At 65.4% G+C, this 57,241-nt stretch carries 57 protein-coding genes and 1 riboswitch (1 of these 58 cut by a window edge); of the genes, 37 read left to right on the top strand and 20 right to left on the bottom strand.

Annotation, left to right across the window (positions count from 1 at the left end; all coding sequences use genetic code 11):
* The 3 genes from RhoFasB10_RS02755 to RhoFasB10_RS02745 form a co-directional block, all read right to left on the bottom strand.
* Positions 1-925 carry the 5' portion of an ArsA-related P-loop ATPase gene (locus RhoFasB10_RS02755; RefSeq protein ID WP_084423515.1) on the bottom strand. 290 nt of this gene lie to the left of the window's left edge, so 925 of the gene's 1,215 nt are visible here — the first part of the coding sequence; it begins with the start codon at positions 923-925; its stop codon lies off the left edge, out of view.
* 11 nt (positions 926-936) lie between these two features.
* On the bottom strand, positions 937-1,374 hold the full coding sequence (locus tag RhoFasB10_RS02750) for an SRPBCC family protein (protein WP_068420639.1): 438 nt from the start codon (positions 1,372-1,374) through the stop codon (positions 937-939).
* A gap of 144 nt (positions 1,375-1,518) precedes the next feature.
* Positions 1,519-1,911 (bottom strand): polyketide cyclase / dehydrase and lipid transport, encoded by a 393-nt coding sequence (locus RhoFasB10_RS02745; RefSeq protein ID WP_174551332.1) that lies wholly within the window; start codon positions 1,909-1,911, stop codon positions 1,519-1,521.
* 131 nt (positions 1,912-2,042) lie between these two features.
* On the opposite strand from RhoFasB10_RS02745, the gene RhoFasB10_RS02740 reads away from it, so the two are divergent.
* The gene (locus RhoFasB10_RS02740; RefSeq protein ID WP_068420637.1) at positions 2,043-3,848 is read left to right on the top strand and encodes a long-chain fatty acid--CoA ligase; all 1,806 of its coding nucleotides are present in this window, start codon (positions 2,043-2,045) and stop codon (positions 3,846-3,848) included.
* Positions 3,849-3,911: 63 nt separating this feature from the next.
* On the opposite strand, the gene RhoFasB10_RS02735 is transcribed toward RhoFasB10_RS02740, so the two are convergent.
* From RhoFasB10_RS02735 to RhoFasB10_RS02715, 5 genes are all read right to left on the bottom strand, one after another.
* A complete protein-coding gene (locus RhoFasB10_RS02735; protein ID WP_068420939.1) occupies positions 3,912-5,039 on the bottom strand; it encodes a glycosyltransferase family 4 protein in 1,128 nt (375 codons plus the stop codon).
* A 14-nt stretch (positions 5,040-5,053) separates the two neighbouring features.
* Positions 5,054-6,355: a hypothetical protein gene (locus RhoFasB10_RS02730; protein WP_308115158.1), complete on the bottom strand. Its 1,302-nt coding sequence runs from the start codon at positions 6,353-6,355 to the stop codon at positions 5,054-5,056.
* 19 nt (positions 6,356-6,374) lie between these two features.
* Complete coding sequence (locus tag RhoFasB10_RS02725; protein WP_068420938.1) at positions 6,375-7,433, bottom strand: C40 family peptidase; 1,059 nt, start codon at positions 7,431-7,433, stop codon at positions 6,375-6,377.
* A 377-nt stretch (positions 7,434-7,810) separates the two neighbouring features.
* Entirely contained in the window at positions 7,811-8,386 is a 576-nt protein-coding gene (locus RhoFasB10_RS02720) for a C40 family peptidase (RefSeq protein ID WP_068420937.1), read from the bottom strand.
* Positions 8,387-8,405: 19 nt separating this feature from the next.
* A riboswitch (cyclic di-AMP (ydaO/yuaA leader) is annotated at positions 8,406-8,565 on the bottom strand.
* Positions 8,566-8,680: 115 nt separating this feature from the next.
* Positions 8,681-8,962, bottom strand: coding sequence for a hypothetical protein (locus tag RhoFasB10_RS02715; protein ID WP_068420635.1), 282 nt, complete (start codon positions 8,960-8,962; stop codon positions 8,681-8,683).
* A 149-nt stretch (positions 8,963-9,111) separates the two neighbouring features.
* Here RhoFasB10_RS02715 and RhoFasB10_RS02710 point away from each other — a divergent pair, with 149 nt between their 5' ends.
* Positions 9,112-10,836: a DEDD exonuclease domain-containing protein gene (locus tag RhoFasB10_RS02710; protein ID WP_068420633.1), complete on the top strand. Its 1,725-nt coding sequence runs from the start codon at positions 9,112-9,114 to the stop codon at positions 10,834-10,836.
* A gap of 70 nt (positions 10,837-10,906) precedes the next feature.
* Complete coding sequence (locus tag RhoFasB10_RS02705) at positions 10,907-11,182, top strand: Lrp/AsnC ligand binding domain-containing protein (RefSeq protein ID WP_068420632.1); 276 nt, start codon at positions 10,907-10,909, stop codon at positions 11,180-11,182.
* A gap of 12 nt (positions 11,183-11,194) precedes the next feature.
* Here the strand turns inward: RhoFasB10_RS02705 and trpD are convergent, their stop codons facing one another.
* Positions 11,195-12,268 (bottom strand): anthranilate phosphoribosyltransferase, encoded by a 1,074-nt coding sequence (gene trpD, locus RhoFasB10_RS02700; RefSeq protein ID WP_068420630.1) that lies wholly within the window; start codon positions 12,266-12,268, stop codon positions 11,195-11,197.
* A 77-nt stretch (positions 12,269-12,345) separates the two neighbouring features.
* The gene (locus tag RhoFasB10_RS02695; RefSeq protein WP_174551330.1) at positions 12,346-12,825 is read right to left on the bottom strand and encodes a hypothetical protein; all 480 of its coding nucleotides are present in this window, start codon (positions 12,823-12,825) and stop codon (positions 12,346-12,348) included.
* 151 nt (positions 12,826-12,976) lie between these two features.
* Here RhoFasB10_RS02695 and RhoFasB10_RS02690 point away from each other — a divergent pair, with 151 nt between their 5' ends.
* The 5 genes from RhoFasB10_RS02690 (at position 12,977) to RhoFasB10_RS02670 (ending at position 19,314) form a co-directional block, all read left to right on the top strand.
* The gene (locus RhoFasB10_RS02690) at positions 12,977-13,588 is read left to right on the top strand and encodes a heme-copper oxidase subunit III (protein ID WP_068420627.1); all 612 of its coding nucleotides are present in this window, start codon (positions 12,977-12,979) and stop codon (positions 13,586-13,588) included.
* Positions 13,589-13,683: 95 nt separating this feature from the next.
* The gene (locus tag RhoFasB10_RS02685; RefSeq protein ID WP_084423497.1) at positions 13,684-14,562 is read left to right on the top strand and encodes a cytochrome c; all 879 of its coding nucleotides are present in this window, start codon (positions 13,684-13,686) and stop codon (positions 14,560-14,562) included.
* Entirely contained in the window at positions 14,559-15,761 is a 1,203-nt protein-coding gene (locus RhoFasB10_RS02680; protein ID WP_277345830.1) for a ubiquinol-cytochrome c reductase iron-sulfur subunit, read from the top strand. The genes RhoFasB10_RS02685 and RhoFasB10_RS02680 overlap by 4 nt, the downstream gene beginning before the upstream one ends.
* Positions 15,758-17,518, top strand: a complete 1,761-nt coding sequence (locus RhoFasB10_RS02675; protein ID WP_068420621.1) for a cytochrome bc complex cytochrome b subunit — start codon at positions 15,758-15,760, stop codon at positions 17,516-17,518. Before RhoFasB10_RS02680 ends, RhoFasB10_RS02675 begins: the two co-directional genes overlap by 4 nt.
* 119 nt (positions 17,519-17,637) lie before the next feature.
* The gene (locus tag RhoFasB10_RS02670; RefSeq protein WP_254303362.1) at positions 17,638-19,314 is read left to right on the top strand and encodes a RecQ family ATP-dependent DNA helicase; all 1,677 of its coding nucleotides are present in this window, start codon (positions 17,638-17,640) and stop codon (positions 19,312-19,314) included.
* 66 nt (positions 19,315-19,380) lie between these two features.
* Here the strand turns inward: RhoFasB10_RS02670 and RhoFasB10_RS02665 are convergent, their stop codons facing one another.
* Positions 19,381-19,797, bottom strand: coding sequence for a cytochrome c oxidase subunit 4 (locus tag RhoFasB10_RS02665; protein ID WP_068420619.1), 417 nt, complete (start codon positions 19,795-19,797; stop codon positions 19,381-19,383).
* A gap of 18 nt (positions 19,798-19,815) precedes the next feature.
* Positions 19,816-20,892 (bottom strand): cytochrome c oxidase subunit II, encoded by a 1,077-nt coding sequence (locus RhoFasB10_RS02660; protein ID WP_068420617.1) that lies wholly within the window; start codon positions 20,890-20,892, stop codon positions 19,816-19,818.
* A 220-nt stretch (positions 20,893-21,112) separates the two neighbouring features.
* On the opposite strand from RhoFasB10_RS02660, the gene asnB reads away from it, so the two are divergent.
* The gene (gene asnB / locus RhoFasB10_RS02655; RefSeq protein WP_167675003.1) at positions 21,113-23,038 is read left to right on the top strand and encodes an asparagine synthase (glutamine-hydrolyzing); all 1,926 of its coding nucleotides are present in this window, start codon (positions 21,113-21,115) and stop codon (positions 23,036-23,038) included.
* An 89-nt stretch (positions 23,039-23,127) separates the two neighbouring features.
* On the opposite strand, the gene RhoFasB10_RS02650 is transcribed toward asnB, so the two are convergent.
* Positions 23,128-24,102 (bottom strand): carbohydrate kinase family protein, encoded by a 975-nt coding sequence (locus RhoFasB10_RS02650; protein WP_068420613.1) that lies wholly within the window; start codon positions 24,100-24,102, stop codon positions 23,128-23,130.
* Positions 24,103-24,249: 147 nt separating this feature from the next.
* A complete protein-coding gene (locus RhoFasB10_RS02645; protein WP_068420611.1) occupies positions 24,250-24,600 on the bottom strand; it encodes an iron-sulfur cluster assembly accessory protein in 351 nt (116 codons plus the stop codon).
* 159 nt (positions 24,601-24,759) lie between these two features.
* Between RhoFasB10_RS02645 and RhoFasB10_RS02640 the strand changes: the two genes are divergently transcribed.
* The 4 genes from RhoFasB10_RS02640 to RhoFasB10_RS02625 are packed head-to-tail and all read left to right on the top strand — an operon-like array spanning position 24,760 to position 27,834.
* Positions 24,760-25,419: a DUF3043 domain-containing protein gene (locus tag RhoFasB10_RS02640; RefSeq protein ID WP_068420607.1), complete on the top strand. Its 660-nt coding sequence runs from the start codon at positions 24,760-24,762 to the stop codon at positions 25,417-25,419.
* A 3-nt stretch (positions 25,420-25,422) separates the two neighbouring features.
* Positions 25,423-25,977: a bifunctional adenosylcobinamide kinase/adenosylcobinamide-phosphate guanylyltransferase gene (gene cobU, locus RhoFasB10_RS02635; protein ID WP_068420604.1), complete on the top strand. Its 555-nt coding sequence runs from the start codon at positions 25,423-25,425 to the stop codon at positions 25,975-25,977.
* A 58-nt stretch (positions 25,978-26,035) separates the two neighbouring features.
* Positions 26,036-27,070 carry a nicotinate-nucleotide--dimethylbenzimidazole phosphoribosyltransferase gene (gene cobT, locus RhoFasB10_RS02630; protein WP_254303372.1) on the top strand — a complete coding sequence of 345 codons (1,035 nt, stop codon included), beginning with the start codon at positions 26,036-26,038 and terminating at the stop codon, positions 27,068-27,070.
* Between the two features lie 2 nt (positions 27,071-27,072).
* A complete protein-coding gene (locus RhoFasB10_RS02625) occupies positions 27,073-27,834 on the top strand; it encodes an adenosylcobinamide-GDP ribazoletransferase (protein ID WP_068420600.1) in 762 nt (253 codons plus the stop codon).
* 1 nt (position 27,835) lies between these two features.
* On the opposite strand, the gene RhoFasB10_RS02620 is transcribed toward RhoFasB10_RS02625, so the two are convergent.
* Entirely contained in the window at positions 27,836-28,939 is a 1,104-nt protein-coding gene (locus RhoFasB10_RS02620) for a branched-chain amino acid aminotransferase (protein ID WP_068420598.1), read from the bottom strand.
* A gap of 34 nt (positions 28,940-28,973) precedes the next feature.
* Complete coding sequence (gene gcvT / locus RhoFasB10_RS02615) at positions 28,974-30,074, bottom strand: glycine cleavage system aminomethyltransferase GcvT (protein ID WP_167675001.1); 1,101 nt, start codon at positions 30,072-30,074, stop codon at positions 28,974-28,976.
* A gap of 83 nt (positions 30,075-30,157) precedes the next feature.
* Between gcvT and RhoFasB10_RS02610 the strand changes: the two genes are divergently transcribed.
* Entirely contained in the window at positions 30,158-31,675 is a 1,518-nt protein-coding gene (locus tag RhoFasB10_RS02610) for a leucyl aminopeptidase (protein ID WP_167674999.1), read from the top strand.
* Positions 31,676-31,718: 43 nt separating this feature from the next.
* On the opposite strand, the gene RhoFasB10_RS02605 is transcribed toward RhoFasB10_RS02610, so the two are convergent.
* Positions 31,719-32,051 (bottom strand): oxidoreductase, encoded by a 333-nt coding sequence (locus RhoFasB10_RS02605; protein WP_167674997.1) that lies wholly within the window; start codon positions 32,049-32,051, stop codon positions 31,719-31,721.
* 247 nt (positions 32,052-32,298) lie between these two features.
* Here RhoFasB10_RS02605 and sucB point away from each other — a divergent pair, with 247 nt between their 5' ends.
* From sucB to RhoFasB10_RS02580, 5 genes are all read left to right on the top strand, one after another.
* Positions 32,299-34,074, top strand: coding sequence for a 2-oxoglutarate dehydrogenase, E2 component, dihydrolipoamide succinyltransferase (gene sucB, locus RhoFasB10_RS02600; RefSeq protein ID WP_167674995.1), 1,776 nt, complete (start codon positions 32,299-32,301; stop codon positions 34,072-34,074).
* Positions 34,075-34,217: 143 nt separating this feature from the next.
* A complete protein-coding gene (locus RhoFasB10_RS02595; RefSeq protein ID WP_167674994.1) occupies positions 34,218-35,108 on the top strand; it encodes a TIGR01777 family oxidoreductase in 891 nt (296 codons plus the stop codon).
* A 21-nt stretch (positions 35,109-35,129) separates the two neighbouring features.
* A complete protein-coding gene (gene lipB / locus RhoFasB10_RS02590) occupies positions 35,130-35,888 on the top strand; it encodes a lipoyl(octanoyl) transferase LipB (protein ID WP_167674992.1) in 759 nt (252 codons plus the stop codon).
* A 10-nt stretch (positions 35,889-35,898) separates the two neighbouring features.
* Complete coding sequence (gene lipA / locus RhoFasB10_RS02585) at positions 35,899-36,912, top strand: lipoyl synthase (RefSeq protein WP_346764341.1); 1,014 nt, start codon at positions 35,899-35,901, stop codon at positions 36,910-36,912.
* 55 nt (positions 36,913-36,967) lie between these two features.
* A complete protein-coding gene (locus RhoFasB10_RS02580) occupies positions 36,968-37,723 on the top strand; it encodes a DUF4191 domain-containing protein (protein ID WP_068420582.1) in 756 nt (251 codons plus the stop codon).
* A 27-nt stretch (positions 37,724-37,750) separates the two neighbouring features.
* Here the strand turns inward: RhoFasB10_RS02580 and RhoFasB10_RS02575 are convergent, their stop codons facing one another.
* Positions 37,751-38,221: an RDD family protein gene (locus tag RhoFasB10_RS02575; protein WP_068420580.1), complete on the bottom strand. Its 471-nt coding sequence runs from the start codon at positions 38,219-38,221 to the stop codon at positions 37,751-37,753.
* A gap of 222 nt (positions 38,222-38,443) precedes the next feature.
* On the opposite strand from RhoFasB10_RS02575, the gene glnA reads away from it, so the two are divergent.
* Positions 38,444-39,880: a type I glutamate--ammonia ligase gene (gene glnA / locus RhoFasB10_RS02570; RefSeq protein WP_068420578.1), complete on the top strand. Its 1,437-nt coding sequence runs from the start codon at positions 38,444-38,446 to the stop codon at positions 39,878-39,880.
* A 67-nt stretch (positions 39,881-39,947) separates the two neighbouring features.
* Here the strand turns inward: glnA and RhoFasB10_RS02565 are convergent, their stop codons facing one another.
* Both RhoFasB10_RS02565 and RhoFasB10_RS02560 read right to left on the bottom strand, forming a co-directional pair.
* A complete protein-coding gene (locus RhoFasB10_RS02565) occupies positions 39,948-41,084 on the bottom strand; it encodes a site-specific integrase (protein WP_167674990.1) in 1,137 nt (378 codons plus the stop codon).
* Positions 41,065-41,643: a helix-turn-helix transcriptional regulator gene (locus RhoFasB10_RS02560; protein ID WP_167674989.1), complete on the bottom strand. Its 579-nt coding sequence runs from the start codon at positions 41,641-41,643 to the stop codon at positions 41,065-41,067. The genes RhoFasB10_RS02565 and RhoFasB10_RS02560 overlap by 20 nt, the downstream gene beginning before the upstream one ends.
* A gap of 49 nt (positions 41,644-41,692) precedes the next feature.
* Between RhoFasB10_RS02560 and RhoFasB10_RS02555 the strand changes: the two genes are divergently transcribed.
* From RhoFasB10_RS02555 to RhoFasB10_RS02470, 17 genes are all read left to right on the top strand, one after another.
* Positions 41,693-41,917, top strand: coding sequence for a helix-turn-helix domain-containing protein (locus RhoFasB10_RS02555; RefSeq protein ID WP_346764340.1), 225 nt, complete (start codon positions 41,693-41,695; stop codon positions 41,915-41,917).
* A gap of 131 nt (positions 41,918-42,048) precedes the next feature.
* Positions 42,049-42,618: a hypothetical protein gene (locus RhoFasB10_RS02550; protein ID WP_167674987.1), complete on the top strand. Its 570-nt coding sequence runs from the start codon at positions 42,049-42,051 to the stop codon at positions 42,616-42,618.
* Positions 42,615-42,830 (top strand): hypothetical protein, encoded by a 216-nt coding sequence (locus RhoFasB10_RS02545; protein ID WP_167674985.1) that lies wholly within the window; start codon positions 42,615-42,617, stop codon positions 42,828-42,830. Before RhoFasB10_RS02550 ends, RhoFasB10_RS02545 begins: the two co-directional genes overlap by 4 nt.
* Positions 42,830-43,078, top strand: a complete 249-nt coding sequence (locus RhoFasB10_RS02540; protein WP_167674983.1) for a hypothetical protein — start codon at positions 42,830-42,832, stop codon at positions 43,076-43,078. Before RhoFasB10_RS02545 ends, RhoFasB10_RS02540 begins: the two co-directional genes overlap by 1 nt.
* Positions 43,079-44,350: 1,272 nt before the next feature.
* The gene (locus RhoFasB10_RS02530; RefSeq protein WP_167674979.1) at positions 44,351-44,794 is read left to right on the top strand and encodes a hypothetical protein; all 444 of its coding nucleotides are present in this window, start codon (positions 44,351-44,353) and stop codon (positions 44,792-44,794) included.
* Complete coding sequence (locus RhoFasB10_RS02525) at positions 44,791-45,087, top strand: transcriptional regulator (protein ID WP_346764339.1); 297 nt, start codon at positions 44,791-44,793, stop codon at positions 45,085-45,087. The genes RhoFasB10_RS02530 and RhoFasB10_RS02525 overlap by 4 nt, the downstream gene beginning before the upstream one ends.
* Before the next feature lie 27 nt (positions 45,088-45,114).
* Positions 45,115-45,480, top strand: coding sequence for a hypothetical protein (locus tag RhoFasB10_RS02520; RefSeq protein WP_167674977.1), 366 nt, complete (start codon positions 45,115-45,117; stop codon positions 45,478-45,480).
* A complete protein-coding gene (locus tag RhoFasB10_RS02515) occupies positions 45,477-45,860 on the top strand; it encodes a hypothetical protein (RefSeq protein ID WP_167674975.1) in 384 nt (127 codons plus the stop codon). Before RhoFasB10_RS02520 ends, RhoFasB10_RS02515 begins: the two co-directional genes overlap by 4 nt.
* Positions 45,857-46,048, top strand: a complete 192-nt coding sequence (locus tag RhoFasB10_RS02510; protein ID WP_167674973.1) for a hypothetical protein — start codon at positions 45,857-45,859, stop codon at positions 46,046-46,048. The genes RhoFasB10_RS02515 and RhoFasB10_RS02510 overlap by 4 nt, the downstream gene beginning before the upstream one ends.
* Before the next feature lie 169 nt (positions 46,049-46,217).
* Positions 46,218-46,655, top strand: a complete 438-nt coding sequence (locus RhoFasB10_RS02505; protein WP_167674971.1) for a helix-turn-helix domain-containing protein — start codon at positions 46,218-46,220, stop codon at positions 46,653-46,655.
* Between the two features lie 45 nt (positions 46,656-46,700).
* Positions 46,701-47,609 (top strand): hypothetical protein, encoded by a 909-nt coding sequence (locus RhoFasB10_RS02500; RefSeq protein ID WP_167674969.1) that lies wholly within the window; start codon positions 46,701-46,703, stop codon positions 47,607-47,609.
* A gap of 83 nt (positions 47,610-47,692) precedes the next feature.
* On the top strand, positions 47,693-52,885 hold the full coding sequence (locus RhoFasB10_RS26210; RefSeq protein ID WP_346764338.1) for a phage tail tape measure protein: 5,193 nt from the start codon (positions 47,693-47,695) through the stop codon (positions 52,883-52,885).
* 88 nt (positions 52,886-52,973) lie between these two features.
* Positions 52,974-53,327, top strand: coding sequence for a hypothetical protein (locus RhoFasB10_RS02490; protein ID WP_167674967.1), 354 nt, complete (start codon positions 52,974-52,976; stop codon positions 53,325-53,327).
* A 419-nt stretch (positions 53,328-53,746) separates the two neighbouring features.
* Positions 53,747-54,112, top strand: a complete 366-nt coding sequence (locus tag RhoFasB10_RS02485; protein ID WP_167674959.1) for a hypothetical protein — start codon at positions 53,747-53,749, stop codon at positions 54,110-54,112.
* A gap of 146 nt (positions 54,113-54,258) precedes the next feature.
* Complete coding sequence (locus RhoFasB10_RS02480; protein ID WP_167674965.1) at positions 54,259-54,951, top strand: hypothetical protein; 693 nt, start codon at positions 54,259-54,261, stop codon at positions 54,949-54,951.
* Between the two features lie 47 nt (positions 54,952-54,998).
* Positions 54,999-56,690: a hypothetical protein gene (locus RhoFasB10_RS02475; protein WP_167674963.1), complete on the top strand. Its 1,692-nt coding sequence runs from the start codon at positions 54,999-55,001 to the stop codon at positions 56,688-56,690.
* Complete coding sequence (locus RhoFasB10_RS02470) at positions 56,687-57,091, top strand: hypothetical protein (protein WP_167674961.1); 405 nt, start codon at positions 56,687-56,689, stop codon at positions 57,089-57,091. Before RhoFasB10_RS02475 ends, RhoFasB10_RS02470 begins: the two co-directional genes overlap by 4 nt.
* Positions 57,092-57,241: the final 150 nt, after the last annotated feature.

The raw sequence follows: 57,241 nt of genomic DNA, 5'->3' as shown, positions 1-57,241 counted from the left end.
TGTGCTCGGCCGTGAGCGCATCGAGAGAGGCCAACCCTACCGGTTCCTGCACGGACCGTTCCACGACCACCAGTGTCGCTCCGGCCGCCAGGTGCGCGAAGTCGTGCAGCACCGCCTGCTGAGCGGATCGCCATCCCTCGAACCAGAACACGGCCGGGTGCGCGCCCACCAACCCGACGGACGGCGAATTCAATTGTGGCAGCACCTTGTTGACGACGACGGTATCGACGTTCAGACCCATCAGGACCGCCGCCGACATGGTTCGTCGCGCCTCGGCTATGCCCACGCGTTCCGGAGTGGCGACGACGGTCGCCGACGTCCGTTCGCGGTCGAACAGCAGCTCATGGACGGCGTCGGCATTCGCGACGACGCGCTCGAGAAACGCGACGACGATGGTCAGCCGGGGGTCCGCCCCCGTCCCCGCGACGATGCGATCGTGCTGCGGCCACAGCCGTTCGACGTATCCCGTCACGAGCGACGGCAGCTGCAGGGTGCGTAGGGCGTCCGCCGTCGACGGGAGGTCGACGAACACTGTGTCCCATGCGTTTTCGTCGACCAGCTCGACGATTCTGTGCAGTCCGAGCATCTCCTGAACGCCCGGCGCACCGACGACCTCCTCAGGGTCGATCGCGCCGAACCGGACCCCGTGTTCGTGGCCGGTTCGCGCGACCGACAGCAGTGCGGCGAGCGAGCGGTAACTCGATTCGACGAGCGCCAGGGTGTCGAGTTCGAGCACGTCGAGCCGGTCGGCAACCGAGACGATTCGCCCCCGTGCACCACCGCTCGACGGCAGATCCACGACGTCCGATGTGGAGTGCGCCTGGTCGAACGAGACGACCAGCGAACGACTGCCTGCACGTGCCGCGTCGAGCGCTGCCTTCGCAGCGATCGTCGTCTTGCCCGCCCCGCCCTTGCCGACGAACAGCCGAACGGTCGTCAGCCTTCGACCCGCTTCTTGAGCTCTTTCAGCGCGGTGTCCGTGATGACCTTCTCGGCCTTGCGCTTGAACAACCCGATCATCGGGATGTTCAGATCGACCGTCAGCTCGTAGGTCACGTCGGTACCGCCGGCGCCGTTGTCCTTCAACGTGTAGGAACCGGACTGCGACTTCTGCATCTCTCCCTGCACGAGCTCCCAGGAGACGGCCATACCGTCGGCCGACCACACGTACTGCAACTCGTACGTGTCCTTGACCATGCCCGCGTCGAGAACGAATCGCACTCGATCGGCACGGCCCGACGCGCCCACCTCGAGGACCTCGACGGACTTCGCCGCCGACACCCACGACGGATACGCGTCGAAGTCTGCGATCACGTCCATGACCTGCGCGGACGGAGCGTCGACCGTGATCGACCTCTGAGTTTTCTCGGCCATGCTGTTGGTCCGCTTCCTCTCTGCTCTTCGATACTTCCGTCGCGAGCCGACCCCTACGGGTCATTCCTGCAGGCTCCATCACACACGATCCCTCGTCGAACACACAACGCGGTCCGGACGCCGACATACCCCGCGGAGGCGAAACTAGTCGCGCGCGTGCTCCGGTCGTTCGCCTGCAGGCCTACCTGCCTCTAGCTCGCGCTTGAGCTCGAACGTCACGGCCTTCCCGGCAACCCTGCGGCGACGGTTCTCGGCCGCGAGATCGAGCCCTGCACCGGTGACGCTCGGCTCGGCGTGCAGAAAGTAATGGACGATCACACCGTCGACGACCGGCACGGGCTCCAGCCAGATCTCCATCGTTCCCGTCAAAGCGCCCTCGACGGCCCACCGGATGCCCTGCTCCCCACGATCCTGCGTGACCGTGAGCCGAAGGTCCGGCCACCATCTTCTCCACCGCTCGCGCGGGGACACCGCGTCGTGGATGCGATCGCCCGGCACCGCGAGAAAAGTCTGGTCGGCCACTTGGATACTGCTCATCGGAAGAGCTTCACACATCGCGGTACCGCGTCGCACGTGAGGCGGACGTATGCGCTCGAACTTCCGGTCTACAGTGAGACCGATCAAGCTACTCGTTAGTACAGCTACCGATGCGCCCATGGAGGTTTCCCGTGCGTGAGTTCACTGTGCCCGCCCACTTCGACGTGGAAGACGGGGCGTCGACGGTCGCCACCGTCTACGAGCGCCGGGCGAGTGCGCCCTCCTCGGTGGCGTTCCGACGCCTCGTCGACGGCACGTGGACCGACGTCACGGCACGGGTCTTCGCGGACGAAGTCGTCGCCGTCGCCAAAGGCCTGATCGCCGCCGGTGTCGGCCAGGGAGATCGCGTCGCACTCATGTCGTCGACGCGCTACGAGTGGTCGGTCGTCGACTACGCCATCTGGTCCGCGGGCGGGGTCACCGTGCCGATCTACGAGACGTCGTCCGCCGGGCAGGTCGAGTGGATTCTGTCCGACGCCGAGCCGGTTCTGGTGATCTTGGAGACCGAGGAGCACGCCACCGAGACGGCCGACGTCGTCGCAGCCGCCGCATCCGTGACACGAACGTTCCGCATCGACGGCGACTCCCCGGACTCGGGTGCGATCGCCGAACTCACTCGGCTCGGCACCCAGATCAACGACGCTGTCGTCGAGCAGCGCGTCGGAGCGCTGAAGGCGTCCGATCCCGCCACTCTGATCTACACCTCGGGAACGACGGGCCGCCCCAAGGGCGTTCAACTCACCCACGCCAATCTCGTCGCGGAGTCTCGCGGAATCCGCGAGACCAGCCTGAAGTCGTTGCTGAACGAGCACAGCCGCACGTTGATGTTCCTGCCGATGGCGCACGTTCTCGCCCGCGCGGTCACGATCGCCGCCTTCGACGCGGGCACGACGATCGGGCACACGAACGACATCCCGAACCTCGTGAGCACGTTCGGCTCGTTCCAGCCCGATTTCATCCTGTCGGTGCCCCGCGTCTTCGAGAAGGTCTTCAACACGGCGAAGCAGAAGGCACACGCCGACGGCAAGGGCCGAATCTTCGACGCCGCAGCGGAGACGGCCGTCGCATGGAGCGAAGCGCAGGATTCCGGTGCGGGACTGGTACTTCGGCTCAAGCACGCCGTCTTCGACAAACTCGTCTACTCGAAACTTCGTGCGGCACTGGGAGGTCGGTGCAGGCTCGCGATCTCCGGCGGCGCACCGCTCGGCGCGAGGCTCGGACACTTCTACCGCGGCGTGGGCGTACCGATCTACGAAGGTTACGGACTGACCGAGACCAGCGCTGCGTTCGCAGTCAACACCATCGGCCACCAGCATGTCGGATCGGTGGGACAACCGTTGCCCGGCAATGCAGTTCGTATCGCCGACGACGGTGAGATCCAATTGCACGGCCCCGTCGTGTTCTCCGGCTACTGGCGCAACGACGACGCGTCCGCGGACGCGTTCGACGACGGCTGGTTCCGCACAGGCGATCTCGGTTCGCTCGACGACGACGGCTACATCACCATCACGGGCCGCAAGAAGGAACTGATCGTCACCGCGGGCGGCAAGAACGTCTCCCCCGCGGGCCTCGAGGACCGGTTGCGTGCGCACCCGTTGATCAGTCAGGCCATCGTCGTCGGCGACCAGAAGCCGTTCATCGGCGCCTTGGTGACCCTCGACGACGACGCGCTCAGCGGCTGGAAGTCCGCGCACGGCAAGCCGTCCGGTGCGGGAGCGGCCGACCTGGCCGACGACGCGGATCTGCGTTCCGAGATCGATGCCGCGATCGCCGATGCCAACACATCGGTGTCTCACGCCGAGGCCATCAAGAAGTACCGCATCCTGCCCGCGGACTTCACCGAGGAGGCAGGCGAGATGACGCCGACCATGAAGCTGAAGCGGAACGTGATCACCAAGTCCTACGCGGACGAGATCGAGGCGCTCTACGTCAAGTAGTGCGGCTACGCCGCCCGTGCGCGGATAGTCGGACCATGGTCCAACTATCCGCGCACGGGCGCATCAGCGCATGAACGAACGGAGACGCTGGGCCAGAGTGTCCCAGCGCCACTCTTTCTCGACCCAGGCCCGGCCCGCGTTGCCCATCGATGCAGCGAGGGTCGGGTCGGCGAGCAGACGCACCAGCGCATCGACGATCTCCTGCGTCGATCGACCGTCGACGACGTATCCGGTCTTGTTCTGCTGCACCGTTTCCGGTGCGCCGCCGGACATTCCGGCCACGACGGGTACACCCGTCGCGGACGCTTCGAGGTAGACGATGCCGAGACCCTCGACGTCGAGTCCGGCACCACGAGTCCGGCTCGGCATCGCGAAGACGTCGGCGATGGTGTGGTGTGCGGCGAGTTCCGCGGACGGCACCGTGCCCGTGAAGATCACGTGCTTCTCGACGCCCGCCGTGCGCGCGAGTTCGCGGAGCGCGCCCTCGTACGGGCCGCCGCCGACGATCACCAGGACGGCACCGTCGACGCGCTCACGCACCGCGGCGATCGACCGAATCAACATGTCCTGCCCCTTGCGCGGAACGAGGCGTGACAGGCAGAGAACGGTGGGCCGATCCCCCAATCCGTAACGCGCACGGAGCTCTTCACGCGCACCGGGGTCCGGTGCGAAGCGTGTGGTGTCGACGCCGGGCGGGAGGTGTTCGAGAGCGGCCTGCGCGCCGAACGCCGACACGAATCGCTTGCGCGTGTACTTGCTGACGTACGTGACCGTGTCGACGGAGTTCCCGATCAGTCGAAGCGTGCCTCGCCCGCCGGGCACCATCGACCAGCCCACCTCGTGGCCGTGGGTGCTCGCGAGAATCGTCTCGGCACCCGCACGTCGCAGCACGGGCGCCATGACGGCGAGCGGCGCTGCAGCACCGAACCAGACGCTGTCGCATTCGTGGGACTGGACCAACGACGCGGCACGACGGGCGACGAGCGGCGTCGGCAGCATCAACGTCGTGGGGTGCCGGACCACCTCGAAGGGCTGGCGTGCATCGAACTTCACGTGACTGTCGCCGCGCCACCGCGGGGCGTAGACCACCAGTTCCTCGGCAGGTAGCTGACTGGCGAACGTGTGCAGGTAGGACTGGATCCCACCGGGCCTGGGCGGAAAGTCGTTCGTCACCAACAAGGTCCGACGCATCGCTCGAGCGTAGGTCAACGTGACTGCGTCGCCACCCACGACCCCCACTGATCAACGACATCGTCGGTCCCGGTACCGAGCACCTCGGAGAACACTCGGTCGACGTCGGCCGCCGACTTCGGCCCGTCGGCCATTCGCTCGTACAGCGACCGGAGTGCGTCCTCGCCGAACCGCTCGGCGACGAACGCCGCCACCGACCACGCCGATTCGTACGCCAATGTCGACCGCGTGCCGCCCGCGGTGAAATCACCGTCCTCCGGGAGAACCGTCGGCGGTCCCCCGACCGCGACCAGCCTGCTCAGTGTCGGCGCGAGTTGCCCGAACGACGCGCCCGTGTCGCGGTAACCCGAGTAGTCGGCGAATCCCTCGAGCATCCACATCGGCGATCCGTCGACCGTGGTGGACCTGGCGGCGACATGGGTGAGTTCGTGACGCAACACCGATCGTGTCGTGAACTCGGTGAGCCGGTCGGATGCTGCGGGCCCGAACACCACGCGTTGCCCCGCGACGGGTCGGCCCGGGTCGACCGTGTCCGACATCGAGACCGCGGCGACGTTCGCACCTGCGGCATTCTCCCCCACCACCGCGGCGAATTCCTCCGGCGAGCCGGTGACGAACACGACCGCGGCGCGACGCCACTCGTCACCCCAGAAACCGGAGACGGCGTCGACCGCGCCGGGAAGCTCGCGCGCGAGTGCGCCTGCGAGCGCCGTCTGCTCCGGATGAGCGACGACGACGGACGTGCCGCCTGCCGTCGAAACCTGCGTCGTGGACACCGGTCCGAAATCCCACGGCCCACGCCACGTGTGTCGGTCGATCCCGGCAACGTCCGCATCGGAGACGATCCGCCATCGGTCGCCGCGCTCGGCGACCAGCAGTGACACCGGCCTGCGCGTCGGGACGTCGTCGGTGCCGTCGATCGAGTAGCGGAGAACGACGGACGGCGCCCAGACATCGGCGGCGTTCAACGGCGACGCCACCTCGGACGGGACCGGTGTTTCCGGTTCGTCGACGAGTTCGTATCCCCAGTCCGACAGCGGAACGCCCGAGAGGTTGTCGGCGCGGGAGATCTGAGCCTGCAGGAACTCCGGCGCCGCCGCGGGGTCTACGAGATCGGCCAGCGCGGTGGCGTCGTTCGTGCGCACGGCGTCGGCCCATCGATCGAGCAGCTGTTCGACGCCTTCTCGTCGCTGATCCTCGTACGGATTGGCAGGCGGCTCCCCGGCAGGCGACGCGGGGGCGTCGACCACCGGTGCACTGCACGCTGTCAGCAAGGCCATCGCGACGACGACGGCCGCGACCCAGGAGCGGGTCACGGCCGATCGGAGTCGTCGATCAGTAGCGACGGGCACCGTAGAACGGGAACGAGGCCATCGACTGCACCTTGACGGGCACGCCGAACGTCGACGCGTGCAGCACGTTGCCGTTGCCCGCGTAGAGCCCCACATGCGAGGCATCGGGATAGAACAGCACGACGTCGCCGGGCTGAAGATCCTTCTGGTCCACCGGCGTTCCGCCTTGGGCCTGAGCCTGGCTGGACCGTGGAAGCGTTTTGCCGACCTGCTTGTAGGCCCACACGACCAGGCCCGAGCAGTCGAACCCGTCGGGACCCGTCGCGCCCCAGACGTACGGCTTTCCGATCTGCGTCATGCCTGCCTGCAACGCCGCGATTCCCGATCCAGGGACGAGGTTCTGCAGGATCTTGTTCAGATCGAATCCGGGAGGCAGTGGGGTCCCAGCCAGCTCGGCCTGCTGGTCGCTCGACAGCGCACCGTACGCGGCCATGACGTCGGCCATCTGGCTCTGCAGTTCGCTCTGCTTCGCCTGGAGGTCGTCCGAGACCATCTTGGCCTGCTCTGCGGCCGTACGCGCGGCATCCGCGGCCTGCTCGGCCGCCTGCTCGGCGGTACGTGCGTCCGAGGTGGCTTGTTTGAACTGCTCGACCTGGCGGGCAGTCTCGGCAGAGATGACGTCGAGAGCCGACATCTGGTCGAGTAGCTGCTGCGGGGAGTCGCTCACCATGACCGCGAAGAGGCGGTTGGTTCTCCCACCCTGGTAGTTGACGTTCGCGACCTTGTCGATCGCCGGCTTCAACTGCGCGAGTGCGTCTTCCGCCGCCTGCAGCGCCACCCGATGGGTGTCCACGGAGGCCTCTGCGTCGCGCTGGGCCGCAGTCTTGGCGTCCAGGTCGATCTGAGCGTTGTGCAGGGCTTCGGTGGTCTGCTCCGATTCGCGAGACAGGTCGGCGAGGCGGGTCTGAGCATCGGTCGCGCTGCCGATCTGCGGCTGCGCGTGCGCGATCGCCGTCGGGCTCGCGAGGAGGCACGCTGCCAGGGCAGCGGTCAGCACAGCGCGTTTGGAACGAGTGACGCGTTTGACGGTCGGTGTCGCCACGAGGAGGTGACTCTCCGTTCTTGCCGAGACCACCGGATCGAACCGCGCAAACGGTCCCTCGGCGGGGATAACAATTCGAAAACGAACCATACCCACGGACTAGGTCTTGTGGACAGGTTTGACGTCGGCAATTCGTAGGAATCAGCGTACGAAAAGTACGTGAATTCCTGACGAACAGCTTTGCCAGGCTACGAAAAGACGGGATTGCTGTCCATTCGATGCCGAATCGTTGTGACAACCCACAACTTTCCGGCAGGCCGTGACACTGTCGTGTCACGAGGCCTCACACGACGAGAGCAGCACCGGACATCACGAGCCGGTGGGCTCGGTTCCGATGCTGCTCGTCGGTAGATCATGCTGGCGTCCGGTAACAGACGTCAGTAGCGGCGCGCTCCGTCGTACGGCATCGACGCGACCGGTGCGACCTTGACCGGAACACCGGACGTGGACGCGTGAACGACGTTGCCGTTGCCGACGTAGATTCCCGAGTGCGATCCGCCGTAGAAGGAGATCACGTCACCGGGTTGCAAGTCGGACTGTGAAACAGGAGTTCCTGCTGCTGCCTGGTCGTAGCTGGTGCGCGGCAGGCTGATACCGGCCTGCTTGTATGCCCACTGCACGAGACCCGAGCAATCGAAGGAGTCGGGGCCCGACGCACCGTAGACGTACGGGGCGCCGATCTTGGACTCTGCGGCCTGAACGGCCTTGGCTGCGGGCGTGACCTGCGGAGCAATACCTGCGGGAGCACCCGGCAACGCGGGCGCCCCGGGCAGGCCCGGGAGCTCGGTCGGAAGCTGAATGCCCGGGATCTCCGGAACTTCGAAGGTTCCGACGCCGGGGATGGTGATGGGGGCCGCCATTGCGGGAGCAGCAGGAAGGACCACTGCGCCGGCTGTGATCGCGCCGGCTACGAGGACTCGACGCAATGAACGGGTTGAAGTGTGTGACGCCACGAGAAGGGGTTGCTCCGTTTCTTCCACTCATCCGCCGACCGAGTTAGCTGACGGGTTCGGGCTGGGAAGATCAGCCCTACCCACCGGCACGCGGTAGCGATTCGGCGGGATTCACCCCAGTGGAAATCGGGTTCCCGGTTCGGGGCTCTCACGAGGTCCCGATTAGGCGGTGACTTGCGACGCCACTCCGGTGTGGATTGGCGAGACTCCGCAAGGTCTCAGGAAGGTTACGAAACGGCATACGTCCGTGTCGACCCCGACGCGCCGGGCAAGCCCTATTAGTTCCGTTTTCGACTACATCGCTTGCTGGTCGGCCTCTTGGTCACGGGGCGGTAACGGCGAGCTGTCCATCGGCTGATCGTCGTCCGTCACCAGACGCAGACGGGGTACGAGACCGACGTCCGCGAGGACACCCATCGCACCGAGTTCTTCCTGGTCGATGTCGATTTTGGAGGTACGCGAGCGCACGTCCACACGCTCCCCGGAAGGCCACCCCGGCGCCCCGAGAAGGACCGTGACAACGCAGTCCGCGCACGCGATGTCGCGGACCTTGCAATCACTGCAGTCGACAATCATGTGATCCTCGTCTCTTTCGTCGTTCGAGCGTCGTTCACAGGCCCGATTCGGCCGTCGAGAGGGAACCTAGCGACGCCCTCCGACACCTTCGGCGACGACGGATCTCGAGCCCGCATGTTGTCGGTGCTTCCGTCTAGCGTCCAGATCTTGTGAGCCTTCCGATCCAGCTGACGTTCGACGAACTGGACACCCCTCTGCACGACACGACGTTCGTCGTCGTGGACCTCGAGACGACGGGCGCCAGCGCGGACACCGAAGCGATCACCGAGATCGGCGCCGTGAAGATTCGGGGCGGCGAGGTCGTCGGCGAGTTCGCGACGCTCGTCGATCCCGGCCGATCGATCCCGCCGTACATCGTCGAACTCACCGGCATCACGACCGCGATGCTGATCGGCGCACCACGCATCGAACGCGTGCTGCCCGCGTTCCTCGAATTCGCCCAGGGCGCAGTGCTGGTGGCACACAACGCGAGATTCGACATGGGCTTCCTGCGGGCTGCCGCCAGCCGTCTCGACGTCGCCTGGCCCAAGTTCTCGGTCCTGTGCACGGTCAAGCTGGCGCGACGCGTCCTCACCCGCGACGAGGCACCGTCGGTCAAGCTTTCGGCGTTGGCCTCCCTGTTCCAGGTCAGCACTCGGCCCACCCACCGCGCGCTCGACGACGCACGCGCGACCGTCGACGTCCTGCACGCGTTGATCGAACGCGTCGGAAACCAGGGCGTGCACAGTTACGCCGAACTGGTCGACTACCTGCCGAACGTGTCGTCGGGCCAACGGGCGAAGCGGCACCTCGCCGCCGGCCTGCCGCGGACGCCCGGCGTGTATCTGTTCAAGGGCCCGGGAAACGAGGTGCTGTACGTCGGCACGTCGACCGATCTGCAGCGCCGTGTCCGCAACTACTTCACGGGCTCCGAGACTCGTGGACGCATGAAGGAGATGGTCGACCTCGCCGTCGGCGTCGATCACGTCGAGTGCGCCCACGGGCTCGAAGCCGGAGTGCGCGAACTCCGGCTTCTGAGTGCCCACATTCCTCCGTACAACCGGCGTTCGAAGTTTCCGAAGAAGGGGTGGTGGATCACGACCACCTCGGAGGCTTTTCCTCGTCTGTCGGTCGTCCGTGTACCCACGCCCGGCAGTCTCGGTCCGTTCACGGCGCGAGCCGACGCGGCCGATGCTGCGGCCCTCGTGGCGGAGTACGCGGGAATTCGCACGTGCACCCGCAGGCTCCCCGCGACGAAGCTGCACGGGGGTGACTGCCCGCCGACGGCGGTCGGTGGATGCGCAGCCGCGTCCTCGGGGCTGCTGTCGGCCGAGGAGTACGCGTCGTATCCCAAGAAGTTCCTGGCTCTCGCAGCAGGTCTCGACGACTCCGTCTTGCTCGCCGCTCGAGCGAAGGTCACCCGGCTGGCGGACTCCGAGCTCTTCGAGTCCGCGGCGCGCCTGCGCGACCGTCTCGCAATCCTCGCCGACATGCTCGCGCGGATGCATCGGCTCGCGGCCGTGGCGGCGATCGCGGAACTCGTGGCGGCCCGACGAACACCCGAGGGTGGGTGGGAGCTCGCGGTCGTCCGCTACGGCCGCCTTACCGGCGCAGCCGTGGCGCCGCGGCGTGTACACCCGATGCCCGTCGTCGAGGCCATCACGGCCTCCGCCGAAACGGTGGTCCCGGACGACACACCGCTGCGCGGCGCGTCACCGGAAGAAGTAGGCCTCATCGCGCGCTGGCTCGACTCCGACGGCGTCCGCATAGTCCGGACCACCGACGGCTGGATGTCGCCCGTCCACGGGGCAGGCAGCTGGCGAGAGTGGTGCCGCACCGCCAGAGAGGTCTCACGACGCGAACACCGGGCCTACGACGACGTCCGACATCGGTGACGGGCCCGCCCTCTAAGCTCGTCCACGTCACGTGCGACCGACGTGTCGCCATCGTTCGTGGAGGAGCCTAATGATCAACGCCATCGTCATGATCGACGCCGAGGCGAACGCCATCCCCGAGACCGCTCAGGCGGTGGCCGACGTCGCAGGCGTCACCGAGGTGTATTCGTGCGCAGGCGACGTCGACCTGATCGCGATCGTGAAGGTGCGCGATCACCAGCAGATCGCCGAGGTCGTCACCGGAGGCATCAACAAGGTGCCAGGCGTACTGAACACCGCGACGCACATCGCGTTCCAGTCGTATTCGAGTGCCGACGTCGAGGCAGGCTTCTCCATCGGCGAGTGAGCCGGGTAGTAGTCAGTCCAACTCGTTGGACCGCGTCACCCACCGGGCCAACAGATCCGTGGCTGCACCCGAGTCGATCGCCGTCGCCGCGCGAGTGAGTCCCGACGCCACCGCGGGCACCAGCCCGTCGGCGTTCAGCCCGTCGGTGATTCCGCCGTGAGCCGCCAGCGCGGCAGCAGCGTTCAGCAGAACCGCGTCGCGCACCGGCCCGGTCTCCCCCGCGAACACCGCCCGCGCGACGCCTGCGTTGTACATCGCGTCTCCGCCGCGCAGCGCGTCGATGGGAACGAGGTCGAGTCCGAAGTCCCGTGGGTCCAAGGTCGTGGCCGTGACCGACCCGCCGGACACCACGTGCACGGTCGACGTCGTCGACAGCGTGATCTCGTCCAGGCCGTCGTCGCCGCGCACCACCAGTGCGCTGGTGCCCCGTTCGGCGAACACTCCGGCCACCACCGACGCGAGGGACTCGAACGCGCAGCCGATCAGTCCGGCCCGAGGACGGCCCGGATTCGTCAGCGGTCCGAGCACGTTGAACGCCGTCGGGATCCCGATCTCCTTGCGCGCCGGGCCCGCGAAGCGCAGTGCCGGGTGGTAGACGGGTGCGAAGCAGAAGCCGATCCCGACGTCGCGAACAGTCTGCGCGACACCGTCCGGCCCCAGCCCGAACTTCACGCCGAGCGCTTCGAGCACGTCCGTCGTACCGCTCTTCGACGACGCGGCCCTGTTTCCGTGCTTGACGACGGGCGCGCCTGCCGCTGCGACGACGACGGCGGCCATCGTCGAGATGTTGACCGTGTCGGCGCCGTCGCCGCCCGTGCCGACGACGTCGACCGAATTCGGCTCGCTCGCAACGAGATTCGCATGCGCAAGCATCGAGTCCGCGAGGCCGCGAACCTCGGCCGACGTCGGGCCCTTCATCTTGAGGGCGACACCGAAGGCCGCGATCTGCGCCGCAGTCGCGTTGTCGGACATGATCTCGTCCATCGCCCAACCGGTATCGGCGGCCGACAGATCGGTCGACGACGTCAACGCGCCCAGAATCGACTTCCACGTCCGCTGCGATTCGCCGGCCTTCGGATCGGTCATGTTCTCCCCGTGTCTTCCTGCGCTGACGGCTGTTCGGGCCGACGCACTCGACCCTCTGTCGTGCGCACGAAGCTTAGCTAGGCGCGCTCGGTCGCATCGGCACCAGGTTGCAGCGCATCCCACCCGAGAACGATCCCGCCCCGCCGCTGAGCCAGACCCGCCATTCGCGACCGTTCCTGCGAGCAGTGCAGCGCATCGACGATCTGCACTCGCTGCAATGTCACCGACACTCCGTCCTCGACCGGTAGGCGTCGATCTGCATCGTCGATCGTGATCGTGGCCGCCGGTTCCACGAGCGCGTAGCCGTCCTGCGCCGCGATCGCCGCCGCGTCGGACACCGTGTCCGACGGCAGCACCAGATGGTGACGAAGCACCGCCTCCTTCGTCGCGACGAAACCGCCGTCGTCGGTTCCTCGGTCGAGTGCGGCCGAACAGGATTCGGCGTCGTCGAACGAGGACGCCACTACCACCAGATCGTCGCGAGTGGGGTCCAGAGGCACCGTCTTCGAGCGCGAGAACAACCGCCGGAACCAACCACCACCATCGTTCGTTGACATGAGGCAAGCCTTGCACGACACCGGCCCACCGAGTCGTCCACAGGGCCTGAACTGCGCCTTTCGCGAGAGTGTCGACGGCGCCTGTCGATCCGACGCGCCAAGACCGGACCCGGGTATGCGTTCGGTACTACGGGCAGTCATACTTCTTTCTGTGACGAGCGCTGTAGGGACTCAAGGATCGGCAATCACCCAACGCGTGCACTCGCTGAACCGTCCCAATATGGTCAGCGTCGGCACCATCGTGTGGCTGTCGAGCGAACTCATGTTCTTCGCTGGACTTTTTGCGATGTACTTCGTCGCGAGAGCACAGGCGAATGGAAACTGGCCACCGGAGCCGACCGAACTCAACCTCGCGCTGGCCGTACCGGTCACCGCGGTGCTGATCGCGTCGTCGTTCACCTGCCAGCTCGGCGTCTTCGCCGCCGAGCGCGGTGACGTCTTCGGGTTGCGCCGCTGGTACATCATCACCCTGGCCATGGGCGCGTTCTTCGTGCTCGGCCAGGGCTATGAGTACTACCACCTGGTGCACGAGGGCACGACGCTGTCGTCGAGCGTGTACGGATCGGTCTTCTACATCACGACCGGTTTCCACGGACTCCACGTCATCGGCGGTTTGATCGCCTTCGTCTTCCTGATCACGCGAACGCTGGTCAGCAAGTTCACGCCCGCGCAGGCTACGGCGGCGATCGTGGTGTCGTACTACTGGCACTTCGTCGACATCGTGTGGATCGCACTGTTCGCGACCATCTACTTCATTCGCTAACGCGCATGAGCTGTAATTCAGTTTTCACTTCGCCAGCGGACGTTCGGTACCAGCCCCCGACGTTCAGTCCGTCCCGACACGACAAGGGATAGAAGATGAGTTCATCTCCCCCAGCAGCACCCGGTGACAGCACCAGCGGATCCGCATCTGCCGGATCTCCGTCGGCCGTGAAGAGCCGGCGTCAGCGCAAGGTACGCCGCCGCGTCACCGGCGCCCTAGTCCTCATGATGGGACTCATCAGCGCGGGGTTCCTCGCTTCTGCCCTGACTCCCACCCCGCAGGTCGCGACGGCCGACGAGGACTCGGCCGCGCTGATCCGCGAAGGCAAGCAGTTGTACGACACGTCGTGTGTCACGTGCCACGGCGTCAACCTGCAGGGTGTGCAGGACCGCGGACCCAGCCTCATCGGTGTCGGTGAAGCAGCCGTCTACTTCCAGGTCTCGTCGGGTCGTATGCCTGCGGTGCGCAACGAAGCCCAGATCATGCGCAAGCCACCGAAGTTCGACGACAAGCAGGTCGACGCACTCGGCGCCTACATCCAGGCCAACGGCGGCGGCCCGACCGTCGTCCGTGACAGCAACGGCGAGATCGCACAGTCCTCGCTCGCCGACGGCGACATCGCCCGCGGTAGCGAGCTGTTCCGTCTCAACTGCGCGTCGTGCCACAACTTCACCGGTGAGGGCGGCGCACTGTCCTCCGGCAAGTTCGCTCCGGCCCTCGGGCCCGCGAGCGAGCAGCAGATCTACACCGCGATGCTCACCGGACCTCAGAACATGCCGAAGTTCTCCGATCGTCAGCTGACGCAGGAGGAGAAGGTCGACATCATCTCGTACGTCAAGTCCGCCCAGGAGACCAACCCTCAGGGTGGTTGGGGCCTCGGTGGATTCGGCCCCGGCACCGAAATGATCGCCATCTGGGCCATCGGAATCGCTGCCGTCGTCGGCGCAACATTGTGGATCGGAGCAAGGTCATGAGCGACGGCGAGTCCCGGCGCACCGACAGCGGACACGGCGACGCCACCAAGGGCGGACCGGTGGACGTGAACAAGAAGTACACCGACGAGGAACTCGCCGGTATGACCCGCGACCAGCTCGTCGAACTCGGCACCAACCTCGACCACGTCGACGTTGCGTACCGCCGTGACCGCTGGGCCGTCAAGGGCACCCGCGCCGAGAAGCGTGCCGAGCGAGGCGTGGCCGCGTGGTTCGCACTCGCGGGCATCTCGGCCGTCGCGTTCATCGCGATCTACCTCTTCTGGCCGTGGCAGTACGCAGGCCGTGGCGAGGAGAACTACGGCTTGTACACGCTGTACACCCCCCTCATCGGTCTGACGATGGGTCTGGCGATTCTGGGTGTCGGCGTCGGTGCCGTCCAGTTCACGAAGAAGTTCATCCCCGAAGAGGTCTCCATCCAGGATCGTCACGACGGCGGTTCTCCCGAGGTCGACCGCAAGACGGTCGTCGCGGAGCTGGGCGACTCGTTCGAGACGTCGACGCTGGGTCGCCGCAAGGTCATCAAGCGCTCGCTCGTCTTCGGCGGCGGCGCACTCGGAGTCATGGCTCTTCTGCCGCTGGGTGGACTCGTGAAGAACCCGTGGGCGGAAGGTGACAAATCTCCGCTCTGGGTTTCCGGATGGACCCCGCGCTACCCTGGTGAGACGATCTACCTTCGGCGCGACACCGGTCGTCCCCACGACGTCGTTCTGGTGCGTCCCGAGGATATGGATGCCGGAGCCATGGAAACCGTGTTCCCCTTCCGCGAAGCCGATCGCGGTGACGATCACGCACTGCTCGCAGGACTGCGTGGAATTCGCAACTCCGTCATGCTCATCCGTCTCCGCACGGAGGACGCCGACAAGGCCATCAAGCGCAAGGGCCAGGAGAGCTTCAACTACGGCGATTACTTCGCCTACTCGAAGATCTGCACCCACCTCGGTTGCCCGACGTCGCTGTTCGAACAGCAGACGAACCGAATCCTGTGCCCGTGCCACCAGTCGCAGTTCAACGCCCTCGAATACGGCAAGCCGCTCTTCGGCCCCGCCGCTCGCGCGCTGCCGCAGCTGCCCATCACGGTCAACGAGGAAGGCTTCCTCGTTGCCAACGGTGACTTCATCGAAGCCCTCGGACCCGCCTTCTGGGAGCGTCCGAACCGCGAAGCGGAGAGTGAATCATGAGTCCTTCACTGCAAACCCTCGCAGCCAAGCAGGCAGACGACGTCGACAGTCGCTACCACTTGGCGCCGGGCCTGCGTCGGCAGATCAACAAGGTCTTCCCGACGCACTGGTCGTTCCTGCTCGGTGAGATCGCCCTGTACAGCTTCGTCATCCTGCTGATCTCGGGTGTGTTCCTGACGCTGTTCTTCGACCCGTCGCTCAGCGAAGTCGAATACAACGGCATCTACGAGCCGCTCCGCGGTGTGACCATGTCCCGGGCGTACGAGACGGCATTGAACATCTCGTTCGAGGTCCGCGGCGGTCTGTTCATGCGACAGATTCACCACTGGGCCGCCCTGATGTTCGCCTGCTCGATCATCGTGCACATGCTGCGCATCTTCTTCACCGGTGCGTTCCGTCGCCCGCGTGAAGCGAACTGGGTCATCGGCTGCCTGCTGCTGATCCTGGCGATGTTCGAAGGCTTCTTCGGATACTCGCTTCCCGACGACCTGCTGTCCGGCACGGGCCTGCGCGCCGCGTTCTCGGGCATCACGATGAGCGTCCCGGTCATCGGTACCTGGCTGCACTGGCTGATCTTCGACGGCGACTTCCCCGGCACGATCATCATCCCGCGCCTGTACGTCGCGCACGTTCTGTTGCTTCCCGCGATCATTCTCGCGCTGATCGCCGCTCACCTCGCGTTGGTCTGGTACCAGAAGCACACGCAGTTCCCCGGACCCGGCCGTACCGAGAAGAACGTCGTCGGCGTGCGCATTCTCCCGGTCTTCGCCGTCAAGTCCGGTGCGTTCTTCGCCGTGACGTTCGGTGTGCTCGCTCTCATGGGTGGTCTGCTGCAGATCAACCCGGTCTGGAACCTCGGCCCGTACAACCCGGCCCAGGTCTCGGCTGGTTCGCAGCCCGACTTCTACATGATGTGGACCGACGGTCTGGCACGTCTGTGGCCCGCGTGGGACATCTACATCGCGAACCGCTACACGATCCCCGCGGTGTTCGCCGTCGCGGTCATCATGGGCTTGGTGTTCACGGTCATGATCGCCTACCCGTGGATCGAGAAGCGTCTCACCGGAGACAACGCTCACCACAACCTGCTGCAGCGTCCGCGCGACGTTCCGGTCCGCACCGCCATCGGCGCAATGGTTCTGGCGTTCTACATCGTTGCGACGCTGTCCTGCATCAACGACATCATCGCGTACAAGCTCGACATCTCCCTGAACGCGATGACGTGGATCGGCCGTATCGGAATCCTGATTCTGCCTCCGATCGCGTACTACGTGGCGTACCGCTTCTGCATCGGTCTTCAGCGGAGCGACCGCCAGGTGCTCGATCACGGAATCGAGACGGGCATCATCAAGCGTCTGCCTCACGGCCAGTACGTCGAGGTGCACCAGCCGCTCGGCCCGGTCGACGATCACGGACACCCGATCCCGCTCGAGTACCAGGGCGCTGCAATTCCGAAGAAGATGAACAAGCTCGGTTCTGCCGGCAAGCCCGGCTCGGGTTCGATGTTCCGTCCGGATCCGGTTGCCGAGAGCAAGGCACTCGAAGAGGCCATCCACCATGGCGAGCTCGAGCAGCTCGCGATGCTCCGCGAATACCAGGCAGGTATTCACGGAAACGGCTCGAACGGCCACGGTTCCAACGGCAACGGCCACGCCACCAATGGCAACGGCCACGGTTCGAACGGCCACGCCGCGCAAGACGGCGGCACGGCAGGCGAGCAGTCGACGGCTCGTCGCGAAAGCGACATCGAGCGCTAGAGCGTTTGCACGACGAAGGGCGGCACCGTTTTCGGTGCCGCCCTTCGTCGTTCCGCTACCCCTCCCCTCCCCCGGCCCCACGAGGCCGAGAGTTCGTCCACGGCCGTACATTTCAAGCGGTGCCCGCGACGGACCAGGTTTCCGACGGCCGAAGCGCGGGGCATACGGCGAACGTGACCAACGAACGACAACGCATCCTGTCGGTGGCGCGACGCACCCTGGGCCTCGACGAGCTGCGTCCCCTCCAGATCGACGCCGTGTCCGCGCTTCTCGACGGACGCGACGTTCTCGCCGTGATGGCAACCGGATACGGAAAGTCGGCCATCTTTCAAACTGCGGCGGCAATGCTCGACGGGTTGACCGTCGTCGTATCGCCGTTGATTGCACTTCAGCAGGATCAAGTGCAGTCACTCGAAGAACTGGACTCGCCGTCGGCTCCTGTTGCCGTTGCGCTGAACTCGCAGCACTCCGACGCCGAACGCGAGGATGTGCGCGACCGTCTCGTCGCCGGCGACATCGATCTCCTCTATCTCTCTCCCGAACAGCTGGTGCGCGACGACGTCCTGGCCGCCCTAGCCGATGTCGGTATCGCACTCGTGGCAGTCGACGAGGCGCACTGTGTGTCGTCGTGGGGCCACGAGTTCCGCCCCGACTATCTTCGTGTCGGCGAAGCAGTGACCGCACTCGGCCGCCCGACCGTGATCGCGCTGACGGCAACCGCTTCTCCCCCGGTGCGTGACGACATCGTCGAGAAGCTGTCGCTCCGCGATCCGGTCCGCCTGTCGGGTGGGTTCGACCGGCCCGAGATTCGGTTCGAAGTGCGCACGCACGCCGACGAACAGGCAACCGTAGACGCAGCCGTGGAGGACGCGTCGACGCTCGACGGCCAGGGCCTCGTGTACATCGACACGCGCGCCGCGTCGGAAAGCGTGGCAGAGACGCTGACGGCTGCCGGTAGGCCCGCCGCGGCATATCACGGAGGCCTGAAGCAGAACGACCGTGACCGTGTCGCGAAGGACTTCGCAACCGGGGACATCGACATCGTGGTCGCCACGTCCGCGTTCGGAATGGGAATCGACAAGCCGGACATACGATTCGTCGTCCACGCGGCGGCACCGGGGTCCGTCGACGCGTACTACCAGGAAGCCGGACGGTGCGGACGCGACGGCCGTGCCGCGCTCGCGCGACTCCACTACTACCCGGGCGGTCTGTCGATGCACCGATTCTTCGCGACGCGCACCGTCGACGAATCGCTGATCCGACGCGTCGTGAAGACTCTCGGCTCGGCGGGGCGCGCCCTTCCGCTGTCCGGGATCAAGGACCGACTGAAGAACAGGTCCCGCAAGCTGACCATGGTGATCAACCTGTTGGTCGAGTCAGGCGCGCTCGAACGCACCGAGGCCGGGTTGGTGCCGGTCGGTGACGTGAGCGCGAAAGAGGCCATCGCCGAAGCGACGTCGTTGACCGAGGCCGAACAGAAGTACGCACGTTCCCGCGTCGACATGATGCGTGGCTACGCCGAATCCACTCGGTGTCGTCGACGGCACATCCTGGAGTACTTCCGCGAGGAGCTCGGCTCCCCGTGCGGCAACTGCGACATGTGTTCCACCGGGGCCGAATCGGAGGACATTCCTGACGGAAGGTTCACGTTGGGCGACGTCGTCGAGCATCCCGACTGGGGCAGGGGAACGGTCAGCGCCGTCGAATCCGACCGCATCACTGTGCTGTTCGACGACGAAGGTTACAAGACGTTGGCGCTGAGCGTGATCGGAGACGACCTCGACAAAGCCGGATAGCCCCTCTACGCAGCGAGCGCCGACCCCAATCGGGATCGGCGCTCGTGGCGTGAATGCGGTTGTGTGTCAGTGCTTCTCGGGTCCGACGTGGTACTCGAACACCAAGCCTGCGGCAGCCGACAGAATCAGCACGACACCGAAGGCGATGAGCCACCAGAGGAAGAAGGCGAAACCGATCGCGGTGACCGATGCAGCACCGGCGAGCAGGATCGGCCAGAAGCTGCCCGGGCTGAAGAAGCCCAGATCGCCTGCGCCGTCGCTGATCTCGGCGTCGTCGAAGTCCTCGGGACGAGTGTCCAGACGACGAGCGACGAACCGGAAGTAGGTTCCGATGATCAGCGTCAGGCCGACCGACAGGGCGATGGCCGTGACACCGGCCCACTCGACGCCGGTCCGCGAGAAACCGGTGAAGAGGGCGTACACGATCCCGACCAGAAGAAAGAAGACAGTCAGGATCTCGAAGATCTTGGCTTCGATTTTCATATCAGCAGTCTCTCTTGGTCAGTTGCCGTCGGCGACGGATTCGGATCTGACGGTGCGGTCCGTGTAGAACGGCGTGGTGCTGGTTGCGATCGGATCCTGACCGATTGCTTCCAGAGCCTGTGCGTTGGTCAACGCCTGGCCACCTTCGGACAGCGGCTTTCGCAGTTCGATGTACTCCTGGAAGTCGTCCGGAGACACCGCGCGAACCTCGAAGTTCATCATCGCGTGGAAGGTGCCGCACATTTCGGTGCAACGGCCGACGAACGCACCCTCACGCTCGATCTCGGAGATCTGGAAGACGTTGTCCGAGTGGTTTTCCTTCGGGTTCGGGAGAACGTCGCGCTTGAAGAGGAACTCGGGAACCCAGAAGCCGTGGATGACGTCCGACGACGCGAGCACGAACTCGATGCGCTTACCCGTCGGGAGAACCAGAACCGGAATCTCGTCGCTGGTTCCGACCGTCTCGATCTTGTTGTAGCGCAGGTAAGACAGGTCCTGCGGGCTCGCGCCGTGGATCGCGCCGGGAACGAACTCGCCGTCTTCGCTGCCCTCGGCACCCTCACCTGGCGTGGCGCCGGCCTCGGCTGCGGCCTGCTCTTCGAGGTCGGTGCCGTCGTACTTGGCTTCGCCGTCCTTGAGATCGACGGTCTGGTAGCCGAACTTCCAGTTCCACTGGTAGGCCGTGACGTCGACAGTCACGTCGGGGTCCGGGGTCTTCTCGTCGACGTAGTTCTGCACGACGACGGTGAAGTAGAACAGAACCGCGATGATCACGAACGGAACGGCCGTGTACGCAAGTTCGAGAGGCACGTTGTATGCCGTCTGACGCGGGAACTCGGGTGAATCCTTCTTCTTCCGGTGGAAGATGACCACCCAGAAGATCAGAGCCCACACGATGATGCCCATGATCAGGGCTGCCACCACGGACCACGTCCACAATTCGCGAATCGACTTACCCTGGGGCGTGACCCCCATGGGGAATCCGAAGCGCAGGACATCGTTGTCGATGGAACAGCCCGACAACAGCAACGCGGCAACGCCGAGAAATGCTGTCAGCCCAGCTCGCCGAAGGATCCGACTCTGCGCCACGTTCACGCCTTCCTGATCGTTCACCACTGAAGAATGAGGGCGTCCACATGCAGATGCCCATGTACTACGCAGCGTAGACCAAAGGACCCGTGAGGCCACTGTCGGGTCGTTACCTTGCGCGCGCCGTGTCTGCGGCATACTCGGTCATCGGCGCCGGCGGGCTCGTGAGAGCCAGGTCGGTGTAGGCAAAGAATCCATCGATCTACGAAACGAGGTAGTAGGCGCTGTGTGTGGACTACTCGGTGTACTCACGTCGGCCGGCACGGACGGTGCGGGAGTGGACCTTGTCTCCTCCGCTACGCACTGTATGCGTCACCGTGGACCGGACGAACCGGGGACGTGGCACGACGACGATGTCATCTACGGCTTCAACCGCCTGTCGATCATCGACATCGAGCACTCGCACCAGCCGTTGCGCTGGGGACCGGCCGACAATCCGACGCGCTACGCGCTGACGTTCAACGGTGAGATCTACAACTACCTCGAGCTCCGGGAGGAGCTGACGCGCGAGCACGGCGCCGAATTCTTCACCGAGGGTGACGGCGAGCCGATCGTCGCCGCGTTCCACTTCTGGGGCGCCGACGCCGTTCGCCGGCTTCGCGGCATGTTCGCGTTCGCGATCTGGGACACCGAGACCCGCGAGCTGTTCCTGGCACGCGATCCGTTCGGTATCAAGCCATTGTTCCTCGCGACGGGCCCCGGCGGCACCGCATTCGGCAGCGAGAAGAAAAGCCTGCTCGAACTGACCGCTCTCGTGGGTATCGGCACCGACCTCGATCCGCGCGCGACGGAGCACTACACCGTCCTGCAGTACGTCCCGGAGCCCGAGACGCTGCATCGCGAGATCCGCCGTCTCGAATCGGGCTGCTATGCGACCCTCTCCCCCGGTTCCGAACCGAAGGTCACGCGCTATTTCACGCCGAAGTTCCCGGTGAAGCCGTTCGCGGCAGGTTCCGACGCCGCACGCTACAAGGAGGTCGCGAGCGCGCTCGAGGACTCCGTCGCCAAGCACATGCGTGCCGACGTCACGGTCGGTTCGTTCCTCTCCGGCGGCATCGACTCGACGGCCATCGCCGCGCTCGCGATGCGTCACAACCCGAATCTGATCACGTTCACCACCGGGTTCGAGCGTGAAGGGTATTCGGAGGTCGACGTCGCCGCCGAGTCGGCCGCCGCGATCGGCGCGCGCCACGTCGTCAAGGTCGTCGGTCCGGAGGAATTCGCGGCGTCGATTCCCGAGATCGTCTGGTACCTCGACGATCCCGTCGCCGACCCGGCGTTGGTGCCGTTGTACTTCGTCGCGAAGGAAGCTCGGAAGCACGTCAAGGTCGTGCTGTCCGGCGAAGGTGCAGACGAGCTCTTCGGCGGCTACACCATCTACCGGGAACCGTTGTCGCTGAAGCCGTTCGACTACTTGCCGAAGGGGCTGCGTCGAGCAGCGGGCGCGTTGAGCGAGCGGATCCCCGACGGAACCCGCGGTAAGAGCCTGCTTCATCGCGGTTCGATGACGCTCGAGGAGCGCTACTACGGAAATGCCAGGAGCTTCGGCGACGCGCAGCTCCGGGCAGTGTTGCGGGACTTCCGCCCGGAATGGACGCACACCGACGTGACGGCACCGATCTACGCGCAGTCGCAAGGGTGGGATCCCGTCGCGCGCATGCAGCACTTGGACCTGTTCACGTGGCTGCGCGGCGACATCCTCGTCAAGGCCGACAAGATCACGATGGCCAATTCGCTCGAGCTCCGCGTGCCGTTCCTCGACAACGAGGTCTTCCGCGTCGCCGAGCAGCTGCCTCTCGATCAGAAGATCACCAAGGACACGACGAAGTACGCGCTCAGGCAAGCGCTCGAGGGCATCGTGCCGGGGCATGTGCTGCACCGCGCCAAGCTCGGCTTCCCGGTGCCACTGCGGCACTGGCTACGCGGCACCGAACTGTTCGATTGGGCCCACCAGCAGATCGCCGAGTCCCAGACCGATCACATCCTGAACAAGGCGGCCATCACGTCGATGCTGAACGAGCATCGCGAAGGCAGGTCCGATCACAGCCGTCGACTGTGGACGGTGTTGATCTTCATGGTGTGGCACGGAATCTTCGTCGAGAAGCGCATCGTGCCGCAGATCGCGGAGCCGACGTACCCCGTCAGTCTCTGACCCCGAGAACAGCCTCCGAACCCTCGGAACATCGATGGGCCGCGACACCTCCTGGGAGGATGCCGCGGCCCATCGATGTTGCGGAGTGATCAGGCGGGCAGCAGGGCGCCGACCTCGTCGGCGGCGACGGAGCCGTACGCCGCACCCAGACGCTTCAATGCATCGTCACGCGTGAACTTCCACTCCTGCGTTCCTGTGGTCTCGAGCACCAGGACGGCGACCAGCGAGCCCAGCTGAGCGGCCCGCTCGACGGACGCGCCCGCGCGGTGCGCAACGAGGAAGCCTGCGCGGAAACCGTCGCCGACGCCCGTCGGGTCGACCTTGCTGGTTTCGGGCACGACGTCGACGTGGGTACGGACGCCGTCGGCGGTGACGATCTCGACGCCCGACTTTCCGAGCGTGGTGACGCGAATGCCGACCATCGACGCGATGTCGTCCTCCGACAAACCGGTCTTCTGGCGCAGCAGGCCCCACTCGTACTCGTTGGTGAACAGGTACGCGGCGCCGTCGACGAGCTGTCGCGCTTGATCGCCGTTCAGACGGGCCAGCTGCTGCGACGGGTCGGCGGCGAAGGGGATGCCCGCCTCCCGGCACTGCGCGGTGTGCGCGAGCATGGCGTCGGGATCGTTGGCTCCGACGAGGACGAGCTCGACGCTCTTCCCCGACGCCACGTCGCCGATCGAGATGTCCCGTGCCTCGCTCATCGCGCCCGGGTAGAACGACGCGATCTGCGCCATGTCGTCGTCGGTGGTGCAGACGAAGCGGGCCGTGTGCGCAGTCGTGGAGACTCGAACGCCCGAGCAGTCGACACCGTTGGCTTCCAACCAGGATCGGTACTCACCGAAGTCGGGTCCGACGGCCCCGACCAGGAGCGGGGATCCTCCGAGTACACCGAGCGCGTAGGCGATGTTGCCGCCGACACCGCCCTTACGGATGACGAGGTCGTCGACGAGGAAGCTCAACGAGATGTTCGAGAGCTGGTCTGCGACGAGCTGCTCGGCGAACTTACCCGGGAACCGCATCAGGTGATCGGTCGCAATGGATCCCGATACCGCGAGTGTCACGTACTTGGGCCTTTCGGTCGTTGTCGGTGCGGAATCAACCGTACTCGGCGGTCGGCCGCACAGAGTGCAGAACTGTGCACCGAACAGCACTACGACCGGTACCCACCCTCACGGGCGAGTACCGGTCGTAGTTCGGGGTCGTTCAGATCAGTTGAACGAATCGCCGCAGGCGCAGGAGCCTGTTGCGTTCGGATTGTCGATCGTGAAGCCCTGCTTCTCGATCGTGTCCACGAAGTCGATGGACGCACCTTCGACGTACGGAGCGCTCATCCGGTCGACAGCCAGCGTGACTCCGTTGAAGTCCACCGCGAGGTCGCCGTCGAGGCTGCGATCGTCGAAGAAGAGCTGATAGCGCAAGCCGGCACAGCCACCGGGCTGAACGGCGATACGCAGCGCGAGGTCGTCGCGGCCTTCTTGATCCAGAAGCGCCTTGGCCTTCGACGACGCTGCCTCTGTCATCGTGACCTTGTGCGCAATGGTCTCGTTCGAGACGGTCATGGGCTCTCCCTGTCAGTCGTACAAACCCGTGAACGTCTCAACCGTACTCCGCGCGCTCCTATTCCTCACAGTCCACGTCGTCTCGAATTTCACCTCGAAACCAGACCAGTCTGCGTGGCCGGTGTTCGTGCGGCCGTCGACAGCCGATAACCTGGGGGTGTGAAGTTGCTACGCCGCGGAAACTCCGACAATCCGGACGATCGCGATTCCCAGTCCGCCGAGTCCTCTGCACCCACCGAGGACTCGTCGTCGAACGTCTCCTCGGGCAAAGGCCGTCCGACGCCCAAGCGCCGCGAGGCCGAAGCGAGGCGTCGCGGTCCCGTGGCTCCTCCTCCGATGACGAGCAAGGAAGCCCGCGAGCGCCGTAAGGCCAACCGCGGCACGAAGGAAGATCGCAAGAAGGCGTCGGCCGAGCGCCGCGCCGCGTCTGCCGACCGCCGTAGCCGGATGCTCGCGGGTGAGGACAAGTACCTTCTCCCCCGCGACAAGGGCCCGGTCCGTGCCTACGTTCGCGACCTCGTCGACGCACGCCGCAACCTCGTCGGGCTGTTCATGCCGATGGCGCTGCTGCTCATCTTCGCGCTGTTTCTGAACCCTGCCGTTCAGGCGTACGTGACGCTGGCGATGTTCGTCATGATGCTGTTCATGGTCATCGAGGGCGTCTTCATCGGCCGACTCGTCAACAACCGCGTCCGCGCACGGTTCCCCGACACTCCCGACGGCGGATTCAAGCTCGGCTGGTACGCCTTCGTACGCGCGTCGCAGATCCGCAAGATGCGTGCACCGAAGCCTCGCGTCGAACGCGGCGCGGCTGTCTGATCCGTGACGCCGGGCCAGCGCATCCTCGTTCTCGGCGGAACACGTTCCGGAAAGTCGGCGTACGCCGAGAGCCTCGTCGATTCGGTGTCGCCCGTGCGCTATGTCGCGACGGGTCGTCGTGACCCGTCCGACGCGGACTGGCAAGCGCGCATCGATTCTCATGTGGCACGGCGACCGGCCGAGTGGACCACGGTCGAGGCGTCGTCGGACCTCCCCGCGGTGATCGGTGGATCAGACGACAGCACCATCGTCGACGACCTCGGCACCTGGCTCACCCACACCATCGACGACCTGAACGCGTGGGACAGCCCGCGCGGCACCGTCGCATCCCGTGTCGACGCCGTCGTGCACGCGGTCGCCGCACACTCGGGTCACCTCGTACTGGTCAGCCCCGAAGTAGGGATGAGTGTCGTCCCGGAGACTCGCTCGGGCAGACTGTTCCAGGACGAGATCGGCGCGATGAACTCGTCACTCGCGGCGGTGTGCGACACCGTCGTTCTGGTCGTCGCGGGACTGCCGCTGACGCTCAAGAGTGATCCGCCCAGCCCGCACTCATGAAAGGTCTTCGGTGACCGAGACTTCAGAGCCCACCGGTATTCCGACGCCGCTTCGGCCGGTGGCTCCACCGTCTGCCGACGCTCGCAGGGACGCGTCGGAACGTCAGAAGACTCTGACCAAGCCCGCGGGCAGTCTCGGGCGGATCGAGGATCTCGGTGAGTGGATCGCCGCCTGTCAGGATGCCTCTCCCCCACGCCCGCTGACGCGTCCGCGCGTCGTCGTGTTCGCCGGCGACCACGGGGTGGCCGCACACGGCGTCTCGGCATACCCGGCCGAGGTGACCGGGCAGATGGTCGCGAACTTCCTTGCCGGCGGCGCTGCCGTCAACGCACTCTCGGCCGTGGCAGGAGCGTCGGTACGCGTGGTCGACATCTCGGTCGACTCGGAGACGGATCCGTCGGTGAGCGCGCACAAGGTGCGACGCTCGTCCGGCTCGATCGACCGCGAGGATGCACTCACCTCCGACGACGTGCTCGCCGCGATCGACGCGGGCCGTGCCATCGCCGACGAGGAAGTCGACAGCGGCGCTGATCTGCTGATCGCGGGCGACATGGGTATCGGAAACACCACTCCCGCAACGGCTTTGATCGCGACGCTCACCGACACCGAACCCGTCGCCGCGGTCGGACGCGGCACCGGCGTCGACGACGCGGGGTGGATGCGCAAGACCGCCGCCATTCGCGACGCCATGCGTCGCGCACGACCGGTCGTCAAGGATCCGGTCGCACTGCTTCGCGTCGCCGGCGGCGCCGACATCGCCGCGATGGCAGGGTTCGTCGCTCAGGCGGCACACCGCCGCACGCCCGTGATTCTGGACGGTCTCGTCGTCACCGCGGCTGCGCTCGTCGCCGAGGAGTCGGCGCGCGGCGCGCGCGAATGGTGGGTTGCCGGGCATCGCTCGACCGAGCCCGCGCACTCGATTGCCCTGCGCCACTTGCGTATCGAGCCTCTGCTCGAACTGGACATGCGGCTCGGCGAGGGATCGGGCGCGCTGGTTGCGCTACCTATGATCCATGCCGCGATCGCGACGCTGTCGCAGATGTCGACGTTTGCCGACGCCGGAGTCAGCACCGAAGCCGCGTCCGAGGACTGACCGTGCGCGGCGCACTCGTCGGACCTGCACTCGCGCTGTCGTGGTTGACGGTCCTGCCCATACGCGGTCCACACCGCGTCGACCGTGCCGCCGCCGCGAGAGCAATTGCATCGGCCCCGCTCGTCGGTCTGCTGCTGGGCCTTCTCGTGGGCGGAACGTTGTGGCTGTCGATCGCGGCCTCGCTGAGCGCAATCCTCGCCGGATTTCTCGCCGTCGGCGCCCTCGCACTCGCGACGCGCGGAATGCATGTCGACGGTCTCGCCGACACCGCGGACGGTCTCGGCTGTTACGGACCACCCGAACGTGCGCGAGAAGTCATGAAATCGGGGGGCGCGGGCCCGTTCGGCGTGGCTGCGATCGTCGTCGTGTTCGCGCTGCAGGCAACGGGATTCGGCGCATTGGCCGATCGGCATGCATGGTGGTCCGTCGTGCTCGCGGCGGTGGTGGGACGGGTCTGCGTCGTGCTCGCGTGCCGCCGCGGGTTCGACGCCGCGCCCGAATCCGGATTCGGCGCATTGGTCGCCGGAACCCAGCCGCCGTACACCGTCGCGATCTGGGGCGTCGTCGCGCTGGGTCTGTCGATCTTCGCGGTCGACGACCGGTGGTGGCAGGGACCGCTCGTCGTGGCGGCCGCCCTCGCTTTCACCGAAGCCACCGTGCGCCACTGTTCCCGACGGTTCGGCGGGATCAACGGCGACGTGCTGGGCGCCGCGGTGGAGGTGACGACGGCCCTTGCCGTCGTCGGCCTCCTGATCGGTGGCTGAGTCAGCCGAGCTTCGTCATCCAGCCGTGCGTGTCGGCGAACGTGCCGCGCTGGATGCCGGTCAGCGTGTCGCGCAGAGCGAGCGTGACCTGACCGGGTTCGCCGTCGGCGATGGTGAACTCGCCCTCGGCGGACTTCACACTGCCGACCGGCGTGATGACGGCGGCCGTGCCACAGGCGAAGACCTCGGTGATCTCGCCGGATTCGGCGCCCTTCTGCCATTCCTCGGTCGAGATACGGCGTTCCTCCACCGGGATGCCGGAATCGGTGGCCAGTGCGAGCAACGAGTCCCGCGTGATGCCAGGCAACAACGAACCCGACAGCGACGGCGTGACGAGCCGGGCGTCCGAGCCGGAACCGAACACGAAGAACAGGTTCATTCCGCCCATTTCTTCGACGTATCGGCGCTCGATGGCGTCGAGCCAGACGACCTGGTCACATCCCTGCTCACTGGCCTGCGCCTGCGCGAGCAGCGACGCTGCGTAGTTGCCCGCGAACTTCGCCGCACCCGTTCCGCCCGGGGCCGCACGCACGTATTCGGTCGACAACCAGACGCTCACCGGCCTGACACCACGCGGGAAGTACGCACCCGCGGGCGACGCGATCAGCATGTAGCGGTAGGAATCCGCCGGGCGGACACCGAGACCCGCTTCCGTCGAGAACATGTACGGCCGCAGGTACAGCGCGTCCTCGCCGCCGGCTGCGGGGACCCAGTCGTGATCGACGGCCAGAAGTTGCTCGATCGATCCGATGAACAACTCGTCCGGCAGTTCCGGCATCGCGAGCCGACGCGCCGACGATCGGAAGCGCTCGGCGTTGGCGGTGACGCGGAACGACGCGAACTCACCGTTCGGCTGGCGATAGACCTTCAGACCCTCGAAGATCGCCTGGCCGTAGTGCAGCACCATCGCTGCCGGGTCGATCTCGATGGGACCGTACGGGCTGATCGTCGCGTCGTGCCAGCCCTTGTCGACGGTGTAGTCGATGACCGCCATGTGGTCGGTGAAGAACTTCCCGAATCCCGGCGCAGCCAGTACCGCCTCCCTGGCCTCCGAGGGAGCCGGAGAAGGGTGCTGCACGCGCGTGAATTCAGGTAGGCCAGTCATGAGGACAAATCTTATCGAACGACCGTAATCGTCCTCACTTGGTATTCGGCGACACGAACGGTGGAGCCACCGTCTCGCACGCGAGCATCCGGCCCCGGACGTCCACGTGTACTTCGTCTCCGTCGGACACGTTCGCTGCCGTGTCGATCAACGCGAGCGCGATCCCGACGCCGAGCGACGGCGAGAAGGTCCCCGACGTGGTCGTTCCGACGGCGGAACCGTCGCGCATCACCGTCAGCCCGGGACGGAGAACGCCTCGTCCGACCGCCTTGATGCCACGCAGGGTCCGGGTCGGCCCGGCCGCCTTCTCGGCGGTCAACGCATCCTTGCCCCAGAACGCGTCCTTCTTCCAGCCGACCGCCCAGCCGCACCGGGCCTGCAGCGGTGAGATCTCGAGCGACAACTCGTGCCCGTGCAACGGGTATCCCATCTCGGTCCGCAGCGTGTCGCGCGCACCGAGGCCTGCGACGAGCCCGCCTGCCGCCCGGACGGCGTCGACCAACGCGCGAAACAGTGCGTCTGCGTCGGACCACGACGGCACGAGCTCGTACCCGTGTTCGCCGGTGTACCCGGTGCGGCAGACGCGCACCGGGACGCCGTTCCACGTCGCGTCCGCGAAGGCCATGTACTCCATGTCGACCGGCAGCCCCAGTGTGGCGACGACGTCACGTGACGCCGGTCCCTGCACCGCGAACACTCCGAAGTCGCGATGCCGATCGGCGACCGTGACACCTGCGGGCGCCGCATCGGCAAGACCGGCGACGACGGCAGCGGTGTTGGCCGCATTGGGAATCAGGAAGACTTCGTCGGGCCCGACGAAGTACGCGATGAGGTCGTCGACGACACCACCGGATTCGGTGCAGCACAACGTGTATTGGGCTTTGCCCGGCCCGATGCGCTCGAGATCGGCCGTCAGCGCGGAGTTCACGAACTCGGCGGCACCCTGTCCGGACACGAGCGCCTTTCCGAGATGGCTGACGTCGAAGAGCCCGACGTTCTTGCGCACGGCGTTGTGTTCGGCGACGACACCGGCATACGACACGGGCATCTCCCACCCACCGAACGGAGCGAAGGTCGCACCGAGCTCGGTGTGGACGGCGTGAACGGGTCCGCGTGCAAGTGTGTCTTCGCTCATAGCGGCCAACGCTATCCGACGTCACGCCATCACTACGATCGGTGGGACCGACACATTCTCTTTCCACTCGTAGGAGCTGCCCAGTGCCATCCTCCACAACACGCACTCTCGGACCCGACCTGGTCCTGACCGGCCGCCTCGGCAAGAACATCGACGTACTCGTCGTCGCACTGAGCACCAGCGAGGACGGGCTGGAGCTCGTCATCACCGACGACATTTCCGACGACGCGATCGCCTCCGAGCTGCTCGACGCGTTCGAGATCGTCGGCGCCACCGGCAAAGCCGACGAACTCACGCGTATCCCCGCGCCCTCGGGTCTCGCCGTGAACAGCGTGCTGGCCGTCGGTCTCGGTACGTCCGCGGACATCGACGACGAACGCATCCGACGCGCCGCGGGTACTGCCGCTCGCTCGCTCGCAGGCACCGACACCGTCGCCACGACCCTGTCGTCGCTCGACCTGGCCGCCGCTGCCGAAGGCTTCTTCCTCGGCGCCTACACCTTCACCGAGTTCAAGTCTCAGCTGTCGGCACCGGGTCCCGACGCGGCCCCGCTCGGCCGCGTCGAGCTGCTGGTGACCGACCCCCGCGCCCGAGAGACGAAGGCAGAACTCGCCCGGTCCGTCGCCCTCGCCGAATCCGTTGCCATCGCACGCGATTTCGTCAACACTCCCCCGAGCCACCTGTATCCGGAGGCGTTCGCTGCCCGGGCGAAGGAACTCGGCACCGCCGCCGGACTGAAGGTCGAGATCCTCGACGACAAGGCGCTCGAGAAGGGCGGCTACGGCGGCATTCACGGCGTCGGCAAGGGCTCGTCGCGTCTACCGCGGCTCGTGCGCCTGACCCATGCGGGCGGCAAGCGGAAATCGAAGAAGGTGGCGCTCGTCGGCAAGGGCATCACGTTCGACACCGGCGGTATCTCGATCAAGCCTGCGTCGGGCATGGAGAACATGACATCCGACATGGCCGGTGCCGCGGCCGTCATCGCGACGGTGATCCTGGCTGCGAAGGTCGACCTGGAACTGGACGTCGTCGCGACGGTCCCGATGGCGGAGAACATGCCGTCGGGCACCGCGCAGCGTCCCGGTGACGTGCTGACGCAGTACGGCGGCATCACCGTCGAGGTCATCAACACCGACGCCGAGGGACGCCTCGTGCTCGCCGACGCCATGGTGCGCGCGTGCGAGGACGATCCGGACTACCTCATCGACACCGCGACGCTGACCGGCGCGCAGGTCGTCGCTCTCGGCAATCGCACCCCCGGCGTCATGGGCACCGACGAGTTCCGCGATCGCGTCGCCGCGATATCGCAGGCCGTCGGCGAGGACGGCTGGGCCATGCCGATGCCGAAGGAGATTCGCCGCGAGCTGGATTCCAAGGTGGCCGACCTCGCGAACGTCACCAACAACCGCGCCGGCGGCATGCTCGCTGCAGCGCTGTTCCTGAAGGAGTTCGTCGCCGACGGTGTCGAGTGGGCGCACATCGACGTCGCCGGACCTGCCTACAACACCGGAGGCCCGTTCGGCTACATCGGCAAGGGCGGCACCGGTGTCCCGGTGCGCACGATGTTCGCGGTGCTCGAGGACATCGTCGAGAAGGGGTGAATCCCTCGTGAGCAGAAATGTAGAGCCCGCTCTACTTTTCTGCTCACGACCCCTGCGCCCGCCTGCGGAGAATCTTCTGCCGCGCGTCGTGGTCTCGCATGCGCTGCGGGTAGCCCGTCTTGCGGACGTCGTAGACCGGGATCTTCAGGTCCGGACCCAACTTTCGGATGTGCCGCTCGTCGACGGCACGACGCGTCCACTCCCCGTCGTTCGCCACCAGAACGACCGTGACGGGAGTCACTGTCGTCTTCGGTTCGACATACGCCTCGACTCCGGTTCGTGCAGTCGCCCACTCGGTCAGATAGCTCGCGGTCGAGCCGTCTCCGGCGCCTCTACCTCTGCCACCACGTCGTCTGAAACGGTCGAACAACCCCATCGGTGACTCCTTCCGTGTGCGCCGAAACCGTCGTCGCGTTCCGCACCAACTTGTGTTACTCACCAGTTTGCCAGCGCAACTGCCGCCCTCGGGGAACATGAAATGTTCGAGGATGGAAGGATGGATTTCCGAGGCCGCGAATTATCGCAAGTGACAACCGCGACCTTCGCAACGCCAGCAGAATGGTCTGCGACCACAAGTCGTCGGATCGAAATACCCGCATACAACTGTCGAGGAGTCAACAGACATGGCCTTCTCCGTCCAGATGCCAGCTCTTGGTGAGAGCGTCACCGAGGGAACTGTCACGAGGTGGCTCAAGCAGGAGGGCGACACCGTCGAGGTCGACGAGCCGTTGCTCGAAGTATCGACGGACAAGGTCGATACCGAAATCCCGTCCCCCGTTGCTGGCGTTCTGACGAAGATCGTGGCTCAGGAAGACGACACCGTCGAGATCGGTGGCGAGCTCGCCCAGATCGGTGACGCAGGCGAGGAATCCGCACCCGCCGAGGAAGCACCGGCAGAGGACGACGAGGCTGCGCAGCCCGCGGCCGAGGAGCCGACGCCCGCCGCCGAGCCCGAGCCCCAGGCCGAGGAAGAGGCTCCCGCGGCCGCGTCTTCCTCGTCGCAGTCGAGCGGATCCGGCACCCCGGTCAAGATGCCCGAGCTCGGCGAGTCCGTCACCGAGGGAACCGTCACCCGCTGGCTCAAGGCAGTCGGTGACGAGGTTGCCGTCGACGAGCCCCTGCTCGAGGTCTCGACCGACAAGGTCGACACCGAGATCCCGTCTCCCGTCGCCGGAACGCTGCTCGAGATCAGCGCTCAGGAAGACGACACCGTCGCCATCGGCGAGCAGCTGGCCGTGATCGGATCGGGCGCTCCCGCCGAGAAGGCACCGGAGCCCGAGAAGACGCCGGAGCCAGAGAAGCCCGCTCCCGCACCCGAGCCGGCCAAGGAAGCACCCAAGGCAGAAGCTCCCAAGGCGGAGGCCCCCAAGCAGGAAGCACCCAAGCAGGAAGCGCCCAAGGCCGCTCCGAAGCAGGAAGCTCCCAAGCAGGAATCGGGCGCGACCCCGTACGTCACCCCGCTGGTCCGCAAGCTCGCGGCCGACAACGAGGTCGATCTGAACACCGTCACGGGCACCGGCGTCGGTGGCCGCATCCGCAAGCAGGACGTTCTCGCTGCCGCCGAGGCCAAGAAGGCACCTGCAGCCCCGGCTGCTGCCGCACCGTCCGCTCCCGCCGCATCGGCTCCTGCCGCCGCTCCCGCTACCGCGGGCGTCCGTCCGGAACTGGCTCACCTGCGCGGAACCACGCAGAAGATCAACCGTATTCGCCAGATCACGGCGAAGAAGACGCGCGAATCGCTGCAGACGTCCGCTCAGCTGACGCAGACGCACGAAGTCGACGTCACGAAGATCGCTTCGCTGCGCACGCGTGCCAAGGCGACGTTCAAGGACAACGAGGGCGTCAACCTGACGTACCTTCCGTTCTTCGCGAAGGCCGTCGTCGAGGCGCTCAAGGCGCACCCGAACGTCAACGCCAGCATCGACGAGGACAAGAAGGAGATCACGTACCACGCCGAGGTCCACCTCGGAATCGCCGTGGACACCGATCAGGGTCTGCTGTCTCCTGTCATCCACAACGCCGGCGACCTGTCGCTGGCCGGACTCGCTCGCGCGATCGCCGACATCGCCTCGCGCGCCCGCTCGGGTGGCCTCAAGCCCGACGAGTTGTCCGGTGGCACGTTCACCATCACCAACATCGGTAGCCAGGGCGCCCTGTTCGACACCCCGATCCTGGTCCCGCCGCAGGCGGCCATGCTCGGAACCGGCGCCATCGTCAAGCGCCCGGTCGTGGTGAAGGACGACGCGGGCAACGAGTCCATCGGTGTTCGCTCGATGGTCTACCTGCCGCTGACGTACGACCACCGTCTCGTCGACGGTGCCGACGCAGGCCGCTTCCTGACCACGATCAAGCAGCGTCTCGAGGACGCTTCGTTCGAGGCCGATCTGGGTATCCAGTAACACGACGGCTGCCGTGAGTATCTGTACGCTGACGTAACGGATACGCTCGGCCATCCTCGGGACAACGGGGAAAGACACACAGTCGGGGCATCATTCGCACATGCGGGTGGTGCCCCGACATCGTCGAGGAGGCAATCGAATTCATGCGTGTAGTCATTGCTGGTTCTTCAGGTCTGATCGGTACCGCCCTTGTCGCGTCGTTGCGCGGACAGGGCCACGAGGTCGTCCGGCTGGTCCGCCGACCCCCTGCCGGTCCCGACGAATATCAGTGGGACCCCACTCGTGGCACGCTCGACGACCGCGCACTGCGCGACGCGGATGCCGTGGTCGATTTCTGCGGTGTCGGCATCGGCGACAAGCGCTGGTCCGGCTCGTACAAGCAGGCGATCAGGGACAGCAGGATCACTCCCACCGAGGTTCTCGCCGAAGCCTGTGCCTCTCACTCGATTCCGACGTTCGTCAACGCGAGCGGGATCAACTTCTACGGTGACACGGGTGACCGTGTGGTCGACGAGTCCGCTCCTGCCGGTTCCGGATTCCTCGCCGAGGTCTGCCGAGACTGGGAGAACGCGACGGCGGCTGCCTCCTCGGCCGGAGTGCGCACCATCATGCTGCGCAGCGGCGTCGTGCTGTCGCAGCGAGGCGGCATGCTGGATCGCCTTCGTCCCCTCTACCTGCTCGCGCTCGGTGGCCGCCTCGGCAGCGGCCGTCAGTACTTCCCGTGGATCTCGCTCGACGACGAGATCGCCGCGATCGTGCACGGACTCGAGAACGACGCCGTGTCCGGCCCGGTCAACATGGTCGGCCCGGCGCCTGTCACCAACGCGCAGTTCAACAGCGCGATGGCGCGAGCCGTTCATCGGCCCGCTCCCTGGGTCGTTCCCGGCTTCGTGCTGCGCGCCGGGATCGGCGAGTTCGCCCAGGAGGCGATCCTCACCGGGCCACGGGCCATCCCGTCGGTTCTCGAGAACACCGGATTCGAGTTCAGGCACAACACCGTCGGCGAAGCACTGCGGGCCGCGGTCGGTCGATGACGGGAGCGTACTCTCGCCGGTATGAGCACACGATCCGCGAGGGAAAGTTCCGATTCGATCGACGTCCAGGAGATCGGACACACGGACTACCTCGAGGCATGGGATCGTCAGCGCGCCCTCGCCGACATGCGCGCCGAGGGCAACGGCCGCGACACCCTACTGCTGCTGGAACACCCGTCCGTGTACACCGCGGGCCGACGCACGTCGCCCGAGGACCGTCCGCAGGACGGCACTCCGGTCATCGAGGTCGACCGCGGCGGCAAGATCACCTGGCACGGCCCAGGACAACTCGTCGGCTACCCGATCGTCAAGCTCGCACAGCCGATCGACGTCGTCGACTACGTGCGCCGGATCGAAGAAGCGCTCATCACCGTCTGCACCGATCTGGGTATCGCGTGCGGCCGGGTCGACGGCCGCTCCGGTGTGTGGCTCGCCTCGACCCAGCGAGACGGCGTGTGGCTCCCCGAACGCAAGATCGCCGCGATCGGCGTGCGCGTGCAACGCGGCGTCACGCTGCACGGATTCTCGTTGAACTGCAATTCGACGATGACCGGCTTCGACGCCATCGTGCCGTGCGGCATCGCCGACGCAGGCGTGACGTCGCTGTCGAGCGAACTCGGGCGGGACGTGAGCATCGCGGATGTGACACCTGCCGTCACCGCCGCCGTACTCGCCGCTCTGGACGGAGAGCTCGCGGTCTCCGACCACCCCGTCCTCCAGCCGGAACCGGCCTCGCCGTCCGGTAACCCGCAATTCACCACGGTGAAGTTCGGCGCGTAGCATCGATTCCGTGACTGTGGTTCCAGAAGGACGCAAACTGCTCCGCCTCGAGATCCGAAACGCGGAGACCCCGATCGAACGCAAACCCAACTGGATCAAGACCCGAGCCAAGATGGGACCGGAGTATTCCGAGCTCAAGGGTCTGGTCAAGCGAGAGGGTCTGCACACCGTCTGCGAAGAAGCCGGCTGCCCCAACATCTACGAATGCTGGGAAGACCGCGAGGCGACGTTCCTCATCGGCGGCGAGCAGTGCACCCGCCGATGCGACTTCTGCCAGATCGACACGGGCAAGCCCGAAGCCCTCGATCGCGACGAGCCGCGCCGTGTCGCCGAGAGCGTCCAGGCCATGGGCCTGCGCTACTCCACCATCACCGGCGTCGCCCGCGACGACCTGGAAGACGGCGGCGCCTGGCTGTACGCCGAAACCGTGCGCTACATCAAGAAACTCAACCCCAACACCGGTGTCGAGCTTCTGATCCCCGACTTCAACGCCAAGCCCGACCAGCTCGCCGAGGTCTTCTCCTCGCGGCCGGAGGTGCTCGCGCACAACGTCGAGACGGTCCCCCGCATCTTCAAGCGCATCCGCCCCGCGTTCCGCTACCAGCGGTCGATGGACGTCATCACCGCCGCCCGCGACGACGGCCTGGTCACCAAGTCCAACCTGATCCTCGGCATGGGCGAGACGCCGGAAGAAGTGCAGGAAGCGATCCGCGATCTGCACGAGGCCGGCTGCGACATCCTGACGATCACGCAGTACCTGCGTCCCTCGCCGCGGCACCACCCCGTCGAGCGCTGGGTCAAGCCCGAGGAGTTCGTCGAGCACTCCGAGTACGCCACCGAGATCGGTTTCGCCGGCGTCATGGCAGGGCCGTTGGTCCGCTCGTCGTACCGCGCCGGACGTCTCTACGCGCAGGCGATGGCCCACCACGGCCGCGAACTGCCGGAGAGCATGAGCCACCTCGCCGAGGGCGGCGACGCATCGCAGGAAGCCAGCTCGTTGATGGCGCGTCTCGCCGCACACTGAATCTCTTACCGCCGCGGTGACAGTGGTCGCCGCGGCGGGACGTATCCTGTGAAGCATGGCGAACGGCAGTAAAGCGGGCAAAGCAGGTAAGCCCAGCAAGGAAGCAAAAGCGGCAGCGAAGGCTGCACGCAAGCAGGCATCGAAGGAACGACGCGGTCAGCTCTGGCAGGCGTTCCAGATGCAGCGGAAGGAAGACAAACTTCTTCTCCCGCTGATGATCGGAGCGATCGTCGGCATCGCCGTCGTCGCGTTCCTGATCGGTCTGATCTTCGGAATCGAATGGTTCCTGCTGCCGTTCGGACTTCTGATCGGTGTACTGGTCGCATTCATCATCTTCGGACGTCGCGTCCAGAAGTCGGTGTACACGAAGGCCGACGGTCAGGCCGGAGCGGCCGCGTGGGCTCTCGACAACCTCCGCGGGTCCTGGCGCGTCACCAACGCGATCGCAGGCACGACGCAGCTCGACGCCGTCCACCGCGTCATCGGCAAGCCCGGCGTGATCCTCGTGGCCGAGGGCGCCCCGCAGCGAGTCAAGTCGCTTCTGGCACAGGAGAAGAAGAAGACGGCACGCCTCGTCGGCGACACCCCGATCTACGACATCGTGGTCGGCAACGGCGAGAACCAGATCCCGCTCTCGGGCCTGCAGAAGTACCTCACCAAGCTGCCCAACAACATCGACAGCAAGCGCATGGACACCATCGAGTCACGTCTCGCCGCACTCGGCACCAAGGGCGGGCCTGCGATGCCGAAGGGCCCCGTCCCCGGAGGCGCGAAGATGAAGGGCGTTCAGCGCACCATCAAGCGTCGCTGATTCGAGAAAATCCCAGCTCGAGCAGAATCAACGCACACGCAGCATTGCGGTGCCCGTCGCCCGGTCGTGCATTCCGCGTCCATCGTGATCCGAGATCACGGCCGGGAAGACGAAGACGATGAAGAACGTACGTACCAACGCGCGGACGAATCCGACCCGTGCGCGAGCGTCGACACGGGCCACTTGAATTCCCACGATCAACTGCCCCGGCGTGAACGAGAAGACGGCCACGGCCGACACGCCGACCACGAACCACACCAGCAACGTGACGGTGGACAGCGACTGCTGCCAGCCCGTGAGACTCAGCACGAGCGCACCGATTCCCATCGCCATGAGCCAGTCGACGAGCAGCGCGAGAATGCGTCGACCCAGCCCTGCCACCGCCCCTGGACCGTCGGACGGTAGTCCGAGCCGTTCACCGGGGAACTTCTGTTCGGTGCCGTCGTCGTCCATCGCCGCGTTCGGACCGGACAACCAGGAGCCTGTCATGCGTGCCATGGCTACCAGGATAGGCTTCGACCTCGACGCCGGAAGAATGCGTCACCGTAGGGTGTGAAGCGAAGCGTCGCCCTCCCACCGATCACGGAGACCGCTTTCGACGCTTCCGCGAAGCGTGACTCACAGAACGCGACGTGTAACACGGGCGAAACACAGCCTTGACTGGCGGGCAACACGAAGTCCATAACGTGCTGCTCGACGGAAACGACAAAGGAGTAACAGGTGGCGTTCACCACGGCCGAAGAGGTCATCAAGTTCATCGCCGACGAAAACGTCGAGTACGTGGACATCCGTTTCACGGATCTTCCCGGCACCCAGCAGCACTTCTCCATCCCGGCGTCGGCGTTCAACAAGGATGTCTTCGAAGACGGTCTGGCGTTCGACGGTTCGTCCGTGCGGGGCTTCCAGTCCATCCACGAGTCGGACATGATGCTCCTCCCCGACGTCCGGACGGCTCAGGTCGACCCCTTCCGCGCCGCGAAGACGCTGAACATCGACTTCTTCGTGCACGACCCGTTCACGCGTGAGTCGTACAGCCGCGACCCCCGCAACGTCGCGCGCAAGGCCGAGGAGTACCTGGTCTCCACCGGCATCGCCGACACCGCGTTCTTCGGCGCCGAGGCCGAGTTCTACATCTTCGACTCGGTGCGCTACGACTCCGCCATGAACGGCGCGTTCTACGAGGTCGACTCGATCTCCGGCTCCTGGAACACCGGTGTCGAGGTCAACGCAGACGGCAGCCCCAACCTGGGCTACAAGGTTCGCCCGAAGGGTGGATACTTCCCGGTCGCGCCGTACGACCACTACGTGGACCTGCGCGACGAGATCTCCACGAACCTGCAGAACGCAGGCTTCGAGCTCGAGCGTGGACACCACGAGGTCGGCACCGGCGGACAGGCCGAGATCAACTACAAGTTCAACACCCTGCTCGCTGCCGCGGACGACCTGCAGCTGTTCAAGTACATCGTCAAGAACACCGCATGGAAGTACGGCAAGTCGGCCACCTTCATGCCGAAGCCGCTCTTCGGTGACAACGGTTCGGGCATGCACGTCCACCAGTCGCTGTGGAAGGACGGCAAGCCGCTGTTCCACGACGAGGCCGGATATGCCGGACTGTCGGATCTCGCCCGCCACTACATCGGCGGCATCCTGCACCACGCTCCGTCGCTGTTGGCGTTCACCAACCCGACGATCAACTCCTACCACCGCCTGGTGCCGGGCTACGAGGCTCCCATCAACCTCGTCTACAGCCAGCGCAACCGTTCCGCTGCCGTGCGTATCCCGATCACGGGCAACAACCCGAAGGCCAAGCGCCTCGAGTTCCGCGCACCGGACAGCTCGGGCAACCCGTACCTGAACTTCGCCGCTCAGATGATGGCAGGCCTGGACGGAATCAAGAACAAGATCGAGCCGCTGGCTCCCGTCGACAAGGACCTCTACGAGCTCCCGCCCGAGGAGGCCAAGAACATTCCTCAGGCGCCGACGTCGCTGTCCGCCGTCATCGACCGCCTGGAAGCCGACCACGAGTACCTCACCGAGGGTGGCGTCTTCACGACCGACCTGATCGAGACCTGGATCTCGCTCAAGCGCGAACAGGAGATCGCTCCGGTCAACCTGCGCCCGCACCCCTACGAGTTCCAGCTGTATTACGACGTGTAAGCTTTTTCGGCTGAGACGTCGCGGCTGACCTGCGGCGGAGTGTTCAATCCGTCCACTTCGTCCGCAGTCAGTCCGCAGCAGCTTTCAACGAGTCCATCCGCGCCGCAATCACAGCACCAACAGCGGCACGGGTGGACTCGTCTGCGTCCGGCCACAAGTGGCCGTAGATGTCGAGCGTCGTCTTGGCGCTTGCGTGCCTCATTCGCGCCTGGACGGTCTTGATGTCCGCCCCGGAGAAGATCAGCAGTGACGCGAGGTAGTGCCTCAGATCGTGGAATGAGAACTCGTCGGGAAGCCCCTCGATGCTCCCCCGGACTCGCCGGATCTCGCGATCGATAACCCAGGGCCCGGCCGCTTCCCCGCGGCCGTTCGTCACTATGTTCCCGTGTGGCCACGTCTTGACGAACGACGACAGCATCAGCGTCATCTCCTGCGGAATCGGGATGGGCGCCTCGCTCCCCTCAGTCTTGAGCTCCTTCGCCGGCCACTGCAGTTTCGGGTGAACGACTCCGCGGATGAAGTCGATGTCCTCGACGACGCGGAGCGCCGTCGCCTCAGCGATTCGCAGACCAGCGAATGCGCCGAGAAGTATGGCGGGCTTGATGTGATCGGCGACGGCGTCGTATAGAGCCCACAGCTGTTCCGTCGTGATGAGGTAGATCTTCGCCTTGCCCATCGGCGGCGAGGTCTTCCGTGAGCAGGGGTTCCTGCCGAGCAGATTGTCGTGCACCGCATCGCCGAGGATCTGGGATAGCCGCTGATGCAGTGCGTGCACGTACGAGTCCGCCATGCCCGCCTTGCTCAGCCTCGCCGTCCACGCTTTCACCATCGATGGGCGGATTCCGGCTATAGGTAGCGGGCCGAACTCACTGGTTATCTGCGCGATGTGCGTCCGCGCCTGACGGACCGTGCTCTCTCTGTGCACTCCGTAGCCGATAATCCATTGATCGCACCACTGCTGGACTGTGAGCTTCGCGTCGCGTGGCGCGACGTGTGTCCCCTGCACCAACGTTGACACGGTGCCGTCGAGCCAGTTCTGCGCGTCGGCCTTCCGTTCGAACGACCTCGCGTGCTCTTGCCCGAAGTCATCGACGTACCGAGCCCGCCAACGCTTTCCCCTGCCGTACTGGGCAGATTTCGACCTGTCCGACTTCATCCAACGGTCTTCGACGCCTGAACGCCGGTTACGCCTCTGAGTCGTCATCCTTCAGTAGTTCCTCTCGGATTTGACCGGTGCGTTCCTGCAGCCATTCGGTCGCCCGGTCGGAACGAACGATCGCAGTGATCGCTACGCGCAGGAGTCTGTTGGCTGCCGCACGGGAATCAGGGTCTGAGTCGCCGGCTGCCCGTAGCTGGGCGTGGAGCTCGCGAACTTCGACGAGGTCCTTCTCGAACCGATCAGACACGACGCCGAGCGCCTCGATGTTGTTGTCCAGGATCTTCGCGTGAACATCGGCAAGTGTGATCATTCGGCCCAGTTCGCGCCCTACGTTCCCGAGTTCGTCCAACGAAACCTCGAGTACTCGAGCAATTTCGATCGCCTCGTTGAATTTCAGTGAGCGAGTGCCCTTTTCGATCTTCAGGATGGTCTGCTGATGGAAGGGAGTGCCCAAGCGTTGGGCGACTCGTTCCGACAGTTCGGCCTGAGACATGCGGCGAGCAGTACGGAGTTCCTGTAATCGCTCGCCATAGGCAGTGTCGCTCGCGTCGTTACTCACGACGCAAACAATAACAACGTTTTGGAGTATTGACGAGACGCACATTCGTTGTATCGTGATGGTGTTAGATCACGACAACGAAAGGTTGTTACTGGTGGCTCACACAGTGCAGACCGACATCGAGGAGCGCTTCCTCACCACTAAGCAGGTCAGCGAAATCTACGGAATCCCTGAGGCGACCCTGCGTTACTGGCGCCACGTGGGTGAAGGCCCATCTTCGTTCGTTCGGGGCCGTCGCAGCGTCATCTACCGCCGCAGTGAAGTAGATCGTTGGGTTACAGCCCAGGAGGCGATGAGCGTTCGCGGCGGGGTCGCCTGATGACGCCGCCGACCTCACGCTGCGCAATCAGCTTGGTCTCTACATCGAAAAACACCGCCAGCCACGGGATGGCAGTCCCTGTTGTGGCTAGCGGTGTCCAGTTCCGTCCCCATTCGCAAGGAGAAGAACCAATGACGAAAATTGTACCTGCTCAGTCCGACAACAACCAGAGTGATGTGGAACGCACCACCGAGCTCGACGAGTTCGTGCAGCACATGCGCCAGTTCGAGCCGTCGGTTCAGCCTGAATCCGCGCTCTGGCAACTCTACGAACGTGAACATCTTGACGCGGCCACTGCGGTGGTTGACCGCTACGCGATCGTCGACAAGCTGTACCCCGACGCGCAGGCGCCCCACTGGGCGCAACTCGACGAAACAAAGGACAACCGGTTCCCGTGCAACAGCTACTGGCAATCGGTGCCTGCGAGTGTCCCGCTCCGACGGATGCCCGGCTACATCAACGCCCAATCCGGCAACTTCGCTGTCGCGCACCTAAAGATGCACCTCCAGCAGAACCTGCGGGACAGAGATCCCTCCGTCAAGGTCATGCGGATGGGGGCGACCTACACCGATTCCGAGCATCTCGATGTCCTCGACCAGTACAACCTCACCCTCGACGAGGCGGCGCACCTCGCACACACGCTGCTTCTGCTGCTCGACATCGCCGCAGAGGGCGTCGCCGAGAACCGCGGTGCAGCGTGATCGGCCTTGGCGGATCGATCCGCCTCGCGAAAGGCACCCGCGTCAACGTCCGCCTGGCGGATGTTGGCATCGAGCTCGAGCTCGCAGCCGATGGGGTAGATCAGACCTACCCCATCGCGTTCGACGACGCCGAGCACCTCGCAGCCCTCCTCATAGACCTTGCCCGTGTCACGCGGCATCGGTCCGGCGTCGGCGATCTGGTGGTGGCGTGATGGCGCACATCAGTTTCACCGGCGACGACGCCAGGATCGTCGTGCGGCACAACGCAGTCGTGGACAGGGTCTGCATCCGCATCGGTTACGACGCCTCGATCTTGTTGCGCGACCCCGAGGAAGTGCACGACCTGGTCGACCAGTTGCAGGCCGCGGCGAAAGCGCAGGCTGCACATCGAGGTCGGGAGCTGGTGCGCGACGAGAACGCTGTCAGATTCCACGCCGACATTCGGGAGGCCCTGCAGTGACTCCCACCGAGCTGTTCCTCGTAGTCGCGCTGATCGCGCAATCGATCTGTTGGCTCGCAACGGATTTCAGAAGGTTCGTCAGGAGGCCCGGCGGCTAGATCCTCGGCGGCTACCGCCGTCGAGGCACCTACGACACGAGCGACCTAAAGGTCATGCCAGGCAACCGCATTGACCAGCGGAGAGGCCGGGGACCAACCCCGGAAACCGGCCTCTCCACCACAGAAAGCGAACAACTCCATGGTATCGAAAATTGGAGCTCAAATTGCGTCCGACCACCGCGACGACTGGTGGTGGGAGCCTGCGATGGCCGCCCTCAAGTCGAAGGCCGAGACGGGGCTGGTCTTCGAAGCGTACGACTTGACGGACGAGTTTGGGATCGACGACCCCGACCACCCAGGACGGTGGGGAGCTTTGTTCCGTGAAGCCAACCGTCTCGGCGTCATCGAGCCGGCTGGTTATTGCGTTGCACGACGTCCTACGCGGGCGGGTGGCCTCACCCGTCTTTGGAGGGGGCGTACGGGCAGTGACTAGTCCGAACCCAGGACATTCGAAGCTTCGGTGGTACACCAGCCTCCGAAATGCCGACCTGACAAACGCTGAATTTCGGGTGCTCGTCGTGCTCTCGACGTTCACTGACGGGTCGATGGGGAACGCTTTCCCAGGGCTACGCGTGTTGGCAGAGCAGTCCTGTGTGAGCGAGCAGACCACGAAACATGCTTTGAGGTCGCTGCGCTTGAAGGGGTGGATCGAGCTGTCTGAACGTGGTGGAAATCAAGTGGGTAAGGGTCGGGCCAATGTGTGGAGGTTGCTGCCTCGCGAACTGAAGGGGGCTACCGGCTTACCCCCTTCGTTTATCCCCAAGGGGGTGGCTCACTTACCCCCTTCAGATATCCCCAAGGGGGGTAATTCGTCACCGGAAGGGGGTAAATCACTTACCCCCCAAGGGGGCAAGTCACTTACCCCCCATCAGTTCATAGATCAGTTCATAGATCAGGGGGGTGTCGCCGAGGTGACGAATGTGCCACTCCGAAGCGCGCAAGAAGCCCCTCCCCGTCGCTGTCCGACCCACCGAGGAATGCAAGGCGTGATCCCGAGCTGCGGCGCATGCAAAGAACTCCGCCTGCAGAACGAGGCTTGGGTAAAGAACCAGACACCGTTAGCACGGGACATCGCTCGATGCCCCGACTGTCGCGGCACTCACTGGCTCGAAACGGAAACCGGCGAGCCAATCCGCAAATGCGACCATGCCCGCGCCCCATTGAAGGAGGTCTCTTGACCGCAAAGTATTCGCCCCTTGACGCGCTGAAGTACGCCGCCGTTCTCACCCACCACACAGTCGATTGGACGACTGATTCGATCATGGGCCGCGACGGCATGACCGAGGATCTAGAGGAGTCGACAGAACAGGAATTCGACGCACTGCGATCTCTCGCGCAGTCGATCACAGACTTGTCCGTTCCGTGGGTGCGAGATCGAGACGCGTTCTGGCGTTACTCCGACGGACGCCCGATGGAAACACGACTGACGACCGACTACGGCTCGGTGATCGTTCACACCTGGCATCCCGACCCGGACCACCCGGCACCTAAGCCCTACGAGGTACAGGCGCAGGACGGCGCTATCTACGAGATCGCCTTTCATCGCCCATCGACAATCACAGCAACGCACGTCGGGTACTGGCGACCGAGGCTGTTCGCTGTCCGGGACGAATCGTGAACGAGTCGGGCACCGAGGCCCTGTTGGTTCGAATCCTGACGAATCAGCCACGTCTGAGTGGCGCCGCATGCGTCGGCCGCTCCGAGGTCTTCGACCCTGCTGAGACTGGCGAGGACCCCGACGACGTGCGCTACCGCCACGAGGTCGCTGCGAGCATCTGCCGCACCTGCCCAGCGCTCAACAGCTGCCGCGATTGGGCCGAGACCGAACGAGCGAGCGGCAGCGTGATCGCGGAACGCGCCCGATACACGCGCCGAAAAGCCGCATCGATCCAACAACCAGTTCTGTTCTGACCACCAAACAACGAAGGAGCTCAACCAATGAGCGAACAACCCGCACGCTTCCTGCTGCTGAATGACACCGCAGGACTTCCCTCGACATCGGTGGACAACGAGGCGGCCTACCGAGCCGCCCATACCTTGCATGACCTTGTATCGACCTCGGACGCAGACACCGACCGAATCCTGGACCTAATCCAAGCCGCTGTAGAACGTGAACACCACGCGACCGTCGTCGTCATGACCTATACCGTCGCCATGCTCGGTCGTTCGATCGGCACTCTCGTCAGCCTTCTCAACGAACGCGGTGTCACCCGTTCCGAAGTCCTCGCCAAGATCGGCGTCGACGAGCTACCCAACCCAGAACCCCCGATGTATCCGCCCACAACCGAAGGAGAACCCACGTGACGACAGACAACCCCGCTCAGGACGACGCACAGACTCACGCCGAAAACGCCCTCTATGCGATGTTCGACGAGACAGGTCTGCCGACAGCGCTTCTCGTCGAGTCCGAGATCCGGCAGGCAGCCGATCGGCTGACGTGGTCTGTGTTCGGCGAGGCTGGCGACCCCGAGAAGGTTCGCGACGTCATCGCCGATGTCCGGTCCCAGCACGGGCCCGCGTTCGGCGCGATCGCCGGCGCCGCGCTGTATGCGCTCGCCCACTACATCGTGAACCCGCTGGTTGTGCAGGCCGAAGGCGACGGCCACGACGGCGCCGACATCTTCGCGCAAATCGCCGCGCACGCCCAGGTCAGCAAGCAAGCTCGACGCAATCCACCGGCATGACCGTTCGTGTCTCGCTCGATTCGGCGGTCCGGCCATGCGTGCGTTTTAACGCGGGCGGGCGGATCCGGCTTGAGCTCGGCCGGACTGGCATCGGGGTCACGATGACCCGGGCTACCGCACTGGCACTGGCTGACGCGATCGTCGACACCGTCGAACGCAGTCGAAAGAACAACCGCAACACCCACTGAACGACCCTGTCCGTCATCAGTTGTGGGGGCGATCCCCACAACTGGTGACCGGGCGAATGGCTTCACGGGGCGCGATGCCCCGCTCGTGCGCGATGCCGAGAGCCGAACAGCGAAACCGACTCCGGTCGGTCCATTCGGGCTTCCTCATCGCGAAAGGCGCACGACCGCAATGCTCCCACCCCCGATCGATGCGGCGCACTACCCAGTGCCGCCTGCGCAGGTGCACGGCGAGACCCTGCTCGTCCAAGGCCCCGCACTGGCATTGGTGCACCGGGCGCTGCTGTTGATGGCAAAGCACAACGAACGCCGCCCGACCACGCCCACGTTCGAGCTACTCAGTCGGACCATTCGGCAGGCTATGGACGCTCAGGAGGCCATGTCGCGTACGCGACAACGCGACACGACATCCGTTGCCACTCAGACAGAGTTACCGCTGACCGAACAGATAGGGACTCGGGAAGCGGCCGAGATCCTGGGAGTGACACTGAGGACCTGCCAGCGATTGGCGGGCGAGATCGGCGGAGCGCGATGCTCTTCCAGGTGGGTGTTCGACCGGGCCGTCGTTCAGGCATATCGAGCCGAACGCACTGCACGCACCGAGGACTGACCCAACCGGAGCCCCGAGCGGCTCCGCAGCCTCAGGAGCATCCTCATGGGAGTTGTCTACCCCGCTGGACCGCCGACCATTTCCGGCGACATCGCATCTATCAGCCGCTACCTCTCGACGCCGAGCGTCATCGCCAAGCGCGTGAACGAGATCGCCCGCCAACGGTTCATTGCCGATCGAATTCTGTTGGGCCGCACCGAAGTATCTGGCGGCTCTGTGATCATCGAGCAGGACGACCCACTGTTCACCACCAGGCAGCCTGAGGCCATCACCCCGGGCGCCGAGTACCCCCTCGCAAACGTCAACAGCGGCGAGGCCGTCGCGGTGAAGGTCACCAAGTGGGGTCAGGATGTGCCCATTACCGACGAGCAGATCAAGCGCTCGAACTTCTCTCCCATCGAGAAGGCTCAGCAGACGCTCGTCAACACCCTGATCCGCACCGTCGACGGACTGGCTTTGAGCCTGATCGCGTCGACTGTCACGCAGACCCAGCCGGTCAGCGAAGGCGTGTGGTCGTCGTCCACCAAGATTCTGCTCGACATCATGCTCGCCAAGGCCAAGCTGCGGAAACTGAACAAGGGGTACGACCCCGATCTGCTCGTCATCGACGACGACACTTGGGCCTACCTCGCGGCTGACCCGAACCTCGCTCTCCAGCGTGCGCGAGAAGACACTACAAACCCGGTCTACACGGGCGAGTTCTTCACCCTTGCCGGTCTGACCATCCTTCCCACACCGAACCTGCCGGCTGCAGGCGCTTGGGTGATCGACTCGAACAACCTCGGGGGCATCGCCGACGAGAAGCTCGGGCAGGGCTACGAGGGCGACGTGATCGAGACGAAGTCGATCCGCGACGACGACAACGATCAGTGGCGTATCCGTGCCCGCCGTGTCTGCGTGCCGTACGTCAATTCCCCCGACGCGGCCGTCCGTATCACCGGCATCAGCGCCTGACCTCACTCGCACGCGACTTACATCGCGGACATCGCAGCGGCTAGTCAAAACCGCTGCTGCGCAATTGATTTGGAAGGTGTGCCGTGGCGGGCGGACGGATAGATATCGAGGTAGCTGCGGACGTCAGCCGCGTTGCAGGAGACCTCGAGCGTGGACTCGGCCGTGCAGTCGGCGTAGCGGGCACCTTCGGCAAGATCATGGGCGCCGGCATCCTCGCCGGTGGTGTGACCGCGGCGTTCGGTGAGGTCATCAAGACCGGCAACGACTTCACCAACGAGCTGAACACGATGCAGGCGGTGTCGTCGGCGACAGCCCAGCAGATGGCTGCCGTGTCGGATCGGGCCAAGGAACTCGGCAACGACAATCAGCTGTCTGCGACGTCGGCGTCCGACGCGGCCGCAGCGATGACGGAGCTCGCCAAGGGCGGTTTCACCGTCGAGCAATCGATGGAGGCCGCGCGCGGAACGCTGCAGCTCGCCGCGGCGGCTCAGATCGACGCCGGCACCGCGGCGACGATCCAGTCGCAGGCACTGCAGGCATTCGGGTTGGACGCCTCGTACGCGGCGACCGCGGCCGATGTGCTCGCGAACGCTGCGAACGCCTCCTCGGCTGAGATCACCGACATCGCTGCAGGTTTGCAGCAGTCCGGTGCCGTCGCGAACCAGTTCGGTCTGACGGTCGAAGACACTGCGGCTGCCCTCGGTGTGCTGTCGAACGCCGGTATCTCCGGTTCCGACGCAGGCACCCTGCTGAAGTCCGCGCTTCTCGCGGTGACAGACCAGGGCAAGCCCGCGCAGGCGGCGATCGAAGAGCTCGGTCTGACGATCTACGACGCCGAGGGCCAGTTCGTCGGCATGTCGAGTTTGTTCGGCCAGCTCGACGAAGCTGCGGCGAACATGACGCCGGAGCTGTACCAGGCCGCGACCGCGACCCTGTTCGGTTCGGACGCTATGCGTCTCGCCGGTGTCGCGGCCGAGCAGGGCCAGGCCGGGTACGACGCCATGCATACGGCGATCGAACGGCAGGGCGCGGCCGCCGAGGTCGCTGCCGCGAAGACGCAAGGCCTTCCGGGTGCGATGGCATCGATCGAAAACGCCACCGAGACACTCACACTCGGCCTGTACGGGCTGATCGAAGGCCCACTCGAAGGTTTCGCGACCGCGGCGGCGGACAAGATCACCGCCGTCACACCCGGCATCATCTCCGGGCTTCAGGATGCTGGCGGCGCTGTCGTCGAATTCGGTCAGATGCTCGCCCCGGTCGCTGGATTCGTCGGCGACGCCGTCGGCGCTTTCCTCGACCTCCCAGCCCCGGTGCAGGCCGTCGCCGGCGCTCTCGCTGCGCTTCAGGTCACCGGTGGCGCCGACAAGATCGGCAGCTGGTTCCAGGACATCACCGAAAACTTCCAAAGTTTCCGCGAGGAAATGCAAGGCGAGATCGACATGCAGGCTGCCCTCGGCAGCATCGGCGAAAACGATCCATTCACCGAACTCACCGGTGGCGCCGACGAGTTGGCTGGTGCGCTCGAAGAGAACGCCGAGCCGCTGTCCGAGCTCGCTGCAGGTTTGGCGACGCTCGAACGTCGCCACCCAGCGATTCGGCAGATGGCCGACGGCTACCGCGGCGTCACCACCGCAACGCAGCGGTTCGCTGACCGCCAGCGGAACCTGGCCACCACCTCCGGTGCTGTGAGTGGCGCGCTGCGTAACGGTGCGGCGCAGGCTGCCCGGTTCGGTGGCGTCGTCGGCGGTGCTGCTGTGGCGGGCGCGAACGGTCTGGTGTCTGCCGCGAAGGGCGCGATCGGTGTTCTCGGCGGCCCGTGGATGGTCGGCATCATGGCCGCCACGGCGATCATGGGCCAGTTTTCCAGCGAGAACAGCAAGGCCAGCCAGCAAGCCCAAATTCTTGGTGACTCGTCGACCAATCTGGCGATCGCGCAACGCGATGTCGCGAAGGCGTTCCAGGAGTCGAACGGCGAGATCTCCGACTCCGTCATGTCGGCGCTCGCGCTGCAGATGGAAACCGTTCGAGGCGAACTCGACGGCCTCGCCGATACCGCGCCTGGATCGTTCGACATCTTCCGCGCCGCCGGCCAGGACATCGCAGGGTGGTTCTCCGGTGTCGCGCAGGCTGGTACCGACGCGTTCAACGCGCAGGAAGAAACAGCCGAGTCCGCGGCGCGCGTCAAGGGCGCGTTCGACTCGCTCGGCCTGTCGAACGAGGAACTCGCCGGGAAGCTGACGGCGTCGAACACCGAGTTCGCGACCTTCGAAGCGGTGCTGCGGAATTCGGGTGACGGCGGTGAGGAAGCCGCCGCGAAGATGCGCGAGCTCCGCGAGGAAGCGCAGCGCGCTGAGCTGACAGCGAAGAACACCACGCCAGGGTTCTTTGACCTATCGACGGCGATCGGGGTGCTCGCTGACGAGTCGGCGTCCGCTGATGACCGGGTCAGCGCACTCAAGACTGCCCTGGATGTGCTGTCCGGCAAAGAGATCCCCCTGTCGGATGCGGTGCAGGCGTACAACGATGCGATCCGCCAGATCGGCGAGGAACAGCCAGCCGCGGTCGATCCGGCCGGCGGTGTCGGTGATGCGCTCGTCGGTGACGGCGGCGCCGTCAACACCCAGCTCGCGAACGGCTCGGCGCTCCGTGATTCTCTGACCGAGATCCGTGACCGCACTATCGATGTCACCAACGCGACGATCACTGCGTCGCTAGCGCAGGGCAAGAGCTTGCCAGAGGCGCAAGAAGCCGCGCGCGCAGCGATTGCTTCAAACGCTGACGCACTACTTGGGCTTGGCAACAACTACCAGCTCACGAAGACGCAGATCGAAGCGATGGCGGCTGCTGAAGGTTTGCTGCCCGAGCAGATCATCATGCTGGCCAGCCTGTCCGGGGCCGACGATGTGACCCAGCAACTCACCGTAATCTCGAGCATGCTCAAGGGCGTCGGCCAGCCCGTCGACGTCCCCGTCGACGTCCTCGACGCGGAGGCTCTCCAAAAGATCAAAGACCTCGGTGGCACCGTCGAAACGGACATCAACGGCAAGCCCGGCATCGTCCGCATCACAGCACCCACCGACGACGCACTGAGGCAGCTCCGAGACATCGACCTCGCCGCCAACAACACGGCGCGTAACCGCACAGTGTCCGTCGACGTAGTCCTCAACAACATCGAAGAGGTCGATCGACGACTCGACGCGGCAGTCAGATCGGGCGTGGCAGTTCGCGGTCAGACTTTCGCAACTGGCGGGCCAATCACCGGCGGCGTGCCCGGCAAGGACTCGGTGCCGATCCTGGCGATGCCTGGCGAGCACATGCTCACCGTCGACGACGTCAACCGTCTCGGCGGGCAGGAAGGCGTCTACCGGTTCCGTGACGCTCTGGCGCGCGGCGAGGTCCGCGGCTATGCGGGTGGCGGCGCGATCGTCGACAGCCTGACCGCGTATGTCGGACAGAAGTTCCCGGCCCTGAAGATGACGTCCGGCTACATAGGCCGCGAGGGCGAGACCGGTTCGTACCACAGCATGGGTATGGCAGCGGACTTCTCGAACGGCTTCGGCAACACAGACGCCCAGCTTGGTCTCGCGACGCTGATGGCGTCGAAGTTCGGTTCAGAGCTGAAGGAACTTATCTACGACGACCCGCGCTTCGGCCGCGAGATCAAGGACGGCGAGTTCGTAGACGACTCGTTCTACGACGGCGCAGGCGACCACACCAACCACGTGCACATCGCCACCGACCACGTCCTGGTCGACCCCGGTGATGAACCCGAGGCCGAGGTAGCGCCGCTGTCCGAGCGGGATGCGATCGCAGACGCGATCATCGCCGAAGGCCGACGTCGCGGCATCACCGACAACGGCATCAAGGCCGCCGTCATGACCGGACTTGCCGAGTCGGATCTGTCGCTTGTCGAGGGCGGACCGGACACGTCGACCGGACCGTTCCAGCAGCAGGAATGGTGGGGCTCGTACGAGGAGCGGATGGACCCGACCATCGCGGCCGGGAAGTTCTACGACCGTCTCGTCGAGTTCGACTACGACTCGATGGATCCGGCTGACGCAGCCCAGCGGGTGCAGCAGTCCGCGTTCTCCGACGGCTCGAACTACCGAGAGCGTGCCGGTGAAGCTGACGCCATCATCGCGTCGCTCGACGGCCGCGGTGCGAGCCTCACCTACTCGACGTCCACATCGTCGTCGAGCAGCTCCAAGAAAGTGACGTGGGCGGAGAAGGATCAGATCGCTCTCGATCGAGCCGTCGTCGCTGTGACGCAGGCGAAGGAAGCCCGCGACGAGACCTACGCAAACGAGAAGAAGTCGCAGGCTGACCGCGAGCAGGCCGACCTCAAGGTCAAAGCCGCCGAGCAGAAGGTTGTCGACCTCCAAGCGAAGAAGGACGCCGCCGCGAGTGGAGCCAAGGAAGGCCCCGCACCGCAGGCCCCCGAACTCGCCCGCACGTTCAGCGACACCGAGCGCGCAGAGCTCGAAGCACGGATGGCCGTCGACGACGCGAACACCCGGCGCAACGAGGTGTACGCCGACCCGGACTCGACACCGAACGACAAACTCCGCGCCGACATGGCCCTCGACGAAGCACGCCAGAAAGCAGCGAACCCCGACTCGACATCCACCTCGACGAGCAAGTCCGGCGAAGCATTCTCGATCAAGGACCGGCTCAAGGACTTCGGCAGCCAACTGGTCGCGATCGGTATCGACTCCCTGTTCGAGCAGATGCCCTTCGGTATTGGTGATTCGCGACTGTGGGACCTCAAGATCCCCACGTTCGGTGACGTGTACGGGCCGACCAACCCGGACGTCAGCGACAGCCAGCTGAGCGGCGAGAAGCCGTTCGACTCGTCGAAGCCGGGTCTGGCGCCGCCTCCGATGGAATGGACGGCGCAGCTGCGCAAGGACTGGCAGGGTCAAACGGCCGACTTCATCAACTCGCTGCGCAAGAATGCTCTACTGCGTGACACCGGCGGCCGGCTGCCGCACGGAGCGATGGCCCTCAACCTGTCCGGCGAGGACGAGTGGGTCTCGACAGGTGCGCAGCGAGATCAACAGATTCGAGAGATCGCCGCGGTTCGTACAGCGAACGCAGCCGCGGCCGGAACGGCATCGCTCGACCTGACCGGCTTCCAAGGCAAGATCGACGAACTCGTCAGTGCCGCACGGCAGCCCGCGGTGACGTTCCAAACCGACTCCGTCGATCAGGGCATCCGGGCGTGGCGCAGTGAAGTGAATGTCCGCTCGCTGTCGTTCAAGAAGCGCTCATGATCATGATCTCGCTCGCGCTGATACTCGCGTCCGCCGGCACCGACCGGACCGCCGACCAAGCCGCATTCCTCACACGGCAGGAGCAGCAGTGCCACGAGCCACCCTCAAGGTGTGCCGCATCGCCGGGTGCCCACGCATGCAGGCCGGCCCCCTGTGCCGAGAGCATGCAAAGGACCGAGAACGACACCAGCGAGCAACCGTACCCACGAAGGCCACACGCGACGATGAAGAGCAGGCACGCCGCAAGGCAGCCGTCGACGCCCACCGGGCCATCAACGGCGAATGGTGCCCCGGAATCGACCGCCCCGCCCACGACCTCACCGACCGGGACGGCGGCCTCACCGCCAACCACGTCACCCCCATCGCCCTCGGCGGCGACCCACGCGGACCGCTCTCCGTCGCCTGCCGATCCTGCAACTCCCGCCAGGCCGCCCGATTCTGAACTCTCGAACACCCACACCCACCCACTGACCCTCTGCCTGGCCCCCTCACGTTTCGCCGCGAGGGAGGTCAGTCGATGACGCGGAGGGTTCAAGATTTCCGGCTATCCGGTGTGCGTGGCCGAAAAGCCCACGCACCAACGGGTCACCGCAGTTGTGTCGAAATTCGACACGACTGGTTCGACTCTTCGGCAACCATCGACGTTTGCACCATGGTTGCCCACGACTACCCCTCGGCGTCAAGCTCACCGCAGATCCTGGGCATGGCATCAAAGCGGAGGTATGGCCGGCTAGGTGATGAATCTCCAGCGTCTCGGCGCAGGCCCCTTTCCGTCACCCATGACCCTGCCAGCGCCGAGGGGAACCTTCACAAGTTCGAAACCTTCTCCGCACGACCGACACCCCTAGAGAGAGAACTGACATGGCTGCTATCAAGATGACCGCTGATTTCCGTGAGGGCGCTGCGGTGTGGGCGACCAGCCAAGGCAATTCGCTGAGTCTGCACACCGGCGATCCGGGCACGACCGGCGCCAACGAAATCTCGGGCGGCTCCTACGCACGTGTGGCGACGACGTGGACCGCCGGCGCGGTCGATGGGGCGGTGGTTGGTAGCGAGGTCGAGTTCAACATTCCCGGCCCGGTCGCACCCGCTACCGTCGTCACGCCGACGCATCTGGGCTGCTGGTCGGGGTCGACGTTCAAGTGGGCGGTGCCGATCTCGAACATCCAATACCCGGGCCCGTCGAAGGTTCGGATCACAGCCACGTTCTCGGCGCCGCAGGGCTAACAGTGCGTTTCTCCACAGCGCCTAGACCAGCCATTACTGAGTCGGTTGCGCCTCGACCATCGATGGGAACGAGCGTTGCGCCACGTCCGTTCGCAACTACCTCGGTAGCGCCCCCGAACACCGTTCCTCCCCAGCCGCAGGTTGTGATGAGACAGGCCGTCGCAGCGGACCTGTTCTTCGATGTCGCTGTGGCACAGACCCCGATCATCTTCCTCCCGGCGTCTGCCGAGTTGCCGTTCGACGTGACGGTGGTGCAGCAGCCGACGGGCGGCACGTACACGATGGCCGTGGCCGCTGAGCTCCCGTTGGCGGTCGACCCGTTGACGGTGCCCGTCGCGCCGGCCGCACCGTCCTTCGACTTCGCTGTCGCCGCTGCCACCTCGCCCGTCGTCGAGGCGGCGCCGTCGTTGCAGTTCGACGTCGCGGTGTCGCAGTACGTGCTCGCGAACCAGGGCATCGACAAGTCCGGCAACCAGATCCTCACGACCGCCAACGTGTGGACGCGGCTGTCCCCGTGGGCTGTCCGCTCCGGATACCCGGCGACGGGCATCGTCGACGGCGACGGCATCCGCATCCCTGCTGGTGTGGTCGCCTCCTACGAATACCGGCTCGCAGTGGGGTCGGGCGCCGGGACAGCGAACTCACAATCGATGCGGCTGGTGAACGGCTCGACCGTCGTCGACTCGGTCACCATTGCGAACACATCGACCACCGCAACCCGGACGGGAACGTTCACGGGCACCGGCGAGGTCGCCCGCCTGGAAGCGTCCGTCACCTCAACGAACTCCGGCCGCGGCACCATCACCGCCTCCACCTACCTCGTCCTCACCGTCATCTGATCCGATGGCCGATCGCCCGATGAATCGAAGAACGGTTGGTGTCGCAGATGCCACTTCCTGATGCGGCAGGCGACTACTGGCTCGGACAGCAGCGCATCACGGCCGCGACGCTCGCCATGGCCAAAAGGCTCTGGCGCAAGATCGACGAGACCAGCTTCGACGAGTCCTGGGATCGAATGTCCCCGACCCTGATCGTCACGGTCGAGCAGGCTCAAGCCGCCGCCATCCGCGAGGCAACCGCCTACGTCCCGACCGTTCTCGACGAGCTGAACATTGCCGTCGACCCGGTCGCCGCGCTCGCACCCGACGCGCTCGTCGGTGTCACGGGCGCAGGCATCGCGATCGAGGAAGCTGCCTACAACTCGATCATTAAAGCGAAATCCGCTGTCGCCGAGGGAGTCCCTGCACAGACGGCGCTCAGTCTCGGCGGACAGTACCTGCAGATGCTCGTGCAGACCGCGCTCGCTGACACCGCCCGCGCCGCCGAATCCATCCAGACCGTCACACGGCCGAGCCTCGGATACGTGCGGATGCTCAACCCGCCGTCGTGCTCGCGCTGCGTGATTCTCGCCGGACGCTTCTATCGGTGGAACGCCGGATTCAAACGGCACCCGCGGTGCGACTGCAAGAGCATCCCCGCCCCCGAGTCGATCGCCGACGATCTGACCGTCGATCCGAAACGGTATTTCGACTCGCTCAGCCCCGAGGAGCAAGACCGAACGTTTGGCGTATCCAGCGCGCAAGCTATCCGTGACGGCGCCGACATGGGTCAGGTCGTCAACGCTGCCCGAGGTCTGCAACAGGCGCAGGTGTACGGGCGGCAGCTCGAGTACACCACCGAGGGAACCACCAAGCGGGGCGTCGCAGGCCGGATCATCCGAGCTCGCGGCCGCAGTCCCCGCACCACACCGAGGCTCATGCCGTCCGCGATCTACGACATCGCCGAGGACCGGGCCGACGCCCTCCGTCTCCTGCACATCAACGGATACCTGCTCGACCGCGACGGCGTGCCACTGTCCGGACGCGGATCTCGCAGCGGCATCACCGCGGCAGCCGCACCCGACTTCTCGGTGCCGCCACCGAAAAGCGCAGTGCCGCTACCGGCGCCTGTCGAGACGCAGCTCTACAACGCAGACATGGACGCCGCCACGTACTGGCAAGTGCGCGACAACGTCGAGCGATACCCAGAGCACCTAAGGGAACGACTCGGCGAGGCCGGCGTCACCGTGCAGCTCGCACCGAAGCTGACCGAAACGGCAGGCGGATCCAAGTGGGCAGGCGTCCAATACGCCGACGGCCGCACGTTCGATGACATGAACGCTGTCTACGACGAGTCCGAGAAAGCTGTCCTGCTCAACGGCAACCTAGTCAGCGGCTCGACGAACACCGTCTTCCACGAGATGAGTCACGCCGTCGACAACACAGCACTCCAAGCGAAGCCCCTCGATGTCGACTGGCAGGAGCCAGGACAAGACCGCATCGTCAAGACCATCTCGACAGTCTCCGACGATCCCTACCTGATCTGGGCACACAACCGCGTCTACGACGCCGGCCTCGCTGACCCGTACTACCGAGTAGGCAGCATGAACAACAAGGCGTCGGGCCGATCCGAATGGTTCGCAGAGTCGGTAGCAGCCATCATCAACAACGATCCCGTTCAGCTGCTGAAGGTTTCGGCATTCGACAGCCAAGCGATCGATGTACTCCGCTGGTCGCTGACCCGTATCCTTGACCTATGAGAACTCCGGTGCTGATCCTCGACGACGGCAGGTACCTCACCTATCAAGGTGACGTGCTCCCTGCTGTCCCTGTCGATGACGAACAGCTCGCGGCACGGCAAGCGATCGACCCGGAGTACACCCGCTACGACTGGTACCGCGAGCACGCAACCGGTGACGCACTCACCCTCGGCGAGGTGTTCGAGACGACGCTGCAGACCGGACGCCTGTCGTTTTCGACGCAGTGGTTCACGGTCGCGAGGAAGAAGGGCCACGAGCTCGCCGAACTGAGCATTCTTCCCGAGGGCATGGCACAGTTCGACCCGCGCAAGCAACCTCCCGCTGGGCTTTCTCGTGACGCCACGGAAAAGCCCGCCGCCGGCCCTCCGCCGCGCCCTGTAGCGCCGCCGCAACGCCCCTGACAGCACGAAAACCGGGCAGAAACAGCCCACCAAATCGCCCCAGGTTCAGACGGATCACACCCTCACCGCAGTAACCGAACCACGTCTGACCAGCCACGATGCCGACGCCGACAAGCTGGCTGACCAGCACAAACGCACCCACCCCCGCAC

Origin of the sequence: Rhodococcus sp. B10 (genome assembly GCF_011770055.1) — a bacterium.
Classification (GTDB): Bacteria; Actinomycetota; Actinomycetes; order Mycobacteriales; family Mycobacteriaceae; genus Rhodococcoides; species Rhodococcoides kyotonensis_B.
Note: the sequence above shows the minus strand (reverse complement) of the source record. Positions and strands in the feature narration are given on the sequence as shown.

What these genes read in the sequence shown, in the direction of transcription:
- RhoFasB10_RS02750 (WP_068420639.1), bottom strand. Translation starts at nt 1,374, where the DNA reads ATGGCCGAGAAAACTCAGAGGTCGATCACGGTCGACGCTCCGTCCGCG.
- RhoFasB10_RS02745 (WP_174551332.1), bottom strand. Translation starts at nt 1,911, where the DNA reads ATGAGCAGTATCCAAGTGGCCGACCAGACTTTTCTCGCGGTGCCGGGC.
- RhoFasB10_RS02735 (WP_068420939.1), bottom strand. Translation starts at nt 5,039, where the DNA reads ATGCGTCGGACCTTGTTGGTGACGAACGACTTTCCGCCCAGGCCCGGT.
- RhoFasB10_RS02715 (WP_068420635.1), bottom strand. Translation starts at nt 8,962, where the DNA reads ATGATTGTCGACTGCAGTGATTGCAAGGTCCGCGACATCGCGTGCGCG.
- RhoFasB10_RS02705 (WP_068420632.1), top strand. Translation starts at nt 10,907, where the DNA reads ATGATCAACGCCATCGTCATGATCGACGCCGAGGCGAACGCCATCCCC.
- trpD (WP_068420630.1), bottom strand. Translation starts at nt 12,268, where the DNA reads ATGACCGATCCGAAGGCCGGCGAATCGCAGCGGACGTGGAAGTCGATT.
- RhoFasB10_RS02695 (WP_174551330.1), bottom strand. Translation starts at nt 12,825, where the DNA reads ATGTCAACGAACGATGGTGGTGGTTGGTTCCGGCGGTTGTTCTCGCGC.
- RhoFasB10_RS02685 (WP_084423497.1), top strand. Translation starts at nt 13,684, where the DNA reads ATGAGTTCATCTCCCCCAGCAGCACCCGGTGACAGCACCAGCGGATCC.
- RhoFasB10_RS02680 (WP_277345830.1), top strand. Translation starts at nt 14,559, where the DNA reads ATGAGCGACGGCGAGTCCCGGCGCACCGACAGCGGACACGGCGACGCC.
- RhoFasB10_RS02675 (WP_068420621.1), top strand. Translation starts at nt 15,758, where the DNA reads ATGAGTCCTTCACTGCAAACCCTCGCAGCCAAGCAGGCAGACGACGTC.
- RhoFasB10_RS02665 (WP_068420619.1), bottom strand. Translation starts at nt 19,797, where the DNA reads ATGAAAATCGAAGCCAAGATCTTCGAGATCCTGACTGTCTTCTTTCTT.
- RhoFasB10_RS02645 (WP_068420611.1), bottom strand. Translation starts at nt 24,600, where the DNA reads ATGACCGTCTCGAACGAGACCATTGCGCACAAGGTCACGATGACAGAG.
- RhoFasB10_RS02620 (WP_068420598.1), bottom strand. Translation starts at nt 28,939, where the DNA reads ATGACTGGCCTACCTGAATTCACGCGCGTGCAGCACCCTTCTCCGGCT.
- gcvT (WP_167675001.1), bottom strand. Translation starts at nt 30,074, where the DNA reads ATGAGCGAAGACACACTTGCACGCGGACCCGTTCACGCCGTCCACACC.
- RhoFasB10_RS02605 (WP_167674997.1), bottom strand. Translation starts at nt 32,051, where the DNA reads ATGGGGTTGTTCGACCGTTTCAGACGACGTGGTGGCAGAGGTAGAGGC.
- sucB (WP_167674995.1), top strand. Translation starts at nt 32,299, where the DNA reads ATGGCCTTCTCCGTCCAGATGCCAGCTCTTGGTGAGAGCGTCACCGAG.
- RhoFasB10_RS02595 (WP_167674994.1), top strand. Translation starts at nt 34,218, where the DNA reads ATGCGTGTAGTCATTGCTGGTTCTTCAGGTCTGATCGGTACCGCCCTT.
- lipB (WP_167674992.1), top strand. Translation starts at nt 35,130, where the DNA reads ATGAGCACACGATCCGCGAGGGAAAGTTCCGATTCGATCGACGTCCAG.
- RhoFasB10_RS02580 (WP_068420582.1), top strand. Translation starts at nt 36,968, where the DNA reads ATGGCGAACGGCAGTAAAGCGGGCAAAGCAGGTAAGCCCAGCAAGGAA.
- RhoFasB10_RS02575 (WP_068420580.1), bottom strand. Translation starts at nt 38,221, where the DNA reads ATGGCACGCATGACAGGCTCCTGGTTGTCCGGTCCGAACGCGGCGATG.
- RhoFasB10_RS02565 (WP_167674990.1), bottom strand. Translation starts at nt 41,084, where the DNA reads ATGACGACTCAGAGGCGTAACCGGCGTTCAGGCGTCGAAGACCGTTGG.
- RhoFasB10_RS02560 (WP_167674989.1), bottom strand. Translation starts at nt 41,643, where the DNA reads ATGTGCGTCTCGTCAATACTCCAAAACGTTGTTATTGTTTGCGTCGTG.
- RhoFasB10_RS02550 (WP_167674987.1), top strand. Translation starts at nt 42,049, where the DNA reads ATGACGAAAATTGTACCTGCTCAGTCCGACAACAACCAGAGTGATGTG.
- RhoFasB10_RS02540 (WP_167674983.1), top strand. Translation starts at nt 42,830, where the DNA reads ATGGCGCACATCAGTTTCACCGGCGACGACGCCAGGATCGTCGTGCGG.
- RhoFasB10_RS02520 (WP_167674977.1), top strand. Translation starts at nt 45,115, where the DNA reads ATGAGCGAACAACCCGCACGCTTCCTGCTGCTGAATGACACCGCAGGA.
- RhoFasB10_RS02510 (WP_167674973.1), top strand. Translation starts at nt 45,857, where the DNA reads ATGACCGTTCGTGTCTCGCTCGATTCGGCGGTCCGGCCATGCGTGCGT.
- RhoFasB10_RS02505 (WP_167674971.1), top strand. Translation starts at nt 46,218, where the DNA reads ATGCTCCCACCCCCGATCGATGCGGCGCACTACCCAGTGCCGCCTGCG.
- RhoFasB10_RS02500 (WP_167674969.1), top strand. Translation starts at nt 46,701, where the DNA reads ATGGGAGTTGTCTACCCCGCTGGACCGCCGACCATTTCCGGCGACATC.
- RhoFasB10_RS02485 (WP_167674959.1), top strand. Translation starts at nt 53,747, where the DNA reads ATGGCTGCTATCAAGATGACCGCTGATTTCCGTGAGGGCGCTGCGGTG.
- RhoFasB10_RS02480 (WP_167674965.1), top strand. Translation starts at nt 54,259, where the DNA reads ATGAGACAGGCCGTCGCAGCGGACCTGTTCTTCGATGTCGCTGTGGCA.
- RhoFasB10_RS02475 (WP_167674963.1), top strand. Translation starts at nt 54,999, where the DNA reads ATGCCACTTCCTGATGCGGCAGGCGACTACTGGCTCGGACAGCAGCGC.
- RhoFasB10_RS02470 (WP_167674961.1), top strand. Translation starts at nt 56,687, where the DNA reads ATGAGAACTCCGGTGCTGATCCTCGACGACGGCAGGTACCTCACCTAT.